Source organism: Pseudomonas sp. A1230 (assembly GCF_044218825.1).
In the GTDB taxonomy this organism is placed as follows: domain Bacteria; phylum Pseudomonadota; class Gammaproteobacteria; order Pseudomonadales; family Pseudomonadaceae; genus Aquipseudomonas; species Aquipseudomonas iridis.
The window spans coordinates 3155817-3213487 of sequence record NZ_CP162582.1 but is presented as its reverse complement, the minus strand read 5'-3'; the positions used below and the strand labels follow the sequence as shown (position 1 = coordinate 3213487).

The following is a 57671-nucleotide window of genomic DNA, read 5'->3' as shown; positions in this document are numbered from 1 at the left end:
CCCAGAAAGCACTCGCGTTACCGCTCGTGTAACCAACCTGACCGACTACGGCTGCTTCGCTGAGCTGGAAGAAGGCGTTGAAGGTCTGGTACACGTTTCCGAAATGGACTGGACCAACAAGAACATCCACCCTTCGAAAGTCGTACAAGTCGGCGACGAAGTGGAAGTTATGGTTCTGGACATCGACGAAGAGCGTCGTCGTATCTCCCTGGGCATCAAGCAGTGCAAATCTAACCCATGGGAAGATTTCTCTGGCCAGTTCAACAAGGGCGATAAAATCTCCGGCACCATCAAGTCGATCACCGATTTCGGTATCTTCATTGGTCTGGACGGCGGCATCGACGGCCTGGTTCACCTGTCCGACATCTCCTGGAACGAAGTTGGCGAAGAAGCTGTTCGTCGTTTCAAGAAGGGTGACGAGTTGGACACCGTTATCCTGTCGGTTGACCCAGAGCGCGAGCGTATCTCCCTGGGTATCAAGCAACTGGAAAGCGACCCGTTCTCTGAGTACGTTCAAGAGAACGACAAAGGCGCCATCGTTAAAGGCACTGTGAAAGAAGTTGACGCCAAAGGCGCCATCATCGTTCTGGCCGACGATATCGAAGCGACTCTGAAAGCCTCCGAAATCAGCCGTGACCGCGTTGAAGACGCGCGCAACGTTCTGAAAGAAGGCCAGGAAGTAGAAGCCAAGATCATCAGCGTTGACCGCAAGAGCCGCGTAATCCAGCTCTCCATCAAGTCGAAAGACGATGCTGAAGAGAAAGAAGCTATCCAAAGCCTGAAGGCTGAAGAAGCTCCTGCTGGCGACACCACCATGGCGGCACTGCTGCGCCAGGCAATGGCCAAACAGAACTAAGTTCTGCTTGATCATTAAAAAGGGCGACTTCGGTCGCCCTTTTTTGTGCCTGCGATTTGATGCGACGCTTCAGCGCGTGAAACCAATTCCTTTGCTTGTAGGTCTGTTTCTTTAATCGGATCAATCGTCTATTCACGACTAAGCTGGTCTTAAGCGTTTAGTCGTCAGGCATGGCCTGGCATAAGGAAGTGGATGAACAAGTTTATTGTCGTTGCAGTGGTGCTGGCGTTGGCAGGTTGCACCACAAGTGCGAAGACCCATGCAGTGCGCGGCGTCAGTGGTATCGAGGTCGACTGCTCAGGGCTGGGCTCTGGCTGGGAGAAGTGCCAAAAGCGTGCAGCGAAGGAGTGCAAGGGAGCAGGCTACAAAGTGATTACACGATCCGACGATGCCGAGGATGAGGATGAATACCCGTTCGGCTTCAACCCTGCGGGCTTCGTGACTCGAACCATGCTGGTGATCTGTCGCTAATCTCGCATGATCCGGTCGGGTGTTGATCTCATGAAAATGCGCGTACTGACGCGTAGGAAGATATGTCAATCCCTGGGCTGTTCAAAATCTTCCGGGCGTGCTAAAACCTTTCAAGCGCTGATCTAGCTGCTTGAAAAAGAAGGGAAAAATATGACGAAGTCGGAGTTGATCGAACGAATTGTCACCCATCAAGGGCTACTCTCATCCAAGGATGTGGAGCTGGCCATCAAGACCATGCTTGAACAAATGTCCCAATGCCTGGCCACCGGTGATCGCATCGAGATCCGTGGATTCGGCAGCTTCTCCCTGCACTATCGCGCGCCGCGCGTTGGTCGCAATCCCAAGACCGGCCAGTCCGTCAGTCTGGACGGTAAATTCGTTCCGCACTTCAAGCCGGGCAAAGAATTGCGCGATCGTGTGAACGAAGAAGAGGAAGAGGGGGTTTGACAGTGGCTATTTTTCAGGGAGTTACTCATGCGTAACCTCAAACGCATACTTCTCGGCGTTTTTATTCTTTTGCTGGTGATGGTGATTCTTGCGTTTGTTCTCGAGAACCAACAATCGGTGTCGTTATTGTTTTTAGGTTTGTCCGGGCCTCAATTGCCGGTTTCACTGCTAGTGGTTTTGGCGTTGCTCATCGGCATGTTGATTGGGCCAATACTTGGCTGGTTTCTGGGGCGCTCGTCCAAAGCACAGCGCAAGCGTCTTGTCTAAAAATGGCAGGTGCAGGGCATCTGTCGAAATTGCCTCTTTGCCTGTCTTTATCCATTAGTAAAACGTTCGTTAAGCTGTAAAATGCAGCCCTTGTTCGACAGTGCCTTGATTGCGCGTTCGATTCAGACTGACTCTGACGGGAGCCTCGGATTTGATGGCTTCTGCATTCATGGATTAGACGGTGCTCGTTGATGGTGCCGTCTGCAGCTCAAGGGTATGGTTTCGCGTGAAAATCCTAGTTACCGGCGGCGCCGGGTTTATCGGCTCGGCAGTCATCCGTCACATCATCTCCAATACCACCGACTCTGTCGTCAACGTCGATAAGCTGACTTATGCCGGTAATCTGGAGTCGTTGGCGCAAGTCAGTCAGGACTCGCGTTATGTGTTTGAGCGCGTTGACATTTGCGATCGTGATCAGATCGATCGTGTTCTGCGTGAGCACCAGCCTGATGCGATCATGCATCTGGCCGCAGAGTCCCACGTTGATCGATCGATCTCGGGTCCGTCCGAGTTCATCCAGACCAATATCATCGGAACGTACACACTGTTGGAAGCTGCGCGCCACTATTGGGCGGCGCTGGATGATGCGCGTAAAGCAAACTTCCGTTTCCATCATATTTCGACCGACGAAGTTTATGGTGATCTGGAAAGTCCTGAAGATCTGTTCACCGAAACCACGCCTTATCAGCCAAGCTCGCCATACTCGGCTAGCAAGGCCAGCTCCGATCACCTGGTTCGTGCCTGGGCCCGCACTTATGGCCTCCCGACACTGGTTACTAACTGCTCGAATAACTACGGGCCTTGTCACTTCCCTGAGAAATTGATCCCGCTGATCATTCTCAATGCACTGGAAGGCAAGGCATTGCCTGTCTACGGCAAGGGCAATCAGGTTCGCGATTGGCTCTATGTCGAAGATCATGCCCGTGCATTGTACAAAGTCGTGACCGAAGGCGTGATCGGCGAGACTTACAACATCGGTGGTCATAACGAAAAACAAAACATCGAAGTCATCCATGCCCTGTGTGCACTGCTTGATGAATTGCGACCGGATTCCGGTCACTGTCCTCACGCAAGTTTGATCACCTATGTGCAGGATCGCCCGGGGCACGATCAGCGCTACGCCATTGATGCGAGCAAGATTCAACGTGAATTGGGCTGGATACCGGAAGAGACATTTGAAACCGGCATCCGCAAGACGGTCGAATGGTATCTCGCCAATACTGAATGGGTTGCTCATGTGAAGAGCGGCAGCTATCAGCAATGGATTGACCAGAACTACAGCGGTCGTTCGGACAAGGCATGAAGATTCTCCTGCTGGGAAAAAATGGCCAGGTCGGCTGGGAGCTGCAGCGCTCTCTCGCACCACTTGGAGAGTTGGTCGCGCTTGACCGGCATTCGGTCGATGGTTTGAGTGGTGACCTATCCGACCTCGATGCATTGCGTGCGACGATCCGGCGGGTATCCCCCGATGTCATCGTCAACGCCGCAGCCTATACTGCTGTCGATAAAGCGGAGTCAGATAAAGAACTGGCCGATCGTGTGAACGGTGAGGCCAGTCGGGTCATGGCAGAGGAAGCGGCATCCCTGGATGCCTGGCTGATCCACTATTCGACCGACTACGTATTCAGTGGCGAAGGCTCGACGCCTTGGATGGAAACCGACGCAGTTGCTCCCGTGAACCACTACGGCGCCAGCAAGCTGGCTGGAGAGCAGGCAATTGCCGCCTCGGGTTGCAAGCATCTGATCTTCCGAACCAGCTGGGTCTACGGTGCTCGCGGCGATAACTTTGCCAAGACCATGTTACGGCTGGCGAAGGATCGCGAATCGCTAGGGGTGATTGCCGACCAGATCGGCGTCCCGACCGGTGCGGACCTGATTGCGGACGTAACCGCTCTGGCGATCCAGCAGGCAATACGTCGCCCCTCCACGCTGTCGGGGCTCTATCATCTGGCGGCTGCTGGTGAAGTGTCCTGGTATGACTACGCCAGCTTGGTGATCGGTTTTGCCAAGGCTCACGGTGAAGAGCTCGCTGTCACCGCCATCAATCCGATTGATACCAAAGACTATCCAACACCGGCGCGCCGCCCGTTGAACTCACGTTTGAATACGCAGAAGCTGCGCGATAATTTTTCTGTGCACCTGCCGGATTGGCGAAGTGGTGTAACCCGAATGCTTAGGGAAGTTCTCAATAAATGACCTCCACAAATCGCAAAGGCATCATCCTCGCCGGCGGTTCGGGCACTCGCCTGCACCCGCTCACCCTTGGCGTGTCCAAGCAGATGCTGCCGATCTACGACAAGCCGATGATCTTCTATCCCTTGTCCGTGCTGATGTTGGCGGGGATGCGCGAAATTCTGATTATTTCCACGCCTGAAGATTTGCCGTGCTTTCGAAAACTGCTGGGTGATGGCAGTCGGTATGGCATCCAGCTGACTTACGCGGAGCAGCCAAGTCCGGATGGTCTGGCGCAGGCTTTCATCATTGGTGAAGAGTTCATTGGTAGCGACCCTTGCTGCTTGATCCTCGGGGACAATATTTTCTACGGTCAGCACTTTTCGGACAATCTGCGCTCAGCCAGTTTGCAGGAGCAGGGTGCCACGATCTTCGGTTATCACGTATCTGATCCCGAGCGCTTCGGTGTGGTTGAGTTTGACGCCGCCGGATGTGCTTTGAGCATTGAAGAGAAGCCACTGGAGCCTAAGTCCAATTACGCTGTGACAGGGCTGTACTTTTACGATAATCAGGTTGTCGAGATTGCACGGAATATCAAACCGTCCTCGCGCGGCGAGTTGGAAATTACTGATGTCAATCTGGCCTATCTCGAGCGCGACTCGCTCAAGGTTGAAGTGCTCGGGCGCGGCTTCGCTTGGCTTGATACGGGTACTCACGACTCGCTGCTTGAGGCGAGTCACTTTGTACATACCATCGAAAAGCGCCAAGGACTGAAAGTCGCCTGTCTTGAGGAAATTGCATACAGTAACGGGTGGATTGATGCCAATGAGTTGCGCGCTCAGGCTGATCGCCTCAATAAAACCGGTTACGGGCAGTATTTGGAGAAGCTTCTGGATTTTTCGGCGCGTCAAGGCTGAGGCCGGTTCGTGTTAGCTGGATCTCATGATGATGGGGGGGGGCTTCGCTTGCGGAGTGTTTCGCCATTTGACTGAATTTAGGTGATGGTTGATGGTGTTTCGCTATTGTCTTTGCTGAACGGCTATTGGTTTCAGGGTTTTTTACCTTCCGCCGGGAGGGGGTTATTAATGTCCTGTAACAAGCTGTAGAATGATTGACAAAATTACCTGATCTCACGTCTTGCACCGAAAGGGAAGGCTTCCGCTTTTAGGTAAGAATTATAAAGCCTGAAGCTGCCACCAGGGTTCGATGACCAGCCGTGATCTGGCTTGAACCAATGGTTTTGAATTAAGTCCGAGTTGCTGATTTTGCGGCAGCTTGGAGCAAGTATCTTGCGTCTATCAGGACGCATAAATGACCAAAAATATAACTAAGCCCGCTTCTGGACGTATCTACCAGAGAGGGGACTAAGGATTGAGAGCATGGAACTGATTCCCGTAATTTTATCTGGCGGAGTAGGCAGCCGTTTGTGGCCGGTATCTCGCGAGGCCCATCCAAAGCCGTTCATGGATCTGCCAGATGGTCAGAATCTGATTCAGAAGACCTTTTTGCGCGCATCTCGCCTGGAGGGTGTTGTGGAGGTTCTTACGGTGACAAACCGAGAACTCCTGTTCAAGACCGAAGATGAGTACGGAGCAGTCAATACGGCCAAGCATGCACAGGCTTTCATTCTCGAACCGTTCGGTCGCAATACTGCGGCCGCAGTTGCTGCCGCTGCACTCCAACTCGAAGCTACCCACGGTCCCGATGCCCAGATGCTGGTGCTGGCCGCTGACCACTTGATTAAAGATGAGAAGGCCTTCGCCGCGGCCGTATCCAGTGCCATGGCGCTGGCAGCCGACGGTTGGATGGTGACATTTGGTATTCAGCCAACGTACCCCGAGACAGGTTTTGGCTACATCGAAGCGCAGAAAGATGCCCCTTTGAAGGGGGGCTTGAAGGTAGCGCGCTTTGTCGAGAAACCAAATCTTGAAACCGCCCAAAATTACGTCAGTGCCGGAAATTACTTCTGGAACTCGGGGATGTTCTGTTTCCGGGTGGGCACTGTCCTCGAAGAGCTTCGTCAGCATGCTCCGGACGTAGTCGAAGCGGTGAGCAAGACTATCGAAAGCTCGCGTCTTACCTCTTCTACCAAATACCGCTGCCTGGCGCTTGATGCAGACGCGTTTACGAAGGTCCCGGACATTTCCATTGATTACGCATTGATGGAGCGCTCTTCCAAAGTCGCGACTGTTCCCTGCGACATTGGCTGGAGCGATATCGGTTCCTGGAACGCGGTGAGTGAACTGACCGCGCCTGACGAGAATGGTAACCGCTTTGAAGGCGAGGTGCTGTCTCATGGCTCTCGCAATAACTACGTCAACAGCGAAGGCCGGTTGACCGCGCTTGTCGGTGTTGAAGATTTGTTGGTCATCGATACGCCTGATGCGGTGATGATTGCCCACAAGGATCACGCTCAAGACGTAAAGCATATTGTCAATCAACTGAAGGCCTGCAGCCATACGGTTCATTTGCTTCACCGCACGGTGCACCGCCCATGGGGCACCTACACAACGCTGGAAAATGGCGAGCGTTTCAAGATCAAGCGCATTGTAGTCAAGCCTAAGGCTTCTCTGTCATTGCAGATGCATCACCACAGAAGCGAGCATTGGATCGTTGTAAGCGGGATGGCAATCGTGGTGAACGATCAGCAAGAGCTGATGCTGAACACCAATGAGTCCACCTTCATTCGTGCAGGTCACCAACATCGCCTGATGAACCCGGGTGTTATCGATCTGGTACTGATCGAAGTGCAGAGCGGTGATTATCTGGGTGAAGACGACATCGTCCGTTTTGAAGACAACTACGGCCGCGTAGACAAATAAAATACTGAACCCGAAGCGAACCCCGCCCCTGGCGGGGCTCATGCGCCAGTGACTTCAATTCTGGCGGTCCATTCATGCCGTTGCCGCCTCAGGGCGGCATCGGACATTTCAGTTATGTGAGTAGCATGCATTCTCCTATCGTGACGCAGTGTTTCAAAGCCTATGACATTCGGGGTCAAGTTCCCGCTCAACTGAACGAAGACATTTCCTATCGCATAGGTCGCGCGCTGGTGGCCGAATTGCAGGCGAAAACTTTTGTGGTCGGTCAGGACATGAGGCTCGAAAGCCCATCCCTGGCAGGAGCACTGATGCGAGGGATCACCGAGGCTGGCGGCGATGTGATTGATATCGGGCTGTGTGGCACCGAGGAAGTCTACTTCGCGACCAGTCATTACAAGGATGATGGCGGCGTGATGATCACCGCCAGTCATAACCCCAAGGGCTATAACGGGATGAAGCTCGTCAAGGCCCAGTCTCGCCCGATCAGTGGCGACACAGGTCTTGATGCTATTCGCCAGCGCGTGGAGCAGGGTGATCTGGGCAGTGCCGCTGAGGAAAAGGGCACAGTTCGACAGGCATTCGACAAGAGCGCCTACATCGACCATTTGCTGACATACGTCGACGTCAGCGCTCTGAAACCGCTGAAAGTCCTTGCTGATCCAGGCAATGGAGCAGCCGGTCCTGTATTGCAGGCGCTGGCAGCGCGACTGCCGCTGGAGTGGGTATTCATTAATGAAGAGCCTGATGGCACCTTTCCAAACGGTGTTCCCAATCCACTGTTACCCGAGAACCGCGAACTCACACGCGAAGCTCTGTTGGCGAATCGTTGCGATATGGGATTAGCTTGGGACGGCGACTTCGATCGATGCTTCTTCTTCGATGCCGGTGGTCGTTTTATCGAAGGCTATTACCTGGTTGGCCTTTTGGCTGAAATGTTGCTCGGCAAGCACCCGGGCAGCAAGATCATCCACGATCCGCGTTTGACCTGGAACACTATTGAGCAGGTTGATCAGGCCGGTGGTGTCGCCGTGCAGAGTAAGACCGGTCACGCCTTTATCAAGGAGCGTATGCGCGAGGAAGACGCAGTGTATGGCGGGGAGATGAGCGCCCATCACTACTTTCGCGATTTTGCATACTGCGATAGCGGCATGATTCCGTGGTTGTTGGTGGCCGGGTTGATGTCGGCAAACGGCAAGAGTCTGGCTCAGTTGGTGGATGAGCGCATTTCCGCTTTTCCGTGCAGTGGTGAGATCAACTATCGCGTCGCCAATGTTCAGGCGACGATTGAAAAAATTCGCAATGCCTATCTTCATCTGAGCCCTGCGGTAGACACTACTGACGGCTTGAGCATGGACTTCGGTACTTGGCGTTTTAATCTACGGGGTTCCAATACTGAGCCTCTCTTGCGACTGAACGTTGAAACGCGTGGGGATCAGGCTGCTCTCTCTTTGCAGTTGTCGCGACTGGAAGAATTGCTCTTGGGGGAAACTCAATGAGTTCTATGGTTAAAGCGCTTTGGAACTATCGTGGGTTTATCTCTGGTAGTGTCAAACGAGAATTTCAGTCCAAATACAGAAACTCCTTGCTGGGTGCGCTGTGGACAATACTCAACCCTTTGGCGATGATTGTCGTATACACGGTGATTTTTTCTGAAGTGATGAGAGCGAAGTTGCCGGGTATCGACAGTACCTTTGGTTACAGCATTTATCTCTGCGCAGGGATACTCACATGGGGGTTGTTTGCGGAGCTTGTAGGTAGAAGCCAAACCGTTTTCCTTGATAATGCCAATTTGCTGAAGAAAATCAGCTTCCCTCGTTTGTGTCTGCCAGTCGTTGTAGTAGCCAATGCCGGCATAAACTTCATTATCACATTTGGTCTGTTTACCACTTTCCTGATCATCAGCGATAACTTCCCTGGGCTGGCGTTTGTTGCACTGCTTCCCTTGTTGTTCATTCTGGTTCTTTTTTCTATCGGGCTGGGGATTACATTGGGTGTGCTCAATGTGTTCTTCAGGGACGTCGGGCAATTTTTCGGGATTTTTATTACGTTCTGGTTTTGGCTGACCCCCATCATCTATCCTATATCCGCACTCTCTAAAGAACTTCGCGTGTTTATCGATTACAACCCTATGACCAGCCTCATGGCAGCCTTCCAGGGCGTATTGGTTTCCGGTCAATGGCCGCAGTGGGAGACCTTGTGGCCAATTACCTCCCTGGCGGTATTTTTGTGTGTTGTAGGGATGCGCTTTTTCCGCAAGCATGCGGGCGAAATAGTGGACGAACTTTGATGGGTAGTATTTCGGTTGTTGGCTTGGGCAAGGCTTATAAACAATATCGCACGCGATGGGGGCGATTGGCTGAATGGATCATTCCCAGGCTCAAGCCTCGGCATACCCTGAAGTGGGTGTTGCAGGACATCAGTTTTTCGGTAAGTGCGGGTGAGGCGGTTGGTATCATCGGCGTAAACGGAGCAGGAAAAAGCACACTGCTCAAGATGATTACCGGGACCACCCAGCCGACGATGGGAAGCGTGAGCATCAATGGGCGAGTGGCGGCGCTGCTTGAGTTGGGTATGGGCTTTCACCCTGACTTCACTGGCAGACAAAACGCCTATATGGCTGGTCAACTCCTTGGACTTTCCCTTGAGGAAGTCTCCCATCACATGATGGAAATCGAGGCGTTCGCGGACATCGGTGATTATATTGATCAACCCGTGCGTGTGTACTCCAGCGGTATGCAGGTAAGGTTGGCGTTTGCCGTTGCAACGGCAGTGCGTCCGGAAATTCTCATCGTCGATGAAGCGCTGTCGGTAGGGGACGTTGCTTTTCAGCGAAAGTGTTACCGGCGTATTGAACAGTTTCGTGAGCAAGGCACAACCCTGCTTTTCGTTACACACGATACTGAAACGGTAAAAAAGATTTGCGACAAAGCACTGTTTCTTCAGCATGGAGCCATGGCCGCTTTTGGTCCTGCAAAAAGTGTCTGTGATACATACGAGCAAGTCTTGTTTGGCGGTGGAAAGAAGACTCTGCCAGCCGCAAAGAGCGTCGAGGCAGTTGTTGATCCTAGTTTGATGAGTAGTTGTGAGCTTTCATACGGCGACGGACGAGCGGTGGTCGAATCGATATGGATGGAAGGTTCGCAAGGGCAACCGGCCAATGTGTTCGGCAGTAGCGATAGCCTGGTACTGAAATATCGTGTTCGTTTTACTGAAGAAGTGTCGCAGATCGCATTTGCCTTCATGGTCAAAACCCGTGACGGTGTCGCGCTGTTTGGCATGGACACCGCGGACATGCCGGAGGTGAAAGGCAGGACTTTTGCGGCTGGCGAGAAGCTTTTGTTGAAGTTTGAATTTGGCAATTCATTCGCACCTGGCACTTATTATGTGAATTGTGGGGTGCGGGACGATACCGGTGATGTTGCGTTGTTTCTGCACCGTCGCATTGATGTGGTCCTGTTTCGCGTGCGCGCGGATGAGGGTACTTTCGCCAAAACAGGAGTTATAAACGTTCCGGCGAAATTTGAACTTGCTATGGAGTAAGGGATGAGCATTTTAAACGAATTTAAAAGCAGTCCTGTATTCGTTCATTCTTTATTTCGAGCAGGAAGTACTTACATTTTCAGCGTTTTCAGACGCTCTAAAGCAGGGTACTGGTGTTATCAGGAACCCATGAGCGAGTTTGTATTATCTGCACGAAACGAGCGTGAAAGCATGCTCGCAGCAGACGACAATCTGGCTAAAGTTCTACGCCATCCGGATATGAAGGGTGCCTATTACTCCGAGTTATACAGCGTCTCTGATGAATGTATAAGCATGCTGGATGAGTCCTGCATCTACGATGGTTATTTTACCACGACACCTGAGCAGGCTGGCGTGCCTTATCTGTCAGGCCTGGTAGCTTTAGCCAAAGGCAGGCCCTTCATTCAGGAGTGTCGAACAAGTTCGCGCATTGGTGTGATAAAGAAAGCTTTGGGCGGCTGTCATGTCTATCTCTGGCGCAATCCCTGGGATCAGTGGTGGTCATACAAGGTTGACCACTATTTCGATAATGCAACTCAGATGTGTATCAATGCTACCCAGCATCCAGACATCATTACTCGCCTGATTGAAGAAGTCGGATTCAAGGGATTGGCCGAGGGAAATATTTTTGAGAAATTTTCCTGGTTTTTTCAAAATTGCCTGTCTCCGGACAATAGTTATCTTGTCTTTTATGTGCTGTGGTTCTTGGGATTGAAAGAAGGTCTGACACACACTGACTTGCAGATTAATATTGATCGCCTCAGCGACAGTCTGGATTATCGAAAGCAAGTGACGGCCGCGCTTGAAGATAAGGGTGTCGACGGCCTTGATTTTTCTGATTGCTCTGTTCCTCAGGCAGTTTACGGCGAAAAAGACAGGGCGTTTTTCCAGGGCATCGAAGAGCGAGCGCACAGCCTGCTGCTGCTCTCAGGGACATCGCAGCATGAGATCGATGAAATTATTGCGCTGCGTAACGCTAGTGAGCCACTAGTTTGGCATCGGGATGTTAAACTTGAGGCCAACTCCAATCTTATTCGAGATGCAGAAAGAGCTCGCGAATTGGTTCTGGCCATCGAGCAGAGGGCGGTGGACGCCCGAGTTGGTTATCAGCAGCAATTACGTGCTGAGCAAGAAAAATATGCCGCCATGGAAGCAAAACCTCTAGTGCCTAGCGCAGAGGTAGAAGAGTTGGAACCGGAGAAAATGGCGGTTGAAGCAGAAAGGGTAAATCTCGAAGCCAGGCGAGCACAACTAGATAACGAGCAAAAAGTACTGATAGTCAAGCGCTCAGAGCTTGTGTCTGAGCGTTCAAGGCTTGAAGCCAAACTCGCCGACACACTCGTTGCGTCGGATGCAAAAGTAGCGTCGGCAAATGCTAAGGCTACAGAGCTTGAAAGCAAGCTTGTATACAAGGATATCGAACTCGAGCAAGCCAGGCTGGAATCCAGGGCAATGGTGGCTGAGTTTGAAAGGAAAACACATGAACTGCTGACAAGTACTTCGTGGCGACTGACCAGGCCGTTGCGGGTGTTGAGCAGGCTGATAAAAGGGCAAGGGATTAACTTGAAGGCTTCCCCATCGCTGATAATTAAACATCAGCTTAAATCTTCCATTTCTCGTTTAATACGAGTAGTAGTCGCAAATCCAAGAATCAAGAGCTTGGCTGTTGGTTTTCTATCACGTCGCCCAGTATTGAAAACCCGGCTTAAACGACTGGCTTGGGGAATGCAGCAGAATCAGAACTCCGTTGCGAGTCAGCCGATGACCGCCGTGGACGCGTCACCCTCGCATCAACAGACTTCACTGTTGAAGAGAAAAGGGAACGGCGATGAGCTGAAATCACCGCTTGAGTCTTTTTTCTACTGAGTATTTATTTTGAAAAAAATATTGGCATTTAGCTTTTTTCCAGCATTTACACCGGTGTCGAACGGTGGTGAATCCAGGATTTTTAATTTTTATAGGTCCCTGAGCCGCACTCACCAGGTCACGTTGTTGAGTTCTACTCATCAAGACGCTCAAGAGGAGCGTGTGTTTCATGGAGTGAACTTCATTGAGCGCAGAATTCCGAAAGATAACGCGTTCAATGAGGTATGGGCCACGTTGTCCAAGGTTGCCGGTAAGGGCGATCTATCTGGCCCTGCTCTTGCAGCCTGTGCAAAGTTTCCCGGTGCCTTCCACAACGCTTATCTGGAAGAGTATGCGTCGGCGGATATTATTATCCACGACTTCCCTTTTACTATCGATTATGACGTCTTTGCAGGTTTCGATAGTAAGCTACGGGTTTACAACTCTCAGAATTGCGAAAGTGTTCTTTACAGTTCGTTGCACAGCGATTCCGAGTCGGATGAAATTCCGAAGCTCGTTGAAGGCTTGGAAAAAAAGATACTTGAGATCTCCGACCTCGTTTTTTATTGCGGTGATGACGACCTGGTCGCGTTCCATGAATTGGCGCCAGACGCTAAGTTTGAGAGCGAGTTTGTTCCGAACGGCATGACACCAGTTAGAGCAATTTCCTCAAAAGATAGCTCGGACAAGGTTTTTTCTACGGTTTTCATGGGCAGTGGTCATTTGCCCAATCAGAAAGCTGCGCTAACACTTGCCAATGACATTGCTCCACTCGTTCCAGAGGTACAATTCAATATTCTCGGTACCTGCCTCCCGGAAGGGAAGTACTCAAAAAACGTCATCCGCCACGGCCGGGTGAGTGATGCCTTGAAAGACGAGTTGTTGAGCAATAGCCATTTGGCGTTGAACCCTATGTCTACTGGCAGTGGGTCAAATATTAAAGTGCTGGAATATTTGGCTAGAGGGCTGCCGGTTCTGTCAACTGACTTTGGTGTGCGAGGGCTTTCGGGTAAGGAGGGTGAACACTTCCTGGTGTCTTCTCTCGAGGCGTTCGGCCAGGCTATTCGTGATGCCGCGAGCACGCCTGCGCGCCTAACGTCTTTGGGCGAGGCGGGGCTGTCATTTGTTAATGCTAACTATACGTGGGATGCAATTGCCGACAGGGCTAGCAAAAAGATAGTAGAAGTACATGGGCGCAGTAAGACCCATTCCGCCAATAAACTTGTAACAGTATTGAACGATTACGATTCCTTTGCAGGAATTGGTGGTGGTGCTACGCGAACACGAGGCTTGTACGCTGCGGTTTCGGAGTCGAGTACAGTTGTGTTTTTATGCTTTTCAAGCGATCGATTCTTGCGTGTTGATCGTTATGATGAAAATACCTTGGTCATCGCGGTTCCTAAAACTGCGGAACATGTTGCCGAACTTCAGTATGTTAATGCTCAATCGCATATCTCTTGTGATGATATCGTTGCTGGTCGCCATTGCACGCTCAACCCGCTCTTGGTGAGGTTTTACCAGACCCTGAGAGGTTTTTCTCAGAGTGTGGTTATTGAACACCCATTCATGGTCGGATTGCCCGTCGCATATGCTGACAGATTTGTTTATTCCTCTCAGAATAACGAATTGAGCCTGAAATCTCGTTTGTTTGAATACCATCCTCTCCGGGATTCCTTGATCGCGGATGTTGCAGAGTTTGAGCGTAAGGCCGTTGAATTGTCGGCGGTAACAGTAGCTGTTTCCGATGAGGATGCCGATTCTCTGCTGAGAAATCGACGCACAGCAGGTCCGGCAATAGTGGTCCGCAATGGATCGGCCCCTGCGGCGCCGATTGATACCGCAAACGCGCGCCAGTTACAGGGCACTATTTCTGCCCGATCGGTAGTTTTCCTGGGCTCCGCGCACATGCCTAATGTCGACTCGGCAAACTATCTTGTGGAGCATATTGCTCCAAACTGTCCAGATGTCGAGTTCCATCTGATCGGTTCGGTTTGCAGTTCCATAAGTGCCAAATCCGCTCGAAACGTTCGTTTGTGGGGGGTTTTGGATGATTCGGAAAAGTCTGCGGTCATGCAGGCGTGTTCAATAGCGATCAACCCGATGATGTCGGGTAGCGGTTCGAATGTGAAGTTGGCTGATTATCTCGCCAATGGACTGTTTGTCGTGACGACGGTGTTTGGGCAGCGTGGATATCCTGAAGTCATTCAAGATCACATCGATGTTGTCGCGCTGGAGAGTTTTCCCCAGGCGATACTATCAGCACTTTCCGATGTGGAATTGCGTTCACCAATGTTAAGGGAGCTGCGCCAGTCGGTATTTGACAGGTGTCTCTCTATGCAGGCACTTGCGGCGGATTATGTTCATGCTTTGCAGAATCTTTCAGTGCCCAAAAAGCGTGTGCTTTTTGTAACCTATCGTTATACCTCTCCTGCCATGGGCGGAGCAGAGATGATGATGGAGCAGTTGTTACGGGCGCTCGGCCGAAGTAATATGTTTCAAATTGATGTAGTTGCTCCAGAAGTGAGTTCGATGCACAGTCGATATCGTTTTTCGGAAAACTACTATTTTGACTCTAACGACAGTGCGTTTATTAATATGCACAACGTCAGATTTGCTCGTTTTCCTATTGAACAGTCGGAAGATCAGCAAGCCAGGTTGGAGTTGGAACGCGCGTGGCAATTGCAGCCCTCATTCGAGCGTATCGTTTCGGACTCCGTTAAAGCCGGCTTTGATCGCAGCGGTCTTACATGGGGTTGGTCCTTGCCGGAAGGTAAGGGCTTGACTGCCTCTCGGTGGGCTTATGCCACATGCGGGTTGTACGTAGAGCACAACACAGAAGTACGTATTAACGGGTTTGTTCACAAAAAAGCGTACGTCACGGTTCTTGATAATCAAGGTGTTGCCATCCTCACATCAGAGGTTGAAGGGCAATTCGTATTGTCATTCTTTGCTCCAGCGGGTGAGATGGAGATCACAACATCCATTCGATCTTTCCAGCAAGAAGATCCGCGGCCACTGGCTTTTATAATGACCGCACTGCATTTTGACGGTGTGCAACTCGATATTTCCAATCAGACGTTGGTAAGCCTGGCCTCTGTGGATGCACAAAAAGCTTTTGAGGTGCTGGCTGTTGCTGCTGAGGGAACTCGAGATTCATTGAATGTTAAATTGAGTGATCTGCGTGGGCCGTTTTCCGAAGGCCTTGAACATTACGTAGAATCTCAGGTAAGCAAATATGACCTGGTGATAACGCATAACCACGTATTTCGCCCAGCCATTGTTGCTGTTGAAGCTGCCAAGCGTCACGATGTGCCAGTGGTGATAATACCTCATGCCCATTTGGACGATGATTTTTATCATTTCCCAGATCTTAACGCTGCTGCGAAAAGTGCTGACCTGGTATTGGCTTCACCTCTCGCGGCGTGCGAGTTTTATCGCGGCCGTGGTGCTAATGTAAGTTATTTTCCAGCGGGAATTGATACTAAGGAAGTATTTCATCAGGATGATGTTGACGCATTTCGCAGCGTTTTTTCTGGCGATCGTCCTTTCCTATTGGTACTGGGTCGTAAATCAGGTGCAAAGGGATATAAAGATACAATCGCATCTGTTGAAAAGCTCAATGCTCAAGGACAGAATCTACACGTTGTGCTAATCGGCCCTGACGATGATGGCATTCCTGTTTTGTCGCAGCATGCAACCTATCTGGGTAAGCAACCGAGAAATGTAGTTCGTGGGGCGCTCATGTCCTGCTTGTCGCTTGTTAACATGAGTAGCAGCGAAAGCTTCGGCATCGTACTGCTGGAGGCGTGGCTGGCCGGTAAGCCTGTTATTGCCAACAATGCTTGTGCAGCTTTCCATGACATGGCCATCAATGGTGTTAACGCAATATTGACGGACGCTGAATCTTTGGCGGAGGCTATCAAACGCTTGATCAGTGATCCTGCATTGTGTACGACTTTGGCCGAGAATGGTCGGGGCATTACACAAGACTATGACTGGTCTGTCATTGGAGATCGCTTTATCAATATCTGTGGCGAGCTTATGACATAACGTTCAGTGATTGCCACTTGAATTGCGGGGGAGCATTTGTGCTATCAGGCATGATGTTCCCCCCACTTTTTCAAAAAAAGGAGTGCTCTTCTAAAAGGCGAATATCCTTGTCTCTCGGCAAGATACGCATAGTTGCTGAATGAGGGCCTTCGATGAGTGCTGCAGTTATCTTGAGGTCTCGGAAGTTTACGTGGCAGTTTCAGTTTTTGTTGCGAGAAATGGTTTTTTGTCGGTCACCAATTTCGCTAATGTAAAGTCTTGGTTTCACTTGAGGGAGCGGGTTTTTGAATAGGAACGGTTTTGGTCTGAGGTCATTGAAATGGCTTGCGTTAGCCCTTGCTCTGTTAGCCTGTGTGGTTTATGCAATCTACCTTGGTCACGCTATTTATGTTGAGCGAGCATTGTATGCGGATGGGTCTTTTTTCTTTGTCGACTTGTTGAGTCATAATCACGGATGGCCAATTGCCGATGATGAAAAGCATGTTAGGCTTTTCGCGAACATTCTGAACCAGTTTCCGTCTGCTGTCGCTGTTCAGCTTGGAGTGGAAAGTCTGGTTGTACTAAAAATCCTGTTTGGTGCGAGTTTGTTTTTAGGGCCGTTTCTCGCTTACATCTATTGTTTCTTTTTGAGTCGGCGCGCAAACAACTATCGGGTTTTTTTGTTTTCTATCGCGAGCTTGGTGACTTGCGCAATTCCATCCGATATTTTCATAGTTAATCAGTCTTTCATATCTCTGGCGTTGGTGTGGGTCTTGCTGCACTATTTGCTATTGAATATTGATATTCGACGGTACGACTGGGTTGTTATTTCTTTTGTCTCTTTACTTCTTTTCAGAGCGCATGAGAATTTGATTTTTTGGGGGGGGGTGATTTTTATCGGCGCGGTGGGAGTTATTAGATTCGGTGCTGGCGGTAGTATTCTTCGTGAAAAACGGCATCTTTACATGCTCGGGTTCGCGGGTCTGGCTCAGGCTTTATTTGTCATTTATTGGCAAATGACTCACCCAGTGGGTGAGCAAACGAACGCCTTTTTGCAACTTATCGATTTTGCCATGCCCCAGGAAATGTGGCTAGGCAACACGAGGATAAGCTTGTTGACAACGGCTCTTCTCGTTGTGGCGATGTTATACGGTGCCTCCAGTCGCAGCGTCAGGAAAACAAGTGTGCTGCTTTCGGGTTTGTTTTTGTTGCTCTTTTTGTCATTGTCGATTTACGTTTTATACTTTGGCGCTTCTGCTATTCAAAATCTCACTATGACTGACCCGCGTAGAGAATTTAATTACCGGTTCCTGATGACATTTGGTTCATCTGGTTGGATGCTGTTATCGATTGTTTTCGTCCTGGCAAGAATCAATATAGATGTGCGTGCACAGTATTTGGCTATTGGCGCGCTGTCGGTCGGTTTGCTGTCTGCATCCATGTGGCAGATTTCTAATAGTCTTCAATGGCTGGACTTCAAAGAGGCTGCCTTTAATGAGCTCAATGCTAGTTCCGGGCCGATCGTTCAACCTGAGTTGGTAAGAGAGAAATTGCAATCGGAAGGTCGTGATTATCTTTATAAGTACCGTTGGGATTGGACCTGGCCGGTATTTGGTATGAGCTTGCAGGCCGATGGTCGGGTTGTGAAAATGTATAAGCCCGAAGGGTTTGAGGCATATTTCAATCCTCCCGAGAAAATACCTTTTCTCCGGCGTTCGGTGGCGGGTGATGGTAGCGTGCGCAAAGAGTTCTATTCTTTTGACGAGTTTCAGCGCGCTGGAAAAACTGAACAATGAAGTTGTTTCTAGGTTTTCTGCTGGTTTCCGGAGTTGGATGGGTTCTTGATCTGGTTTCTTATACAGTGCTGACCCAGATACTCGATGTCTCCCCAGGCTATGCGAATTTTGCTTCGTCGATGGTCGGTGTCACTTACGTATGGGTGGTTGCGCTCAATCGGGTTTTTAACCGAGGGGGACGCGATAAATATATTTTCCTGCCGATTTACTGGGCCTATCAAGCGGTGTCGATTCTCGGCTATTCATTGCTTATTTCCGTCGTGGTTGTAAATCTGGTAGATTTTGGGGTTGATCAGGCAATCATGCTGCCGGTGGCGGTGCTGGCAAAGCTGATGGTAACCCCGGTTAATTTGTTGACGAATTTCCTGTTTATGACCGTTCTTGCAAAATTTATGAGTGCTGAATCTGATGGCCAAGTCTGAAACTAATCCAAAAATCCTGGTTTTTATCCCTGCGTACCGCTGCGAAGCGCAGATCACTCGCGTTATCGATCAATTTGACGAAAGCGTTCAGGCCAGGATCGATACTGTCATGGTTGTTGATAACCGTTCACCTGACGGTACTCTGGACGCAGCCATCGAGCGCGGTAAATTGGTGTTGAAGAACTGTAATTTCATCGCTTGGTGCAACGATGATAACTACGGTTTAGGCGGCTCGCACAAGGCTGCCTTTCGCTACGCAGTAGAAAAAGAGTTTGATTACATTGTTGTGCTGCATGGCGATGATCAGGCAGACATTCGAGACCTGATTCCGCAACTGGAATCAGGGATGGATCAGGGCGCAGATTGCTTGTTGGGCGCCCGGTTCATGCGCGGTAGTCAGCTGAAAGGATATTCGTGGTTCCGCACCTTCGGTAATCGTGTGTATAACGCACTGTTTTCGATGGTCACGTTTCGTGCTATCTACGACTTGGGGTCTGGACTGAACCTTTATCGCGTGGCTGCGTATCGCGATTTTTACTACAAGTCCTTCCCTGACGATCTGACGTTCAATTATGTGATGTTGCTGGCCAGCTATCATCGCAAGCAAACGGTGCGTTTTTTCCCTATTAGCTGGAGAGAGGACGACCAGATTTCCAACGTCAGACTCTTCCGTCAAGCTTTCAAAGTGCTCGGGTTGCTAGCCGGATATGGCCTGCGACGTGGTGGTTTTATCTCCAAAGAGCTCCGCTCTCGTGCATTTGATGCTTACACAGGGCAAATTCGCTATAGCCAAGGCTCAGCGTCCAATGAGTAACAGCTTGAAGGTTTACTTTGGCCTGCTGCTGATCGTGGTGAGTTGCTGGCTATGGCTGCGCGCGCCTGATATAGCGAGTTTCGGTCGTGAGACGCAATGGGCTGGTCTATTAGGTATTACGCTACTTTATCTTGGTTCGCATATATTGCGTATCCTGCGCTTGGTGCTGTTGACGCTGGATGATCGCGGTAAGGCGTTTCCACTGTCTGCAGCACATACGCTGACAGCCTTTCCAAGTAGTTTCCTGCCATTCAAGTTGGGTGAGATCTTACGTCTTGCCTCTTTCTTTCATGTGTTTGGGAAGCGGCAGAAAGCATTGGCGGTGTGGCTGGCGGAACGCTTTGGGGATGTAGTCGTAATCTCGACCTTTATTCTCGGGCTTTACATCTTTGACGTACAAGTGGTACCGGCAATGCGGACGGTCTTTGTACTGTTTGTATTGGCCAGCGGATTAAGCCTATTGGGCTTCTTTGCTGTTGCAAAGGTCTTCGTATACCTGAATCGTCATCTTGTGCTGACCAGTCATACACCACGCGGGCTAACTCTTCTACGTGCGAGTCATGTGCTTCGTAGGCTTGAAGTCGCGATCTATAGGTCGGTCGAGGGACGTATTTCCGCGTTTCTACTGCTCTCGGTACTTATCTGGTCTGTCGAGATCCTCGCACTGTCTCTGTTTATCAACCTGCTCGGGATCGGGGATCCGGACCTCGCTGCACTCTTCACGTCCGGGTTGCTGGCGAGTTTACCGGGCGGCGGTGGGGTATCGAATGCTTTCGGTCTCTATCAGTCGCTTGGGCTGGTGGCACTAACATTGGTATTTTTGCTCGTCGTTTCGCTGTCGGCGCGCTCCAAAATTTTGAGGACCCGAGATGTCTGAACCTTACGCCAAACTAATGCTGATTCTCGATGATCGCGAGTTCGCCTTTGGTGAGGTGCGCAGCTTGGTTGGTTCGCGTCGATTCGGTGATATTGTCTTCAAGCGCCGGCCATTGATTGAGCATTTTTGCGCTGCGCTGCCTGTCTGGAGTCGTTCGAATTTGATTCGATTGCAAAATGACGATGATCTGGTCGCGCTCCGTTCGACGCTGGAAGCTTGCAGTGAAAATACGTCCGTCTGCGTCATCGCTGGCCGTGCCGGTTTTTCACAACCTGAGCGTCTCACTCAGTTGATAGAACGCTTGCCCTATGCGGAAGAAGACTTTACCGATTCGTTGTACAAACCGATGTTGGTATTTCTGCGCAACGCCCATGCCTTGGTTGACCAATGGTCGGCGTTCGCGGCCGCTCCGCTTCATACTTGGGAGAAGGCGTGGCAGGGCAGTCAGCGACTACAATCGGTGGAGTTGTTGGATTTAGGCAAGATCCGCGATTTTCTTTCTTACACTAGCGGTTCCACAGCAACTCGACACTTCAACGAGATGCAGATCGATGCGTATTATTATACGAAGCGATCCAGCGACAAAACCAAGATGCTGGCGGAGTATTCCTTTTACGGGTTAGCTCCCGAGTCTATGCGGCCGTGGCTGATACAACCATTTGATTTTCAAGACGATGGCGATCGGGCCTCTTACAAGATGCTGCGTTATTACCTGGCTGATACTGCGCTGCAATGGGTCCATGGTGCCTTCGAGGAAGATACGTTCACGTCTTTTGTCGATCGGTTACTGTTCTTTCTCGCCGAGCGATCGAGACAGGTTTGTACGAAGGAGCAGTCTGCGGCCATTGCTCGTGAACTGTTCGTCAATAAACTTGAAAAGCGCGTAAAGCAATTCCTGGCAATGGAGGAGGGGCAGCGGATCAATCGCCTGGCCGCCAGCGCTACTTCCGAACTGGATATTTCACTTCAGTTTGAGCGTTTTGTGAAGCTCTACAAGCGTTACGAAAAAGGGTTTGCCTTTGATCACAGCGTAGTGGGTCACGGTGACCCTTGCTTCTCCAACGTGCTTTATGATCAGCAACGCTATTTGCTAAAGCTGATTGATCCCAAGGGCGCGCTGACGGAAGAGGGTTTGTGGACGCACCCCTTGTACGATCTGTGCAAGGTTTCGCACAGTGCGCTAGGGGATTACGACTTCATTAACAATGGTCTCTACAATGTCGGTTTCACCGACAATAATCAGTTGCTTTTGAGTTTCAAGCACACCAACCACTCGGTATTGAAGCCAATTTTTGTTCAGCGAGTCAGGGCTGCAGGTCATGACGTTCGCGTCATGCGACTAGGCGAAGCATCCTTGTTTTTATCGATGCTGCCGCTGCACATAGATTATCCAAATAAGGTGATAGCTTTCCTGCTGAACGCTCACCACATTCTCAATGAGGTTGAAAGTGAATCAAGAGTTTGAGGGCGTTGACGGCGTATTGGTCGTCGATATCGACGGCACGTTATGTGGCATTAAAACGGCGGATCAGTCCTATGCCGATCTGATACCCGACCAAGCCATGTTGGTTAAGTTGCGCGAATATCAGGCCAAGGGATATCGGGTCCTGCTTTTTACTGCGCGTAATATGAATACTTACAAAGGCAATCTGGCGCTTATTAATAAACATACGGCTCCCGTTCTTCTGGAATGGCTCGCCAAGTGGGAGGTGCCTTATGATGAGATCCTCTTTGGCAAGCCATGGCCGAGAAAAAAAGGTTTCTATATTGATGATCGATCTGTACGCCCGGACGAGTTTCTCAATATGACCGAAGAAGAAATCCAGAAATTGCTTGGACAAGAATAGGAGTCTGAAATGTCGGTGAATATTGTTATTACGATGGCCGGCCGCGGATCGCGCTTCTATGAGGCTGGTTATACGGTACCCAAGTATGAAATTCCTGCGCACGGCAAAAGTCTGTTTGACTGGTCGATGCTTTCTCTGCGGAATTTTCTTACGCCAGATAGCCGAGTGATTTTTGTCTGTCTGGAGGAAAATAACTCTGCCGAGTATGTCCGAAAGCAGAGTCAGGCACTGGGACTTCGTGATGTGCATGTTATCGAGATCAGTCAGGTGACTGATGGTCAGGCAACCAGCGCCTATCTGGCGCGTGGACTGTGTCGGCCTGATGAACCTTTACTGATTTATAATATTGATACATACGTTAATCCCAATGCATTGCGGCCTGAATTTATCCGTGAGGGAGCTGATGGATGGGTTCCGTGCTTCCAGGTCCCAGGCGAGCATTGGAGTTTCGTCAAGCTGGGCGATGATCAATGGGCCACGGATTTAGCTGAAAAGCAGCGTATCTCAGACTTCGCATCCATCGGTTTATACTGGTTTTCACGAGCTGAGGACTACGAGAAAGCATATGAACGATTCTTTGCTGACTCGCAAAACCTGGTTCGCGGGGAGCGCTACATTGCGCCCCTTTATCGGCAGTTAATTGCTGAAGGTCGAAAAGTATCCATTACCGATCTTGCTGTTGATGATGTTCATGTATTGGGTACGCCGGCAGAGCTGAATGCCTTTCTTCAACTGAATCCCAAAGACCTGAATGTCGACTGAGTAGTGGCGTTTTGAGATTGGTGGGCTAAAAACTGTTGTATTCGGTGGGTACATTTAAAAGGTTGCCCACCGGCGCTTGTTGGTACACGCTCGTCATCACCGTTACGGCCAGTTCAGTCGCTCGATTGGGTTAGCCCTCCTGTTTCCAGGATAGTTCTTGGTAATGGGTTAAAATACAGGGCGAGAGGTCGCCTCAAAAACCGCTGTCGTGAGTGCGCGACATCAATGGTAATCTGAAGGATCAGAGATACGAGGTGCCCCAGTGTGTCCAACAACAATTTAGTTTTTCAGGCGTCTGTTGTAGATGGTTCAACCAGAGCGCTCGTCAAGGCGCAGAAACCCATCACTTTGTGGTTGACCGGGTTGAGTGGTGCTGGCAAATCTACCATTGCAAACGCGTTGGAGTTGGCTTTGGTCAAGCGTGGTCGGCACACCTATCTGTTGGATGGTGACAATGTGCGTCTCGGCCTGTGTAAAGATCTGGGATTCAGTGACGCCGACCGGGAAGAAAACATACGCAGAATTGCTGAACTGGCCAAGTTGTTCATGGATGCTGGGTTGATAGTGATCACTGCATTCATATCCCCCTTTCAACGTGATCGCGCCTTGGCGCGCGACGTAATTGGCAATGAAAGGTTTATCGAGATTTTCATTGATACGCCTTTGGCAGAGTGCGAGCGGCGAGACCCGAAGGGCCTTTATGGTAAAGCTCGTTCGGGCGTGATCAAAAATTTCACAGGCATTGATTCGGCTTATGAAAGTCCAGTGAATGCCGATGTGCGCGTCAACACGCTGGAGGAAGACCTGGACACCTGTGTCGGGAAAATACTGAACTGTCTGGATAAGCGGGATCTGGCATGAAGACTCTCGTCATCATCGGCGCGGGTTTTAGTGGGACAGTAACTGCCATTCAGTTTTTGAAGCATTGCCCGCCTGGTGTTCACGTCATTCTGATCAACCGTTCAGGCGGTATGGCCCGTGGTCTGGCTTATGGAACAAACAGCGCTCAGCATTTGCTGAATGTTCCGGTTGGAAACATGACAGCTCTGGTGGATGAACCCGAGTCGTTCCAGAAATTCTGTCAGAAAACCGACCCAGATATCGTGGGATCGTCCTTTGTGCCAAGACGGTTATATGGCGACTATCTCTCTTGCCTGCTGGATTCGGCCGTTGACAGTGCCAAAGGTATCTCGCTTCAACGATTGGCAGCGGAAGTGCACAGTCTGAGAGCGGATCAACAGGGCGCAATTGTGGAGTTGGCGGACGGTGAAAAACTACGAGCTGATCATGTCGTGCTTGCGTTTGGTCACTTCGCGCCCCTCAATCCTCAGTGTGTTGCTCCCGCTATCGCCGTGGGCTGCTATCAGCAGGATCCTTGGGATCGGGAGCGTATGTTGCCCGATGCAACTAAGCCGGTACTCCTGATAGGTGCCGGGCTGACCGCTCTGGATGTTGCGTTGGGCATGGATCAGGGCGACACACGTCCGATTTACATGCTATCTCGCCGTGGATTGCAGCCGTTGGCTCATCGTCCTCATGGCCATGTTCTTCCACCGATTGTCGGAGCCAGCGAGCGACTGCTCGACGTCGAACCTACCGTGATAAATTATCTCCGGGAAGTTCGCCGTCTTATCAAAGCGGGCGCTACCACGGGGCGTGATTGGCGGGATTACATTGCAGCTCTGCGTCCCGCGACACCAGCACTTTGGGCTCGATTACCAGAGGTCGAGAAGCGACGCTTTATTCGCCACCTGCAACCTTACTGGGATGTGCATCGTCATCGCGTGGCCCCGGAGACTTACGACCGCTTCATTGAAGCGTCTGGCAGTGGGCGTATTGTTTCACTGGCGGGACGTATTATGGGGATCGCCCCTGGCGGTGAAGGCGTGCAAGTGAGTTTTCAGCGGCGCGGTACTGATCAGATCGAACATATCGACGTTTCGAAGGTGATCAATTGTACCGGGCCCAACTCGAATTTACGGCATGTCGATGATCCGCTGATTACTCAGCTGCGCGACGAAGGGCTGCTGCAGCCCGATACCTTGGGTTTGGGGCTGCATGTTGACGAACGCCTGGCTGTTAAAAACGCTGAAGGCGATGCTTTGCCGTGGCTTTCCTATATAGGTCCAATGCTCAAGGCTGATCTGTGGGAGGCGACAGCGGTACCAGAATTGAGGGAACTGGCCAAGAGTTTGGCTTGCAGGCTTGCGGAGGACTTTCGCCATGAGCCACAAGCAAATTAGCCCCAGACATCTAAAAAAATCGTCGAAGGGGCGGCAAAGTGCCTCTCTTCGGGTACTATTCTCCCCGTACGGCAGTTAATCGCTCAGTCTCGGCTTCATGCAGATTGCCGGGCTAGATTATTTTTGTTTCAACAATGTTCAAATGGAGTTTAGAGGATTCGCATGAAAGCAATCGTTACTGGCATTACCGGTCAAGACGGCGCCTACCTGGCGGAACTGCTGCTGGAGAAGGGGTACACCGTTTACGGTACATACCGTCGTACAAGTTCTGTCAATTTCTGGCGTATCGAAGAGCTGGGCATCCAGCAGAACCCTAACCTGCATTTGGTCGAATATGATCTGACAGATCTCTCTGCCAGCATCCGTTTGCTGCAAACCACCGAAGCCACCGAGGTGTATAACCTCGCCGCGCAGAGCTTTGTGGGCGTGTCGTTCGAGCAGCCAATCACTACCGCTGAAATCACTGGCCTTGGTGCCGTGAACCTTCTCGAAGCGATCCGCATCGTCAATCCAAAGGTGCGTTTCTATCAAGCATCGACCTCTGAAATGTTTGGTCAGGTACAGGCAATCCCGCAGGTCGAGAGCACGCCTTTCTATCCGCGCAGCCCTTACGGTGTTGCCAAGCTTTACGCTCACTGGATGACCATCAACTATCGCGAGTCTTACGGCATTTTTGCGACCAGCGGTATCTTGTTCAACCACGAATCGCCACTGCGTGGTCGTGAGTTTGTAACTCGTAAAATCACCGACTCCGTTGCCAAGATCAAGCTGGGTTTACTGGACAAGATGGAATTGGGCAACCTTGATGCCAAGCGTGACTGGGGTTTTGCCAAGGAGTACGTAGAAGGTATGTGGCGCATGCTGCAGGCTGACGTGCCGGATACCTTCGTACTGGCAACCAACCGTACCGAAACCGTGCGTGATTTCGTGTCGATGGCATTCAAGGCTGCAGGCATCACGATTTCCTGGGCAGGCACTGCTGAAGCGGAGCAGGGCAGCGATGCTGCTACTGGCAAGGTACTGGTTACCATCAATCCGAAGTTCTACCGTCCTACTGAAGTCGAACTTCTGATCGGTAACCCTGCAAAGGCCAAGGAAGTACTGGGCTGGGAGCCGAAAACTACGCTGGAAGAGCTCTGCCGCATGATGGTCGAGGCTGATCTGCGCCGTAACAAGCAAGGGTTCTCTTTCTGATGATCAATGCTGGCAAACGTGCGCTGATTACGGGTATTCATGGTTTTACCGGTCGCTACATGGCGGCTGAGCTGGAAGCTCATGGCTACGAGATTGTCGGAATGGGCAGTCGGCCCTCCGACGATCACAACTATCATCAAGTTGATCTGGCTGATGCGGTTGGTCTGCGTACGTTGCTGGCAAAGATTCAGCCGGATGTTGTTGTGCACCTCGCAGCGCTGGCATTCGTCGGGCACGGTGCAGCGGATGCGTTCTATCAGGTTAATTTGATTGGAACGCGCAATCTTCTCGAGGCGATTGGTGCTTGCGGGAAGACCCCGGATTGTGTGCTGATTGCCAGTAGTGCGAACGTGTATGGTAACGCTTCCGGCGGCTTGCTATCCGAAGCAACAGACCCGGCGCCGGCGAATGATTACGCTGTCAGTAAGTTGGCCATGGAGTATATGGCCAAGCTTTGGCTGGATCGTCTGCCTATAGTGATCGCGCGGCCATTCAACTACACGGGTGTTGGGCAGGCCGAAAATTTCCTGTTGCCGAAAATAATCTCCCATTTTCAGCGCAAGGCACCAACCATCGAACTGGGTAATCTCGATGTTTGGCGTGACTTCAGTGATGTTCGTGCTTTGGTTCAGGCCTATCGCGGATTGATCGACGTGAAACCGTTGGGCCAGGTTGTCAATGTCAGCTCAGGCAACACGCACTCACTTCGTGAGGTTATCGAGTTGTGCAAAGGGTTTACCGGGCATCACATTGAAGTTGAAGTGAATCCAGCATTTGTCCGTGCCAACGAGGTAAAAACCCTGTGTGGGGATAACTCAAGGCTGCGGGAACTGGTTCCCGGGTGGGCAACGCCTCCCCTAAGCGAAACCCTGCGCTGGATGCTGGCGGCTGAATAAGTGAAGTTAATCCTTTCTGTTGAGCCAGTCCGTTTTCCACTGACTGGCATCGGTCGATATAGCTACGAATTGGCGCTGCGACTGCAGCAGAATCCCGAAATCGCCGACCTGCAGTTCTTTGCAGGTCGGCGATTTCTGCCTTCGCTACCGTCTGCCTCCGAGACATCAGGTGCGGGTTACGGTCTCAAGCGGGCAGTGCAAAAAAACTTCCTGGCGGTCGAGGCATATCGTTTGTTGATGCCGTTACTCAGGAAGCGCGCGCTAAAGGACCATGGTGATTTTCTTTACCACAGCCCCAATTATTATCTGCCTCCATTTGCCGGGAGTAGTGTAGCCACATTCCACGATCTCTCTCCCTTTACGTGGTCACACTGTCATTCGCCGCAACTTGTGCGCTATTTGCAGAGGGAGCTCAAGACTACGTTAGTCAGAGCTGATGCGTTGATAACGGACTCTGAATACACGCGTAAAGAGTTAGCTGACTATTTTTCCTGGCCCATTGACCGGATACACACAGTACCGTTGGCCAGTTCCGCGGAATTCCATCCTCGCTCTGCCGATGCCCTCAGAGCGACGCTTTCGAGGCATGGTCTTGAGGTGGGCGGTTACAGCCTGTTTGTTGGCACCATTGAGCCACGCAAGAATATCGAAACGTTGCTTGACGCTTATTCACGTCTGCCACTGGAACTGCGCAAGCGCTGGCCGTTAGTTTTGACTGGCTACTATGGATGGCGTAACGAGAGTATCCATAATCGGCTCGAAAGTGCTCGCCGAGAAGGATGGGCTTTCTATCTGGGCTTTGTGCCCAGTGAAGACTTGCCTCTGTTGTTTTCCGGTGCGCGGCTATTTACTTTTCCTTCGTTGTACGAGGGCTTCGGTTTGCCGGTGCTGGAGGCCATGAGCTCGGGCGTTCCGGTGGTGTGCTCCAACAGTTCGTCGCTTCCTGAGGTCGCCGGCAATACGGCACTCATGTGCGAGGCAGCGGACACTGTCGCGCTGACCGAACTTCTTCAGCGGGGCCTTGAAGATGAAGCCTGGCGTGCCAGCGCCATTAAGCAAGGATTGCTGCACGCGGCGAAGTTTTCATGGGAGCGCTGCGCAAGAGAAACATTTGAGGTTTACCAGAAGGTGGTCAAAGGAAAATGATCAAGGTTCTGCATTTCTTCAAGACATACTACCCGGAAACGATGGGTGGAATAGAACAAGTCATTTTTCAGATTGCCGAAGGTGGTTTGACGCACGGTTACGAGTCCCAAGTGCTCTACCTTAGCGAGCGAGGGGCTGCGCGAAATGAGCCGATTGCGCATCATCTGACACATCGCTCGAAACTGGATCTTCACGTAGCCTCTACCGGATTTTCGTTTTCGGCGCTCAAGGATTTCGCTGAGCTGGCCCGAGAGTCGGATATCGTTCACTACCACTTTCCGTGGCCTTACATGGATCTCGTCCATTTTGCGAGTCGAGTTCGCAAGCCCAGTGTGGTCAGTTACCACTCCGATATCGTCAAGCAGAAGACGCTCTTCAAACTTTATCAACCATTGATGAATCGCTTCCTCTCCAGTGTTGATTGTATTGTCGCGTCATCGCCCAATTATGTTGCAAGCAGCCCGGTATTGAGTCGCTTCAAAGACAAGGTGCGTGTTGTTCCTTATGGTCTTGATCGTGCGACCTATCCCTTGCCATCGATGCAGAAGCTGGCATTCTGGCGAGAAAGGCTGGGGGAGCGATTTTTTCTGTTTGTCGGTGCACTGCGCTACTACAAGGGTTTGGACTACTTGCTCGAGGCCGCGAGGACGACTCGATTGCCGGTCGTTATTCTTGGTGGTGGGCACCTTGAAACCGAACTCCGCGCACAAGCAGCTGAATCGGGCCTGTCCAACGTGCATTTTCTGGGGCTGTTGCCAGACGAAGACAAGACTGCTCTGCTGACGCTTTGCTATGCCTTTGTTTTTCCGTCGCACCTGAGATCAGAATCGTTTGGAATCTCGCTGCTCGAAGGCGCCATGTACGGTAAGCCAATGATTTCTTGTGAAATCGGCTCGGGTACTACCTACATCAATATTGCCGGAGAAACCGGTTTCGTGGTTCCGCCGAGGGACTCTGTTGCCTTGGCTCAGGCCATGAACAGTCTATGGAATCAGCCTGCCATAGCTGCCTCGATGGGGCAGGCGGCTCTGCGACGTTTCGAAGAGGTTTTCTCTTCAAACTCGATGGGTGAATCCTACGCCGGTATTTATCGTTCATTACTTTGATTGCTAGTCACGGTAGAAACTGCCCGCGGTATCAGCGTGATGCGCCAGGCCATGGTTCTGTTATCGGCGAGATTGCCCCTCTACTTTTATTCTCGAGTACATTTCCAAGGCTTGCAGTAGGCTTTTCAGTTGCGAGGCTGCCATGAGATCTAAAAATTACCTGATAACCGGCGGCAATGGCTTTTTAGGGAGCGCGCTCATCGAGCGATTGATGCTGGCAAAAGATTGTTCAGTTGTCGCCCCGATGCGCACTGCTACTGATGGGGTCTCTGCCGGTGTGCACGTATTACCACTTTCGGGGCTCAATGGCAGAAACGAATGGAGCGAAGCCCTTGCCGGCGTGGATGTTGTAATCCATGCAGCAGCACGCGTTCATGTCATGAATGAAGTAGTAACCGATCCCATGGCAGCTTTTCGCGAGGTCAATGTCGAAGCAACTTTAAATCTCGCCGGACAAGCCGCAGCAATGGGCGTTAAACGGTTTATTTTCATCAGTTCGGTGAAAGTAAATGGAGAAACAACGACCCCCGGACGCGCATTTCAGGCTGACGACGTACCGGGCCCGGTTGACGCCTACGGCATTTCCAAGTTTGAGGCCGAACAGGGACTGCAGCAGTTGTCACTGGCTACCGGCATGGAGGTAGTCATTATTCGCCCGGTGCTGGTGTACGGGCCGGGTGTAAAGGCTAATTTTCTCAGCATGATGCGGTGGTTGCACCGTGGCGTGCCGTTACCTTTTGGTTCGGTCCGTAATCGTCGTAGTTTGATATCAGTAGGTAATCTTGTGGATCTTGTCGTTACCTGTATCGATCATCCCGCAGCTGCCAATCAGACATTTATGGCAAGCGATGGAGAGGATGTTTCCACAACGGATCTCCTGCGTAAGTTGGCCCACGCACTGGGGAAGACGGCTGTTCTACTGCCGATGCCCGTCTGGATCATGAAAACCGTCGCTGTGTTAATTGGGCGCCGGGCGTTAACGCAGCGGCTCTTCGGGTCTCTGCAGGTTGATATCAGCAAAAATCGACAAGTACTCGGTTGGACCCCGCCGCTCAGTCTCGACAAGGGCCTTGACCTGACCGTGAAGCATTTTTTGGACACACGAAAAACATGACTTATGGATGGTTAATTCCTGTCGTCACCTGTTTATCCTTTTTTCTCACGTGGGGCTTACGTCATTACGCATTGACCCGCAGTCTGATGGATATTCCGAATGAGCGCAGCTCACATTCCGTCCCTACACCGCGGGGAGGTGGTGTAGCGATAGTTGTGGCGTTTTTGGCGTCTTTGCTGGTGCTGTGGAGCGTCGGGATGAACTCGCCAAGCACCTTGCTTGCTATCGGCGGCGCTGGAGGTTTGATAGCGATCATAGGTTTCATGGATGATCACGGTCACATCGCTGCGCGCTGGCGTTTACTGGGGCATTTTTTTGCCTCTGGATGGTTGTTGTTTTGGCTGGGCGGACTGCCCGTCGTCGAGTTGTTCGGCGCGCATTTCGATCTAGGGGTCTTCGGGCAGGTTCTTGCGCTGTTTTACCTGGTATGGCTCCTCAATCTTTACAACTTCATGGATGGGATTGATGGCATAGCCGGGGTAGAGGCGGTTTGTGTCTGCCTCGGAGCATGCCTGTTGTATTGGCTCATTGGCGCGAATGAGTTGATCTGGGCTCCTTTGTTGCTGGCCGCGGCAGTCATTGGGTTTCTCTGCTGGAATTTCCCCCCTGCAAAAATATTCATGGGCGACGCAGGTAGCGGATTTCTTGGTGTCGTTTTGGGTGGGCTTTCCCTCCAGGCCGCCTGGGAAAACCCGTCTTTGCTTTGGGGATGGCTGATTTTGCTCGGTGTGTTTATCGTCGATGCCACGTTCACGCTATTCCGTCGCCTGTTGCGGGGAGACAAGGTATACGAGGCGCACAGAAGCCATGCTTATCAGTTTGCTTCCAGGCGTTTTGGACGGCATTTGCCCGTCACGCTCGCAACAGGTCTAATCAATCTATGCTGGCTGCTACCGATTGCGGTATGTGTTACACGGTTTGGGCTAGGCGGCGTCTGGGGGGTACTGTTGGCTTACATCCCGCTGATTGTTCTCGCCATCATGTTTCGCGCGGGAGAGTTCGAAAAAAACGCTTAAGATGGAAAAGATTACAAGCCTGTTATTCAGGCTTAGAGTCAATACCCTGATCTCAAGTGCTCCAGTCGGGTCATCAGCAGTTTAAGGAGGGGGGGCAGAGGTGCTTGAAGAGTTAATGGATAAGGTCAGAGAGCGTCTCGTTGGGCTCCCACGACGACGCAAACGCCTGATTCAGGTGGCTACAGACATTTTTCTTGTTTGGGGAGCCCTGTGGTTGGCGTTCATCGTACGTTTGGGTATTGATGACATGTACAACCCCTTCAAGGTGCACGTCTGGCTATTCGTCTGTGCGCCTGTTGTCGCTATTCCATTGTTCATTCGCTTCGGCATGTATCGCGCTGTCATGCGTTACTTCGGCAATGATGCTCTGATAGCGATCATCAAGGCTGTCAGTTTGTCCTCGCTGATACTGGCGGTTGTCGTTTATTGGTATAGCAATCACGAAGCGGTCGTACCTCGTTCGATAATTTTCAATTATTGGTGGTTGAGTTTGGTCATCATTGGAGGGTTGCGGCTATGTATGCGCCAATACTTCATGGGGGATTGGTTCACTGCAGCGCAGCATGTTCCTTTTGCCAACCGAGACGATGGTTTGACCAAAGTTGCTATTTATGGCGCGGGCGTCGCGGGGAATCAACTGGTAGCCGCACTGCGAATGGGCCGAGCCATGCGGCCCGTTGCATTTATCGATGATGACCCGGGTATTTCGGATCGCTCGATCTCTGGCCTCCAGGTCTACAAGCCAAAGCATATTCCGCAGATGATCGATGTCACAGGAGCCCAAGAAATACTTCTCGCGCTTCCGTCGTCGACGCGTGCTCGTCGCAGGGAAATTCTCAACTTGCTGGAGGGGTTCCCGCTCCATATTCGCAGTGTGCCAAATTTCTCTGATCTGGCCAGCGGTCGGGTAAAAGTTGAGGATATCCAAGAGGTTGATATTGCAGATCTCTTGGGGCGTGACGCTGTTCCTGCCCAGCCCGATCTCTTGGAGCGTTGTATAAAAGGCAAAACAGTCATGGTCACAGGTGCCGGTGGTTCGATCGGCTCGGAACTGTGCCGTCAGATCTTTGCGTTGGGGCCAACGACTCTGCTGCTGTTTGAGCACAGCGAGTTCAATCTCTACAGCATTCTGTCGGAGTTGGAGCAGCGTGGTTGGAGGGAGTCGGTTCCGGTGCGTTTGCTGCCGATCCTCGGATCGATTCGTCATCCGGAAAAGTTGCTCGACGTGATGAAAACCTGGAAGGTTGATACGGTTTATCACGCAGCCGCCTACAAGCACGTACCGATGGTCGAGCACAACATCGCTGAAGGCGTCCTGAATAATGTTATTGGGACGCTCAACACTGCACAGGCTGCCTTGCAGTCCGGTGTCTCCAACTTTGTACTGATCTCGACCGACAAGGCTGTGCGCCCGACCAATGTCATGGGCAGTACAAAGCGTTTGGCCGAACTGGTGCTGCAGGCCCTGAGCCTTGAAGTGGCTCCGGTATTGTTCGGTGATAAAGCCAATGTGTCTCGCGTGAATAAAACCCGCTTCACCATGGTGCGGTTCGGCAATGTGCTGGGTTCGTCCGGCTCTGTGATTCCATTGTTCCACAGTCAGATCAAGTCCGGTGGACCGCTGACAGTGACGCATCCGAAGATCACTCGCTATTTCATGACCATCCCTGAAGCCGCGCAGTTGGTCATTCAGGCAGGCTCGATGGGACAGGGCGGCGATGTGTTCGTTTTGGATATGGGCGAGCCGGTGCGGATTGTAGAATTGGCAGAGAAGATGATCCATCTGTCAGGTTTGAGTATTCGTTCCGAACGTAACCCTCAAGGCGACATATCCATCGAGTTCACCGGATTGCGTCCGGGTGAAAAGCTCTACGAAGAGCTGTTGATCGGTGACAACGTGGCGGCGACCTCTCATCCGATGATCATGTCTGCCAATGAAGATCACCTGCCTTGGGAAGTGTTAAAGGACAGGTTGAGCAATCTGCTGAGCGCGGTTGAAGCGGATGATTACTCCCGAGTCCGCCAACTCCTGCGCGAGACCGTCTCCGGCTACACCCCCGACGGCGAGATCGTCGACTGGATCTACCAGCAACGCCGTCTCGAGCCCTGATTGTTTCACATTCTGTAACGCACGAATTTTTGACTTGAGCCCGTCATGACCTACATTTGAAGAGCAGCTTCGGAAAGCTGCTTTCTCAAATGATGATGGAGCGTCACTAATGCGTACTGGTTATTTCTATTCCCTGATGTTTGCTCTGCTCACTAGCGCCTCTATTGCGGTGGTTGCGGCGCCTGTCTCCCCGCCTGTGCCGCCAGAAGCGTCGATCGTGATCGACGCTGCGGCGTCTTCGAAAAGTGCAAAAATCAATCTCAACGAGGCCGACTCGGCAACGCTGCAAAAGGAACTGTCGGGTGTAGGCGAGGCCAAAGCCAAAGCAATTGTTGCATATCGTGAAACAAACGGGCCGTTCGCATCCGTGGACGAGTTGCTGGAAGTCAAGGGTATCGGCAAGGCGATCCTGGATCGCAATCGCGACAAGCTGGAAGTGAACTAAGCTTATTGTTCAACGCCAAGGGGCCGGTCATTGACCGGCCTTTTTGTTTTTCTGGTAAGGCGTTTGACTGAGGAAACCAAGAGCACGCCCGTCGGATAGCCAAAAATTACGGCTATCATATTGTGTTGAGATTATGCCTATAATAATTTCCACGCGCTCTGTATCAACCCGATCCAGAGGGCTATCTCTCAAGCATTCCAGGAGTCCTGTCATGAATTCTGTTGCGTCCCAAGGTACAGCTCTCGTCACTGGCGCATCGTCTGGTATCGGTGCGATTTACGCAGAGCGGTTGGCATCGCGCGGTTTTGACTTGTTGTTAGTGGCCCGCGACCAAGAGCGTCTGGACAGTGCCGCAAGCAAGCTGCGTGACGCCCATGGTGTTCAGGTCGAAGTGCTCAAGGCGGACCTGACGCAGAAGGATGACGTGCTCAAACTCGAGCAGCGTCTGCGCAGTGATTCGAGCATCAGCCTGCTGGTCAACAACGCCGGCGTTGCGGCTGACGGTCTGTTGGCCAATGCAGATTTAGAGAATCTTGAGCGGCTGATCCAGCTCAACGTCACCACGGTCACTCGTCTGGCATCGGCCGCTGCAGCGAGTTTTGCCAAGGCGGGTCGCGGCACGATCATCAACATTGCCTCGGTCGTGGCGCTGTTTCCGGAGCGTTTCAACGCCACTTACAGCGCTAGCAAAGCCTATGTGCTGAGCCTGACCCAATCGCTGAACGCTGAACTCGACGGCACCGGTGTAAAAGTCCAGGCGGTGCTGCCCGGCGTTACCCGCACTGAAATCTGGGAGCGTTCCGGAATCGATGCCAGCGGCATCCCGGCCGAAATGGTCATGGAGGCTGGCGAGATGGTCGATGCCGCGCTGGCAGGTCTGGATCAGGGCGAGCTCATTACCATCCCGTCCCTTCCGGATGCGGGTGAGTGGCAAGCCTTTGTGGCTGCGCGGCTGGTGATGGCGCCGAACCTGTCCCGCAGTTCGGCTGCCAGTCGCTACAAGTAAGTTCTTCTGAATCAGTTAGAGGTCACGCGGTATGGATCAGCGTCGAATAGTCGTCACGGGCATGGGCCTGGTTTCACCCTTGGGCAGCGGTGTTGAGGTTGTTTGGCAACGTTTGCTGCAGGGGCGTTCCGGGTTGCGCAATTTGCCTGAAGCAGTGGTCGCTGACTTGCCCACGAGTGTTGGCGGCCGAGTGCCGACTCTGGAAGAAGACGCCGAGGCCGGTTTTGACCCGGATCGCGCCACCGCGCCGAAAGAACAGAAGAAGATGGACCGCTTCATCATGTTTGCCATGGAGGCCGCGCGGCAGGCGCTAGAGCAGGCTGATTGGCATCCGGAAAATGCCTCTGATCAGGAGCGCACCGCGACAATCATCGGTTCCGGTGTCGGTGGGTTCGGTGCGATTGCTGATGCCGTGCGTACGACTGATAGTCGTGGCCCGCGTCGTTTGTCGCCGTTCACCATTCCGTCGTTTCTGGTCAATCTGGCAGCCGGGCACGTATCGATTCAGCACCACCTCAAAGGACCGTTGGGGGCGCCAGTGACTGCTTGCGCTGCCGGCGTTCAGGCGATTGGTGATGCGGCGCGATTGATTCGATCCGGTGAAGCCGATATCGCCGTGTGCGGCGGGGCGGAAGCGTCGATCGATCGAGTCAGCCTTGCCGGTTTCGCGGCTGCGCGGGCGCTGTCCAGTGGCTACAACGACACTCCACAGCGAGCCTCACGTCCATTCGACAGTGGACGTGATGGTTTTGTCATGGGCGAGGGCGCCGGCCTGTTGGTGATCGAGTCTCTTGAACATGCCTTGGCTCGTGGCGCGCAGCCCTTGGCGGAACTGGTCGGTTACGGCACCACGGCCGATGCCTATCACCTGACCGCTGGGCCGGAAGATGGCAGTGGTGCACGGCGGGCAATGGAGCTGGCTTTGGCTCAGGGCGGTATCACGCCGGATCAGGTCCAGCATCTGAATGCTCACGCGACGTCCACGCCGGTTGGCGACCTTGGCGAGTTGGCGGCGATCAAGGCGTTGTTCGGTGCAGAAAACAAAATCGCCGTGACCTCGACCAAATCCGCCACCGGCCACTTGCTGGGTGCTGCGGGCGGACTTGAGGCGATTTTCACGTTGTTGGCAATTCGCGACCAAGTGGTGCCGCCGACGCTCAATTTTGACAATCCTGATCCTGCCAGCGAAGGCGTGGACATCGTCCATGGCCAGGCCCGGCCGATGCCGATCGAATATGCGTTATCCAACGGATTCGGCTTTGGCGGTGTAAATGCCAGCGTGTTGTTCAAGCGTTGGCAGGCCTAGTCTTTGGATTGTTTGAGGTGCTCGCGGGTGACATCGAGGATGCGTTGAGCGAACTCGTTATCCGCGACACTGCGTGACAGCAGTAAGGCGCCAACCAGGGTCGACATGATGACGATGGCCCGGTCGGCGCCATTGTCACCTTCGAGGGTGTCTTCGATCTGAATCAGTCGTGCGTTGAGCACGGCGTCACTGGTTGGACTGGGTTGTCCACGCAATCCCAGTTCCGCAGAGATGGTCAGGAGGGGGCAACCTTCATGTGGCGATGTCTGATGCCATTCGGACAGGTAAGTGTCGATAAACACTTGCAGCGGATGTTCTTGGGCAAAAATTTCAGCGCATAACCCATCAACCTGGTCGCCTGCCTCTTGCAGTGCCTTTTCGACCAACTCGTCCTTCGATCTGAAGTGCGAGTAAAAACCGCCGTGGGTCAGCCCCAGCGCTTTCATCAACGGCTGCAGGCCGGTCGCACCGATTCCATCCTTGCGGAATCGTGCCGAGGCTTCCTTGATTATTCGTTGATGTGTCTGGGCTTTATGGTCCTGCGAGTAACGCATCTGGATCTCTCCGCAACAATACCCGCATATTAACCATGGAAAATTAAATGGTGACTGTACTTCTACTTCTAAAAAACACGCAGAAGGGCAGATACGGATCTGAAAAACAAACCCCGCCAGTTAGGCGGGGTTTTTTCTTTAGCGGTCTTGGGCTTCTTTCGCGTCCGCCTCGGCATTGCGTGCGGCGACGCGTTTGCGTTCTTCGTCGGTCAGTTCGACCTTGTTGGCGGTGTCTCGCAACATCATCAACCCGCCCACGATCGAGCCGATTGCAACGACAAGAATCAACCAGGCATACCAAGGCATAACGGCTCTCCTTAAAGGCAGATCGGTGGGCGAGGATTTCGCCGTTAACCGCTGCATACAACTTTTGAGCGAAGTTAACTCGCAGTGGTTCCATTCTAGGCCCGTTATGCCCGGTGCACCCGATCAATCCCTCAATGACCCGTGAGCATCGCGTCGGCCGGTGCGTTGGCACGCAGTTGGCCAGTCAGCATGAAATAACCAAACCCCACCGCCATGAAACCGAGGAATATCAGCCCGATCAGTGTGTTGAACCACGCCATCGCCACCAGACACACCACCGCCAGTACCAATGCAATCATTGGGATCAGCGGATAGCACGGCGCACGGAAGGTGCGCTCAAGGTTAGGCTCGGATTTACGCAGTTTGAACAGGCTGAGCATACTCATGATGTACATCACGATCGCGCCGAACACCGCCATGGTGATCATCGCGGCAGTGAGGGTCATGCCGCCGAGGTTGATCAGGCCGTCGCTATAAATAGCCGCGATGCCGATGATGCCGCCGGCGATGATCGCCCGGTGCGGCGTCTGGAAGCGCGACAGTTTTGCCAGCGATGCGGGCAGATAGCCGGCGCGGGCGAGGGCGAAGAACTGGCGCGAGTAGCCAAGAATGATCCCGTGAAAGCTCGCCACCAGACCGAACAGGCCGATCCATACCAGCATGTGCAGCCAGCCGGAATTATCGCCGACCACGGTTTTCATCGCTTGCGGCAGTGGGTCGTTGATGTTGGCCAAGGTGCGCCAGTCGCCGACGCCGCCGGCAAAAAACATCACGCCCATTGCAAGAAGCACCAGAGTCAGAATGCCGCTGATGTAAGCCTTGGGGATCGTGCGTTTCGGATCCTTGGCTTCTTCGGCGGCCATGGCTGCGCCTTCGATGGCGAGGAAGAACCAGATGGCGAACGGAATCGCGGCGAACATCCCGGCAATCGCTGGCGCACCGAAAACGTCCGAACCGGCCCAGCCATTGAGCGCGAAGTTACTGAAGCTGAACGCTGGAGCGACGACGCCCATGAACACCAGCAGTTCGGCGACGGCGAGCACGCAGACGATCAACTCGAAGGTCGCCGCCAGTTTCACCCCAAGGATGTTCAATCCCATAAAGACGATGTACGCACCGACTGCCGCGTGTTTCGGATCAAGCGCCGGAAATTGCACATTCAGATAGGCACCGATGGCCAGCGCAATCGCGGGTGGAGCGAAGACGAACTCGATCAGCGTCGCCAGCCCGGCGATCAATCCGCCTTTTTCACCAAACGCTCGACGGCTGTAGGCAAACGGCCCGCCAGCGTGAGGAATTGCGGTGGTGAGTTCGGTGAAGCTGAAGATAAAGCAGGTGTACATGGTCGCGACCATGAACGAGGTCACCAGAAAACCCAGCGTCCCGGCCACGCCCCAGCCGTAACTCCAGCCAAAGTATTCCCCGGAAATCACCAGCCCCACGGCGATACCCCACAAGTGCAGCGTGCCCAGCGTGGGTTTGAGTTGTGTGTTCATGCGTTTGCTCCCTGAACGGTTGGAAAGCTCGGGGGAGGGTGTGTGCAGTGGGCGTGCCATTTTGTATTGGCGGGTCGTAAAGGGCTGAAAGCTGTCGTATCGGGGATGTTCGGCGGTGGATGTTGGCATTTTTGTGCGCCAGTCGGGTGCGATGGAGTCTGTAATGCCGCCATCGCGGGCAAGCCCGCTCCCACAGGGTTTTGTGTAGACCGCAGAATCTGCTTTCACCGCGAAACCTGTGGGAGCCGGGCTTGCCCGCGATGAGGCCGGCCCAGCCAGCGCAAAACCTGGCTGTAACGAACGCATAAACCCACTCTTTACGCTTTCTTTATGTCCCGCGCGCACCCTCGCTCTCGTTCCTTTACAGCCTCCTTCCCGACAATCACTCCACACGCGGCAATACGCCGTAACACGGAGATCTTCCATGAGCGTTCTGGACGGGGTGTCACTGCTATTGGCAGTGGGGCTGTTCATTTATCTGTTGGTTGCGCTGTTGCGCGCGGATCGGAACTAGGAGCGGCTATGCACAGTTATGACTATTGGCTGATCCTCGCGTTCTTCGCGTTGGTCTTGCTGCCGGCGCCGTTCCTCGGGCGCTTCTACTACAAAGTGATGGAAGGCCAGCGTACCTGGTTGACGCCGATTCTCGGTCCGGTCGAGCGCGGCTGTTTTCGCGTGGCCGGGGTCAATCCGCAGGATGAACAAAGCTGGCAGAAGTACACGCTGGCGCTGCTGGCCTTCAACCTTGCCGGTTTCCTGCTGCTGTTCACGATTCTGCTGTTTCAGGATCACCTGCCGCTGAACCCACAGAACCTGCCGGGCCAGGAATGGACTCAGGCGTTCAACACCGCGGTCAGTTTCATGACCAACACCAACTGGCAGTCCTACAGTGGTGAAGCGACCCTCAGCTACCTGAGCCAGATGGTCGGCCTCACCGTGCAGAACTTCGTCAGCGCCGCCACCGGCCTCGCCGTGTTGGTCGCTTTGTGCCGTGGCATTGGCCGCAAGTCGAGCAAGACACTGGGCAACTTCTGGGTCGACATGACCCGAGCCACCCTCTACGGCTTGCTGCCGCTGTGCCTGCTGCTGGCGCTGTATCTGGTCTGGCAGGGCGTGCCGCAAACCTTCGCGCAGTATGTGAACGCGGTGACCCTGCAGGGCGTTGATCAAGTGATCCCGCTCGGCCCGGCGGCGAGCCAGATTGCGATCAAGCAACTGGGCACCAACGGTGGTGGCTTCTTCGGCGTCAACTCGGCGCATCCGTTCGAGAACCCGACCGCGTGGAGCAACCTGTTCGAAGTTACCTCGATCATCCTGATCCCGGCGGCGCTGGTGTTCACTTTCGGCCATTACGTGAAGGACCTGCGTCAGAGCCGCGCGATCATCGCCTGCATGTTGGCGCTGTTCCTGATCGGCGGCGCGACTTCGCTGTGGGCTGAGTACCAGCCGAATCCGACCCTGAACAACGCTGCCGTCGAACAGACCGCACCGCTGGAAGGCAAGGAAGCGCGCTTCGGCACCACCGCCACTGTGCTGTGGTCGGTGACCACCACGGCGGCGTCGAACGGCTCGGTCAACGGCATGCACGACAGCCTCAATCCACTGAGCGGCATGGTTGCGCTGGTCAACATGATGGTCGGCGAAGTGATCTTCGGCGGCGTCGGTGCCGGGCTTTACGGCATGTTGCTCAACGTGTTGATCGCGGTGTTCCTCGCCGGTCTGATGATTGGCCGTACGCCGGAATACCTGGGTAAAAAACTCCAGGCGCGAGAAGTGCAATTGCTCGTGGTCACGCTGCTGGTGATGCCGGTCGGCGTGCTGGTACTCGGCGCGATCGCCGCCACCCTGCCAGGCCCTGCGGCAACCATCAGCAACCCCGGCCCGCACGGTTTCAGCCAGTTGCTCTACGCCTACACCTCGGCCAGTGCGAACAACGGTTCGGCGTTTGGCGGCTTGAGCGCGAACACGCCGTTCCACAACCTGATGCTTGGCCTGGGCATGTTGATCGGTCGCTTCGGCTACATCCTTCCGGTTCTGGCCCTGGCCGGCAGCCTGGCAATGAAGAAAACCGCACCGATCGGCCAGAACAGCTTCCCGACCCACGGCCCGCTGTTCGTGACCCTGTTGACCGTGACCATTTTGCTGGTGGGCGGCCTGACCTTTTTGCCGACTCTGGCGTTGGGTCCAATCGCTGAACACCTGAGCCTGGGCTTCTAAGGAGTCAATGATGAATATGCCCGCAATCAAACCCGCTGCCGCCAAAGCACCGGAACAAGCGAAAACCGCGATCTCGGCCCTGTGGCGTCCGGCGCTGGTGCAAGCCTTCGTCAAACTCGACCCTCGGCAACTGAAGCGTTCGCCAGTGATGCTGGTGGTTGAACTGACCGCGATTTTCACCACGGTGCTGTGCTTCATTCCCGATGCTGATGTGCCGACGTTCGTCGCTGCGCAAATTGCCCTGTGGCTATGGTTCACCGTGTTGTTTGCCAACTTCGCCGAAGCCTTGGCCGAAGGTCGCGGCAAGGCCCGCGCCGACAGTCTCAAGGCTGGCAGCGAAGGCTTAAGCGCTCGACGCAAACAGGCTGACGGCAGCTTCCAGGTTGTGCCGGCGACAAGTCTGCGCAAGGGCGATGTGGTCCGCGTCGAAGCGGGGGAGATGATCCCCGGTGACGGCGAAGTCATCGAAGGTATTGCTGCGGTCAACGAAGCGGCGATTACCGGTGAATCGGCGCCGGTCATTCGCGAGTCCGGCGGCGACCGCTCGGCCGTCACCGGCAACACCCGACTGGTGTCTGACTGGCTGCTGGTGAAGATCACCGCCAACCCCGGTGAATCAACTCTCGACCGCATGATCGCTTTGGTCGAAGGCGCCAAACGCCAGAAGACTCCGAACGAAGTCGCGCTGGATATCCTGCTGATCGGTCTGACGCTGATCTTTCTGCTGGTGGTGGTGACCCTGCAACCCTTCGCCCACTTCGCCAACGGCAGCCTGCCGCTGGTGTTTTTGGTAGCGCTGTTGGTGACGCTGATTCCGACCACCATCGGCGGCCTGCTGTCGGCGATCGGTATCGCCGGGATGGATCGTCTGGTGCGCCTGAACGTGATTGCCAAGTCCGGTCGCGCGGTGGAAGCCGCGGGCGATGTGCATGTGCTGCTGCTCGACAAGACCGGCACCATCACCTTTGGTAACCGTCGGTGCAGCGCGGTGTATGCCGCGCCGGGCGTGACGGGCCGTGACTTGGCCGAAGGTGCGTTGTTTGCCTCACTGGGTGACGAAACTGCCGAAGGCAAATCCATCGTCGAGTACCTGCGCGGTCTGCATCCGCAACCTGAGCCTTCGCCGCAAACCCTGACTGTTGTGCCGTTCAGCGCTGAAACCCGCTTGTCCGGTGTCGACTACCAGGGCCGCATCTATCGCAAAGGTGCCGTGGATTCGCTGCTGAGTTTCATCGGCCAACCACGCGCCGATCTGGCGCCGGCCCTGTCGCGGGAAATCGACAAAATCGCCCAGAGCGGCGGCACGCCGTTGCTGGTCTGTGTCGACGGCAAATTGCTCGGCGCGATCCACCTCAAGGACGTGGTCAAGCCGGGTATCCGCGAGCGTTTTGCCGAGCTGCGCAAACTTGGGATTCGCACGGTGATGGTCACCGGTGACAACCCGCTGACCGCTGCTGCGATTGCGGCTGAAGCGGGCGTCGATGACGTCCTCGCCGAAGCCACCCCGGAAAAGAAACTGGCGCGTATTCGCCTCGAGCAGAACGACGGTCGTCTGGTCGCGATGTGCGGTGACGGCGCCAACGACGCTCCGGCGCTGGCCCAGGCCGACGTCGGCATGGCGATGAATGACGGCACGCAAGCCGCACGCGAAGCGGCGAACATGGTCGACCTCGACAGCGATCCGACCAAGCTGCTGGACGTGGTGCAGATCGGCAAGGAATTGCTGGTGACCCGTGGTGCGCTGACGACCTTTTCCATCGCCAACGACATCGCCAAGTATTTCGCGATTCTGCCGGCGTTGTTCGCCTCGATCTACCCGCAACTGGGCGTGCTGAACATCATGCACCTGAGCAGTCCGCAGAGCGCGATTCTGTCGGCCATTGTGTTCAACGCGTTGATCATCGTAGTGCTGATTCCGCTGGCTCTGCGCGGGGTGCGCGTGCAAGCGGCGAGTGCGGCGGCGTTGTTGCGACGCAATCTGCTGATCTATGGCGTGGGCGGGATTCTGGTGCCGTTTGTGGGGATCAAGGCGATCGACATGCTGCTGACGGCGTTGCACTTGGTGTGAGGCTGAAGAGCCCCTCACCCTAACCCTCTCCCGGGGGGAGAGGGGACTGATTGAGGTGTTTTTGCGAGCTACGCCGACCTGAGATACCGAGCCGAACTCAGGTCTTGAAAAACACATGGATCGGCTCCCTTTCCCCTCGCCCCCTTGGGGGAGAGGGCTGGGGTGAGGGGGAAGGAATTTCCCTGACACGCCACCAAAAGTTTGCCCAACGAATTCGAGGATTATGAAATGTCCACAATGATACGTCCGGCCCTGAGCCTGCTGGTGCTGATGACCCTGGTCACCGGCGTTGCCTATCCGCTGGTCGTCACAGGCGTCGCGCAGGTCGCGTTTCCCGAGCAGGCCAACGGTAGCCTGGTGCACGACGCCGCTGGCAAAGTCCGCGGTTCATCGCAGATCGCCCAGGATTTTGTCGGCGATGCATGGTTCCATCCGCGCCCATCGGCCGGCGCCTTTGCCACTGTTTCCAGTAGCGCAAGCAACCTGGCGCCGAGCAATCCGGCACTGGCCACCCGCGTGATCGATGACGCCAACAAGTTGCAGGTTCCAGGTCAAGGCCCGGTGCCGCTGGCGCTGCTGACTACTTCCGGCAGCGGCCTCGATCCGCACTTGCCTCCGGCGGCAATTGCCTATCAACTGGCGCGTGTCGCGCAAGCGCGTAACCTGCCGGTGTCGACCGTGCAGCAACTGCTTGATGCGCACATCGAGCGGCCGCTGGTGGGACCGCCGGTGGTGAATGTGCTTGAGTTGAACATGGCACTGGAAAAACTCTGAATCGGCGGCGCGGCCATTCGCGAGCAGGCTCGCTCCCACAGGGGACTGCATACTCCTCGTGGGAGCGAGCCTGCTCGCGAAGAGGGCCACTAGAACACTGCATAACCATCAGCAAGAGAGAACTTCAAGCATGAGCGACTCCGGCCGCGCCGACGCACTGTTAGCAGACCTGCCCCGCGACGGCCGAGGCCGGCTCAAGGTTTTCCTTGGCGCCGCGCCCGGTGTCGGCAAGACCTACGCCATGCTCCAGGCCGCCCACACTCAACTGCGCCAAGGTGTGAAAGTCATCGCCGGCGTCGTTGAAACCCACGGCCGTGCCGAAACCGAAGCGTTGCTCGGCGGCTTGCCGCAGCAGCCTCTGGTGCGCTCGGAATACCGTGGCGTGATGCTCGAAGAAATGGACCTCGACGGCCTCCTCGCCGCCAAACCGAAGCTGGTCCTTGTCGATGAACTGGCCCACAGCAACGCCCCCGGCAGTCGCCATGCGAAACGCTGGCAAGACATTCAGGAATTGCTCTCGGCCGGCATCGATGTTTACACCACGGTCAACGTCCAGCACCTCGAAAGCCTCAACGATCAGGTGCGCGGCATCACCGGCGTGCAGGTGCGCGAAACCCTGCCGGACTGGGTGCTGCAAGAAGCCTTTGAGTTGTTGCTGATCGATCTGCCGCCGCGCGAATTGCTCGAGCGACTGCGCGAAGGCAAGGTCTATGTGCCGGAGCAGGCGCGGGCGGCAATCGATGCATTTTTCACCCAGACCAACCTCACCGCATTGCGCGAACTGGCGATGCAAACGGCAGCGGCACAAGTCGATAACGACCTCGCCCAAGGCTATCGCCAAATGGGTCAGGCCGCGCCGGCGGTGCGCGGACGTTTGCTGGTCGGCATTGATGGCGATGCCCAGGCCGAGCGTCTTGTGCGTCACGCCAGCCGCGTTGCACAGCGTCGGCATTTGCCGTGGAGTCTGGTGCACGTTGACAACGGCAGCGTGCGCGACGAGCAATCACGTCTGCGTTTGCAAAGTGCTCAGCAACTCGCCGAACGCCTCGGTGGCGAAGTGGTGTTGCTGCGCGCCGGCGAGGTGGCGAAAACCCTGATCCAGCATGCTTCCGAGCGCCGCGCGAGTCTGGTGCTGGTGGGCCAGTCCCGGCCACGATTGCGCCGTCGTCTGTTCGGTGGAGGGCTGGCCGCGCGGTTGTTGCGTCAGGCTCATGGGCTGGAAATCAACGTCCTCGACAGCGATCAACAACAGGATCAACCGCGTACTCGAAATCCACTGACACTGGTTTGGTTTGACTACATGCTGGCGCTGGTCGCCACCGTGTTGGCCACTGCACTGGCGTGGGCAGTGTCGAGTGTGTTGCCGCTGCCGAACATCTCGCTGGTATTCCTGGCGGCCGTGCTGCTGGTGGCGGTACGCAGCAGTCTCGGCCCGGCGCTGGCCTGCGCGGCGTTGTCGTTTCTGACCTACGACTTTTTGTTCATTCCGCCGAATTTTTCGTTCAGCATCCAGCGCGAAGAAGACGTGCTGACCTTGCTGTTCTTTCTGTTGATGGCGGCGCTCACAGGCAACCTGGCTGCGCGTCAGCGTCGGCAATTGCAGGCGTTGCGCGACACCCAGGAAGAAACCTCCGAGCTGCTCGACCTGTCGCGCAAACTCACCGCCGCCACCGACCGCCAGGCCGTGGTCAATGCCGCCGCGCAGCACCTCAATGGCTGGAGCGATCTGCAAATCTGCTTGCTCAATCGCGACGGGCAGGCTGGCTGGAAAGTTGAAACCGGTGGGCCGCTGCAATTCACCGAGTCCGAACGCGCTGCCGCCGATTGGGCCTGGCAGCACGATCAACCGGCCGGGGTGGGCACCGGCACGCTGCCGTTCGGTCGCTGGTGGTGGTGGCCGCTGTCGGTCGAGGACGGTCCGCTGGCGCTGCTCGGGGTGTGCGCCCAAGAGGGCCAGACCTTGAGCGGCCAGCGTCGTCGTTTGCTCACCGCGCTCAGTCAGCCACTGGCACAGGCGTTGGCTCGCGCGCAGTTGGCGGATGATCTGGAGGCCGCGCGCTTGCACGGCGAAACCGAGCAATTGCGCAGTGCGCTGCTGGCCTCGGTTTCCCATGATTTGCGCACGCCGCTGACGTCCATGCGCGGCAGCATCGACAGCTTGTTGGCCCTCGGCGAAGCGATCCCGCTGGAGGATCGCCGCGAGCTGCTCGAAGGCACCCGTGATGAAGCCGAGCGCCTCGACCGCTACATCCAGAACCTGCTCGACATGACACGCCTGGGCCATGGCGCGCTGAAACTCGCGCGCGACTGGGTGTCGCCGGCCGATATCGTCGGCAGTTCGCTCAATCGTCTGCGCGCAGTGCTCGCGCCGTTGCAGGTCAGCACCGAGGTGCCAGCCGAGTTGCCGTTGCTGTACGTGCACGCGGCGTTGATCGAGCAGGCGCTGGTCAATGTGCTGGAAAACGCCGCGCGTTTCTCGCCACCCAACGGCCGATTGCAATTGAATGCCGGCGCGAACGACAACGAAATTTACTTCTCGGTCAGCGACGAAGGACCGGGGATTCCCGAAGACGAGCGGGCGAAGATTTTCGATATGTTCTATACCGCTGCACGCGGTGATCGCGGCGGCCAGGGCACCGGCCTCGGCCTGGCGATTTGTCAGGGCATGGTCGGTGCGCATGGCGGGCGAATCAGCGTTGCCGATGGCATTGACGGGCGCGGCACCTGCATCACCTTGCACCTGCCATTGCAGGCGCAACCGGGGATGGACGATGAAGCCTGAATCTGACTGCGCTACTCTCTTGCCAATCTTTTGTGTTGATGTGAATTCATGAGCCAGACCGCGACCATTTTGGTCATCGACGACGAACCGCAGATCCGCAAGTTCCTGCGCATCAGCCTCGTTTCACAAGGCTACAAAGTGCTCGAGGCCGGCACCGGCGCCGAGGGCCTGGCGCAAGCCGCGCTGAATAAACCGGACCTGCTGGTGCTCGACCTCGGCCTGCCGGACATGGACGGCCAGCAAGTGCTGCGCGAATTTCGCGAGTGGGCCACGGCGCCGGTGCTGGTGCTGTCGGTGCGCGCCAGCGAAGGGCAGAAGGTCGAGGCATTGGACGGCGGCGCCAACGACTACGTGACCAAACCGTTCGGCATTCAGGAGTTTCTGGCGCGGGTGCGCGCGTTGTTGCGTCAGGCGCCAGTGGGAGAAGCGCAGCAGGCAGCGCTGAATTTCGGCCCGCTGACGGTGGACCTGGCCTATCGACGGGTGTTGCTTGATGGCGTCGAAGTGGCCCTGACCCGCAAGGAATATGCGGTGCTGGCACAACTGGCGCGGCATCCGGGACGGGTGATCACCCAGCAACAATTGCTCAAGGATATCTGGGGGCCGACGCACACCGAGGACAGTCATTACCTGCGGATCGTGGTTGGGCATTTGCGCCAGAAACTGGCGGATGATCCGACGCGGCCACGGTTTATCGTGACAGAGGCGGGGGTCGGGTATCGGCTGATTAGCGACAACACCCTTTGAATTTTATGTTGTCCTTTCTGGCCTAATCGCTGGCAAGCCAGCTCCCACAGGTATCTCGGGTGTGTTTGCGCTTGTCTTTCACACTAAACACTTTGGGAGCTGGCTTGCCAGCGATGAGGGCCTGGCATTCAGCAGAGAACTTCAGGACTCTCCCACAGGTATCTCGGGTGTGTTTGAGCTTGTCTTTCACACTAAACACTGTGGGAGCTGGCTTGCCAGCGATGAGGGCCTGGCATTCAGCAGAGAGTTTCAGGACTCTCCCACAGGTATCTCGGGTGTGTTTGCGCTTGTCTTTCACACTAAACACTGTGGGAGCTGGCTTGCCAGCGATGAGGGCCTGACATTCAGCAGAGAACTTCAGGACTCTCCCACAGGTATCTCGGGTGTGTTTGAGCTTGTCTTTCACACTAAACACTGTGGGAGCTGGCTTGCCAGCGATGAGGGCCTGACATTCAGCAGAGAATTTCAGGGTTCTCTGTTTTGCTCCTCTTCATACCGATCCAGGGTATCCCGCGCAATTTCCCTTCCCAGCGCGATCAACTCCGGCGCCTTGTAGAACTCGAAAAACCGGCACACCCGCTTCGGCACGTTGATCAGGATGTCCGGCGGATACCCCGCAATCTTGTACTGCGCCAACGAGGTCTGCATCACCTCGAAACTCTGGTTGATCAAGTCCAGCAATGACGCCGGCCCCACGTTATCGATGATGAATGAACCGGTTGCGGATTTCGGTGCGCCTTCACGCTCCGGGGCGGCTGCCGGTTGCTGGTTTTCCGGTTCGGCGCCTTCAATCCAGGGATTGATTTCAGCGGCCTGCGCGCGCAGCGCTTCCTGCTCCAGTTTCAACATCTTCTCTGCCTGGGTGCGACGGAACGGCATCTTCGAACCGAGCGAATTGATCAGGCTGTCGAACCGCGAGCGGAAGGCGGGCGGGCGCTGGATCACCGGTAATTTGTAATGCCGCTGGTTGGTCGAGTTGAGATTGACCGCGATGATCAGATCGCAATGACTCGACACCACCGGCACGATCGGCAGCGGGTTGAGAATCCCGCCGTCAACCAGCATCCGGTTGCCTTGCATCACCGGGGTGAACAGGCTGGGAATCGCCGCCGAAGCGCGCATGGCCTGATGCAGACAGCCTTCCTGAAACCAGATTTCCTGCTGGTTGGTGAGGTCGGCGGCGACTGCGGTGTAAGGAATACGCAGGTCTTCAATGTTGATATCGCCGACGATCTTGCGGATCTGACCGAAGACCTTTTCTCCGCGAATCGCGCCGAGGCGGAAACTCACGTCCACCAGGCGCAGCACGTCGAGGTAATCCAGGCTTTCGATCCAGTTCTTGTATTCATCGAGCTTGCCGGCGGCGTAGATCCCGCCAACCACTGCGCCCATCGAACAACCGGCAATACAGGCGATGTCATAACCGCGTCGTTCGATCTCTTCAATGACTCCGATATGGGCGTAACCCCGGGCGCCACCGGAGCCCAGCACCAGTGCGACACGCTTTTTCATCAAACTTCCTCCCGACAAGGTTGCACAATGCACCCATCGGGCAGGGGGCTCAATCGCCGAGGTCGTTCTGCGCGCCGATGACGTCGTTTTTTCGATACTGTTTGACCACTCGGCGCTATCCTCTGGCCATCGCCTATTCATGGGGCGGCAAGGCACTTTTTCGCAGCCTTATCGTCTTACCTGCACGACTGTTGACCTATCTTTGAGGTGTGAGTGATGAAAGCCTGGATCTGTGTACCGTTGTTGGCCCTGGCATTGGCCGGTTGCGCCGGTAAAACCGCTTACCGCGACAGCTGCGGCAGCCAGCTCGACACCGCGTGGCATGAGCTGGACCTGGCCAAGGCCGAAGGCTTTGCCGGCACCGTGAGTTATTCCAAAGCGCTGTCATTGCTGACGGCCGCCAAGACCCAGCAACAATTTGAAGGCTTCGAAGGCTGTGCGAACAAGGCCGAGAAGGCGCGTTTCTATATTCGCGAATCCCGCGCCGGCCGCTAAGCTGCTGACTTGGCACAAGTCGGCTGAGGCTGTGACATTGCAGACTCAGTCGACAGGCTTTTTGAATCAGGGAGCAAGTGATGTCTGCGTTGGTTGACGGCTTGGTGGCTCATGTCCTGAGCCTGGAAGTACGATTGCTGGCCTGTCAGGCGCGCCTCACCGCGCGTACCGACCCTGAGGCGCTGCACGATCTGCGCACCACGGTGCGACGCTTGCGCAGTCTGTTGCGGCCGTTGCGCGGCTTGCCGGGTGTCGAGCAACTGGAAGACGCAGCGTCGGCGGTCGGCCAGTTGACCACGCCGTGGCGTGATCGCGAAGTGCTGGCGGCGTATCTGCTCGAACACGATCAACCCGAAGCCGCACAGCGACGCATGGCGCAGATGGCCGAAGCCTACCCGGCGCTGGCGGCGAGCCAGGAAGTGGCCTCGCTGCTGATGATCCTCGACGCTTTTCCGCGCTTCTTGCGTGCCTCGCAGCGTCAGGGCCTGCTCAAGCGTCTGGGCAAGCGCATCGAAAAACGCCTCGGCAAACAATGGGAAAAACTCGACGAAGCGCTGCACGATCCGGCCCATGACCGGCATCGTCTGCGCCTGCTGATCAAGCGTGTGCGTTATGGCATCGAAGCTTATCCCGAACTGGATCGCTTGCCCGAGTCAGCGCTGGAACGGCTGAAATCCGCGCAAGGGGCCTTGGGTGATTGGCACGATTGCTGGCAGTGGCTGGCGCGGGCCGAGCTGGAACCGGACCTGCAGCCATGTGTCGCGACCTGGCAGGCGACCATGATCAAGGCTGAAGCCAAGGCCGATCGGGTGCTCGAAAAACTCAGCTCATCCTGTTTCAAATAATCTCGCAATTTCCCTTCGGCAGCTCCTACAGGGGTTTTTCATTGGGTTTGAAATCGGTGTAAGGCCTATCTGTCTGCCCATTTGACCGGAATAGACGCTGCGGCGCCCTGCGTGGCTGGTTAAGATCCTCGCATTCATTTTTCGTTTTTTGAGGTTGGCATGCGCTTTAGCGATCTGCTTGATGCGGTCCGTCGTGGTCCGGAACTGACCATTCCCGCCGAATGGGGTCAGGGCCGCGCGAGTTTCGGTGGCCTGGTGGCTGCGCTGCAATTCGAGGCCATGCGCGCCAGGGTGCCGGCGGATCGCCCGGTGCGTTCGCTGGCGATCACCTTTGTCGGCCCCGTCGAGCCCGAAGTGCCGGTGCAATTCGAAGTCGATGTTCTGCGGGAAGGCAAAGCCGTCAGCCAGGTGCTGGGCCGGGCGATGCAGAACGGTCAGGTGGTGACGATCGTCCAGGGCAGCTTTGGTGCCTCACGACCATCAGAGGTAGCGGTTGAAGCGTATCCCGCTCCGCAAATGAAGCACTGGGACGAATGCCAGGAGTTGCCGTACATCAAAGGCGTGACCCCGGAGTTCATGCGCCACCTGGCGATGCGCTGGACCAACGGCGGCATGCCGTTCACCGGCACCCCATCGCGGCTGATGGGCGGTTGGGTACGTCTGCGTGGGGATGTGAAAGAAGAGCCGGTCAGTGAAGCGCATCTGCTGGCACTGGTGGATGCGTGGCCACCCGCGCTGTTGCCGTATCTGAAAAAGCCTGCACCGGGCAGCACGTTGACCTGGACCATCGAATTCGTTCAGCCGCTACGCGACTTGAGTACGCTGGACTGGTGCCAATATCTGGCAGACATCGAGTACGCCGCCGACGGTTACGGCCATGTCGCCGCCAAGCTGTGGAGCGCGCAAGGGGAACTGATCGCCATGAGTCGCCAGACTGTCACGATCTTTGCCTGACTCGATGCCGACGCTGGCGCTCACGCTTCCAGGTGGTGACCGTGGCGCTGTAAACCCAGCGCCGCGACGATGCCAATCACACCGATGGCCACGCTGACCAGGCTCAGGCTGAACACACCGGAAACGATCAACAGAAACGCCACGATGAACAACGGCACTGCGATCAAGTGCAGCACCTGATGGGTCGGATGCTGTTGATTGCCCGGGTGGGTGCGCCATTGCCACGCGGGAAGGTTGGGGTGACGTTTGCCCATGTCTGCTACTCCTCGATCCGTGTTGAACACATGGGTGAAGAATAGGCCGGGGCGTGAAGGGCGGCGAATCAAGCTTGGCTATGAACGCGATAGGCTTCATCGCAGGAATTGATATTGACCGGGCTGACGCCATCGAGGGCAAGCTCGCTCCCACTGGCTTGAACGGTGCTCACATAATTTGCGTCCGCTAAAGATCCCTGTGGGAGCGGGCTTGCCCGCGATGGGCCCTCAGAGTTTCAACTGTCCAATGGCTTTGCTCAGTTCCCCCGCCAACGTCGCCAACTCATTACTGGTCGTCGCCGAATCCACTGTCTGCTGCACGGTGTTCTCGGTCACATCGCGAATGCTCACCACCGCCCGATTCATCTCCTCGGCGACCTGACTTTGCTGCTCTGCCGCGACCGCGATCTGCGTGTTGCTCTCACGCATCTGCGCCACCGCTCCAGTGATTTCCGCCAGCGCCTCGCCCGCTTCCTGCGCCTGCTGCACACAATCGTCAGCCTTGTACGAACTCTCCTGCATGAAATCTACCGCATCACGCGTGCCGGCCTGCAACGCCGACACCATGGTGGTGATCTCGTCGGTGGAGGTCTGCACGCGTTTGGCCAGGTTGCGCACTTCATCGGCGACCACCGCAAACCCACGGCCCATCTCACCAGCGCGGGCCGCCTCGATGGCGGCGTTGAGCGCGAGCAGATTGGTTTGTTCGGCGATGCTGTGAATCACGCCGACCACGCCGTTGATCTTCTGGCTGTCCTCGGCCAGCCGTTGAATCATCTGCGCGGTCTGTTGCACGCCGCTGGACAGGCCGGTAATCGAATGCTGAACCCGTGCCACCACTTGCTGGCCGCTGCCGGCGAGGGCATCGGCGGTTTGTGACAGATCGCGGGTGGCGCCGGCGTGCTGGGCGATGTGGTAAACGGTGGCGGTCATTTCGTTGATCGCCGTGGCCGCCTGATCGGTTTCACTCTGTTGGCCGAGCATGCCGTGACGCACTTCGTTCATGCTCGACGCCAGGCGCGCAGCCCCGACATCCAGTTGCCGTGCGGTATTGGCGACAGTGGTGACGACGCGCTGATAACCGGCCTGCATCGCATTGAACGCATTGGCCATCTGCCCGACTTCATCCTTGCCGGCCAGCGGCACGCGGGCGCAGAGGTCGCCGCTTTTTTCAACGTGCAGCATCACGTCTTTCAACGTGTTCAGTTGGCTGAGCAGGAAGCGGATCAGCAGTTGCGAAGCGCCAAGCATGGCAAGCATCAGGATGAACACCGCCACCGCGTAATTGGCGAAGCGCTCCCCGAACACTTGAGTCAGGCTGGGGCCATAAGCGACGACCGCGACTTGCTGACCGTCGGCGCGGCTGAAAACTTCGGCACCGAGCAGCAGGTTGTCGCCGAACAATGGCAGGTGATTGATCTCGTGCCAGCCATTGCTTTCGGTGATCTCCAGCAGCGGCTGATCGTTGAGGCGCGGTACTTCGCCGCGTTTAAACGTCAGCACTTGCTCGGCCTTGGGCAGCGGTTGCCCGACAGGCCAGGCCTTGAGCAACTGCGCCTGAGTTTGCGCCGACGATTGGGCCGCGTGACTGCGCGCCTGCTGTTCGAGTTGAACGGCATATAGCACCAGCAGCAGGGTGGTGACGAAGGCGACCGCGTTGACCGCCCAGAATTTGTATTTCAGCGAGATGTTGCTAAGCCAGGCACCCATGGAGGTCTTCTCTGATAGCGGAAACAGTTTTGGCAAGGTGCCAGCATTGTGCCGCTATGCAGGGGAGCCTATTTGATGTGGGTCAACAGATCCGGTGGTGAAAGAAAAAGATCGCAGCCTCCGGCAGCTCCTACAAGGGAATGCCGTCCATGTAGGAGCTGCCGAAGGCTGCGATCTTTTGATGTTCAGGCCACTTCAGGGAGACCAAAAAATGCCCGGCTGCTAGCGGTCGTGTGCGCCGCCAGATCTTCTTCGGTCTCACCCCGATGCAACGCCACCTCACGCAACACCTCAGTCAGATACGCCGGCTCATTGCGTCCGTTCTTCGGTTTCGGTCGCAGGGTGCGTGGCAGCAAATACGGCGCGTCACTCTCGAGCATCAGCCGCCCGCGCTTGACCTCCTTGACCAGCGGATGCAGATGCGTGCCTCGGCGCTCGTCACAGATCCAGCCGGTAATGCCGATGTGCAGATCCAGGTCGAGATAGCTGAATAATGCCTTTTGTTCGCCGGTGAAGCAATGCACCACGGCGGCGGGCAGTTGATCGCGGAAATCCTTGAGAATCTCCAGCAGGCGCTGACTGGCATCGCGCTCGTGCAAGAACACCGGCAATTGCAGTTCAACGGCCAGTGCCAGATGCTCTTCGAGGACTTTTTCCTGCTGCGGGCGCGGCGAGAAATCGCGGTTGAAATCCAGCCCGCATTCACCCACCGCGACCACGCTGGATTCCTTCAGCATACTGCGCAGGCGTCGGGCGCTGTCAGCGTTCCAGTCACTGGCCGAATGCGGGTGAATCCCGGCGGTGGCGAACAGTCGTTGACCGCTTTCATCCAGATGCTGGCAGAGTTCCAGCGCCTGCTCGCTCCCCTCGACGCTGGTGCCGGTCAGCACCAGTTGGCAGACCCCGGCGGCATAGGCGCGGTCGAGTACGGCCTGGTGTTTGTCGGCGAAACTTGGGTTGGTCAGGTTGACGCCGATATCGATGAGTTGCATGGTTGCTACCTCGGGCCGAAGGCCGGAAAGCATACCAGAGCTGTAGATTCATAAGAAAAGCCAAGAACTACAAAGACTTATCGCTGTCTTTTGATGCCGCGAAACAGCTTGGGTTGGCAGCAATGCCATCACTGTGCCAGTCTCTCGCACGTTGCCAGCGCTCCAGGCGCTCTGTTTTCGTCGGTGATTTCAACCGTTGCGCGGTGATTTTGCCCCGTATCCTTTCCGGAGAGTGGATGATTCGTCCCTCGGTTTTGCTGCTGTTGTGTGCATCGTTGCTACTGCCAATGACGGCGGTTGCGCGTCTGCCCGGGCCGCTACAAGCCGTGCCCGCCGCCAAAGTCCGCGATCTTTCGGAGATTCGCAGCAGCCGCGTGTTGCGGGTGCTGGTCAACCAGAGCCGTAACAGTTCCGGTGAAGTCCAGGGCCAGGCCATCGGCGTCGAATACCATCGCCTGCGTGCCTTCGAGCAATACCTCAATGGCCACTCCCGGGATGGCCAGGAAATTACCCTCAAGATCATTCCCAAAGCCAAGGATCAACTGCTCGGCGCGTTGCAGCGTGGGGAAGGTGACCTGGTGGCGCCCGGGGAATTGCTCGAACTGCAACCGGGTTATGCGGTGGCCAGCAGTGAACCGATCGCCAGCAACGTGCCGTTGGTGCTGGTGGGCATCAAAGGCCAGCGGCGCTACACCAAGGTCGAGCAACTCGCCGGTAAAACCCTCGCGTTGCCCACCGGCAGCGCAGCAGGGGAGGCGATCAGTCAGCTCAATCAAAAACTGGCGTTGCACAAACTCGCGCCGATCAAGATCGAATGGGTCGATCCGACGCTGGCCGTCGAGGATGTGCTGGAGATGGTTCAGGGCGGCATTTTTCAACTCACCGTCGTTGAACTGCCGATTGCCGAGCGCTGGGGCAAGATCCTGCCCAAGCTGCGTGTTGATCGACAACTGGTGATCAGTGAGCCGGGTGAGGAAAACTGGTTCGTGCGCCGTGATGCGTCGATGTTGCGGGCCAGCGTCGACCGCTTCATCAGCGGTTACAAGAAACCGGCGAACGAAGACGCGGCGTTTCTGCGCATTTATCGCCGGCTCTATCAGGTTCACTATCCATTGGCCAAGGCCGACCGTCAGCGTCTGGAAAAACTGCGCCCGACCCTGCAAAAACATGCTGCTGCACAAAATATGGATTGGTTGAACCTGGCAGCGCTGGCGTTCAAGGAATCGGCGCTGCAGCCCAACGCCCGCAGCGGCAGTGGCCCGACCGGACTGATGCAGATCACGCCATCCGCCGCCCAGCGCGTCGGCGTGAACAATATCCAGAATCTTGATGCAAACGTGCAGGCCGGGGCCAAGTACCTGGCGCTGATCCGCCGCAAGTTCTTCAACAGCCCCAAACTTAACGAGCGTGAACGCATGGCGTTCACGCTGGCGGCCTACAACATCGGCCCCGAGCGAGTGCAAGGCATGCGCGCCGAAGCGCGGCGCCGTGGACTCAATCCCAACCAGTGGTTCTTTCAGGTCGAGCGTATTGCCATGGAGCAGGTGGGAATGGGGGCCGTCAGCTATGTTAATAGCGTGAACAAGTATTACTTGGCGTTCGATCGGGAGCGGGAGTCGTTGGAGCCCGGCGGACAGAAAGTTGTCTCACGGAAATAATCAAATAAATCGATTGTTATGGCGAAATATTTGCGCTTTAAACATGAAAATAACTGATTAATATAGCGGCCAACCCACACACACTTTCGCAAAACAAGGAACGCAACATGAGCTCTCTGATCAACAAGGTACTGTTCACCCGCGCTGGCTACGGCCTGACCATCCTGCGCATCGTAGTCGGCGTGATCTTCGCCGCTCATGGCGCACAAAAACTCTTCGGAATGTTCGGTGGATATGGACTTGCCGGCACTGCGCAGTACATGGAGAGCCTGGGTCTGACGCCGGGTTACGCCATGGCCGTCCTGTCGGGTGGTACCGAGTTTTTTGCTGGCCTGGCGCTGATCATCGGCCTGCTGGTTCGTCCGGCAGCCTTGGGTTTGACCGTCCTGTCGCTGGTGGCGATCTTTACCGTGCACATCAGCAACGGTCTGTTCATGGCCAACAACGGTTACGAGTTCGCCTTGGCTTTGCTCGGTGGCAGCCTCGCGGTACTGATCGAGGGCGCCGGCAAGCTATCGGTGGACCGCGCCATCGCCGGTTGACCGCTCTGGCTCAAGCAAAAGGCCCGCATTGTGCGGGCCTTTTTTTGTTGTGGCTGATTCTTGACACTGATCGGTCACGTTCTCTAGGATGTTGCCCATGCGCCGATTTAAACAGCTACTTGCGGGGCGCCAGGTGACTCGATCAGTCACCGTCAGAAGCCGGAACAGGGCTTCGAAATACCGCTAAAGCGCTGGTTCGGTGTTGCCTCTCACCTGCCATGCAGACTTTTGAGGCAGAGACACGACCAATGAATGCATTACGCCCTCCAGCACGTCCCGCGCCGATTACGGCACATATCACCCAGCGCAATCCAAAAATCCTCCTTGGCGGTAAACATCAGCCGACGCTGTTGCGTTATCTCGACGGCTGGCCACGGCGCAGCGGCGGTCCTGCCGCGTTCCTGATCCAGTTCGTTGAGGACGGTGAGTCGCTGACGCGTTTTGCCAGTGACAGTTTCGATCTGGCGGTGATTCAGTCGCCGAGTCAGGAAGAGGCCTCTGAAATGATCAAGCAACTGGTGCGTGTCGCGCGGCAGGGGCTGATTACCCGTCGCTGATTACGGGTAATCGATCGCCACGATGTAAACGCATTGTTCGCCGGTCGGGGTTTGCACGCGCACTTCGGCATCCAGCGCCTTGCCAATCAAGGCGCGGGCCAACGGCGAATCAATGCTGATCAGGCCCAGCTTCAGATCCAGTTCATCAGGGCCAACGATGCGGTAGCGCGATTGCTTGCCGTCTTCGTCCTCGATGGTGACCCAAGCGCCGAAGTAGACCTTGTTCGGATCGCTGGGTTTTTCGCTGACAACCTTGAGTGCTTCCAGACGTTTGGTGAGGAAGCGCACACGACTGTCGATTTCGCGCAGCATCTTCTTGCCGTAGGTGTATTCAGCGTTTTCCGAGCGATCCCCCTGAGCCGCCGCCTCACTGACCGATTGCGTCACTTGCGGGCGGCGCACGTGCCACAACTCATGGAATTCGGCGCGCATCCGCGCTTCACCTTCAGGGGTGATCAGCGCGGTGCCGGCGGTGCGGGGAGGGCGATAACGGCTCATGGCAACTTCTTGTGGTGACGAGCGCTTGAGTCTATCAACCCTCGCGCAACACTGTCAGCGGACTTGCGTTGAGTGCCCGGCGCGTGCCGAACACGCCAGCGCCGCCAATCAGCACTGCGCCAATCAGCGGTAGCACCAGCAGCCACGGATGCGGATGCCACGGCAGATCGAACGCGTATCGA

At 55.0% G+C, this 57671-nt stretch carries 52 protein-coding genes and 1 pseudogene (2 of these 53 cut by a window edge); 44 read left to right on the top strand and 9 right to left on the bottom strand.

Features of this window, described 5'->3' with window-relative positions:
* The 32 genes from rpsA to fabF form a co-directional block, all read left to right on the top strand.
* Positions 1-856, top strand: partial view of a 30S ribosomal protein S1 gene (gene rpsA / locus AB4P97_RS15080; protein WP_007908431.1) — the 3' portion only. 827 nt of this gene lie to the left of the window's left edge; 856 of the gene's 1683 nt are visible here — the last part of the coding sequence; the start codon falls outside the window, past its left edge; its stop codon occupies positions 854-856.
* Between the two features lie 192 nt (positions 857-1048).
* A complete protein-coding gene (locus AB4P97_RS15075; RefSeq protein WP_200616958.1) occupies positions 1049-1327 on the top strand; it encodes a hypothetical protein in 279 nt (92 codons plus the stop codon).
* Between the two features lie 150 nt (positions 1328-1477).
* Complete coding sequence (ihfB, locus tag AB4P97_RS15070; RefSeq protein WP_003189779.1) at positions 1478-1774, top strand: integration host factor subunit beta; 297 nt, start codon at positions 1478-1480, stop codon at positions 1772-1774.
* A 27-nt stretch (positions 1775-1801) separates the two neighbouring features.
* Positions 1802-2041 (top strand): lipopolysaccharide assembly protein LapA domain-containing protein, encoded by a 240-nt coding sequence (locus AB4P97_RS15065; protein ID WP_395601284.1) that lies wholly within the window; start codon positions 1802-1804, stop codon positions 2039-2041.
* Positions 2042-2267: 226 nt separating this feature from the next.
* On the top strand, positions 2268-3344 hold the full coding sequence (gene rfbB, locus AB4P97_RS15060) for a dTDP-glucose 4,6-dehydratase (protein WP_200892978.1): 1077 nt from the start codon (positions 2268-2270) through the stop codon (positions 3342-3344).
* Positions 3341-4237 carry a dTDP-4-dehydrorhamnose reductase gene (gene rfbD, locus AB4P97_RS15055; RefSeq protein ID WP_395601283.1) on the top strand — a complete coding sequence of 299 codons (897 nt, stop codon included), beginning with the start codon at positions 3341-3343 and terminating at the stop codon, positions 4235-4237. The genes rfbB and rfbD overlap by 4 nt, the downstream gene beginning before the upstream one ends.
* Entirely contained in the window at positions 4234-5130 is an 897-nt protein-coding gene (gene rfbA / locus AB4P97_RS15050) for a glucose-1-phosphate thymidylyltransferase RfbA (RefSeq protein ID WP_042560356.1), read from the top strand. The genes rfbD and rfbA overlap by 4 nt, the downstream gene beginning before the upstream one ends.
* A gap of 462 nt (positions 5131-5592) precedes the next feature.
* A complete protein-coding gene (locus tag AB4P97_RS15045) occupies positions 5593-7035 on the top strand; it encodes a mannose-1-phosphate guanylyltransferase/mannose-6-phosphate isomerase (protein ID WP_042560355.1) in 1443 nt (480 codons plus the stop codon).
* Between the two features lie 125 nt (positions 7036-7160).
* Positions 7161-8531: a phosphomannomutase gene (locus tag AB4P97_RS15040; protein ID WP_395602946.1), complete on the top strand. Its 1371-nt coding sequence runs from the start codon at positions 7161-7163 to the stop codon at positions 8529-8531.
* Entirely contained in the window at positions 8528-9322 is a 795-nt protein-coding gene (locus tag AB4P97_RS15035; protein WP_042560354.1) for an ABC transporter permease, read from the top strand. The genes AB4P97_RS15040 and AB4P97_RS15035 overlap by 4 nt, the downstream gene beginning before the upstream one ends.
* On the top strand, positions 9322-10575 hold the full coding sequence (locus AB4P97_RS15030) for an ABC transporter ATP-binding protein (RefSeq protein ID WP_042560353.1): 1254 nt from the start codon (positions 9322-9324) through the stop codon (positions 10573-10575). The genes AB4P97_RS15035 and AB4P97_RS15030 overlap by 1 nt, the downstream gene beginning before the upstream one ends.
* 3 nt (positions 10576-10578) lie before the next feature.
* Entirely contained in the window at positions 10579-12420 is a 1842-nt protein-coding gene (locus AB4P97_RS15025) for a hypothetical protein (protein WP_395601282.1), read from the top strand.
* Between the two features lie 9 nt (positions 12421-12429).
* Positions 12430-16449: a glycosyltransferase gene (locus tag AB4P97_RS15020; RefSeq protein ID WP_115147511.1), complete on the top strand. Its 4020-nt coding sequence runs from the start codon at positions 12430-12432 to the stop codon at positions 16447-16449.
* 284 nt (positions 16450-16733) lie between these two features.
* Positions 16734-18224, top strand: a complete 1491-nt coding sequence (locus AB4P97_RS15015) for a hypothetical protein (protein ID WP_395601281.1) — start codon at positions 16734-16736, stop codon at positions 18222-18224.
* Positions 18221-18646, top strand: coding sequence for a GtrA family protein (locus AB4P97_RS15010; RefSeq protein ID WP_042560349.1), 426 nt, complete (start codon positions 18221-18223; stop codon positions 18644-18646). The genes AB4P97_RS15015 and AB4P97_RS15010 overlap by 4 nt, the downstream gene beginning before the upstream one ends.
* Positions 18633-19460 (top strand): glycosyltransferase family 2 protein, encoded by an 828-nt coding sequence (locus tag AB4P97_RS15005; protein ID WP_115147514.1) that lies wholly within the window; start codon positions 18633-18635, stop codon positions 19458-19460. Before AB4P97_RS15010 ends, AB4P97_RS15005 begins: the two co-directional genes overlap by 14 nt.
* Positions 19453-20337 carry a lysylphosphatidylglycerol synthase domain-containing protein gene (locus AB4P97_RS15000; protein WP_042560347.1) on the top strand — a complete coding sequence of 295 codons (885 nt, stop codon included), beginning with the start codon at positions 19453-19455 and terminating at the stop codon, positions 20335-20337. The genes AB4P97_RS15005 and AB4P97_RS15000 overlap by 8 nt, the downstream gene beginning before the upstream one ends.
* Positions 20330-21802, top strand: a complete 1473-nt coding sequence (locus AB4P97_RS14995; protein WP_395601280.1) for a hypothetical protein — start codon at positions 20330-20332, stop codon at positions 21800-21802. The genes AB4P97_RS15000 and AB4P97_RS14995 overlap by 8 nt, the downstream gene beginning before the upstream one ends.
* On the top strand, positions 21786-22184 hold the full coding sequence (locus tag AB4P97_RS14990) for a capsular biosynthesis protein (protein ID WP_235378418.1): 399 nt from the start codon (positions 21786-21788) through the stop codon (positions 22182-22184). Before AB4P97_RS14995 ends, AB4P97_RS14990 begins: the two co-directional genes overlap by 17 nt.
* A gap of 9 nt (positions 22185-22193) precedes the next feature.
* On the top strand, positions 22194-22946 hold the full coding sequence (locus tag AB4P97_RS14985; protein WP_042560344.1) for a glycosyltransferase family 2 protein: 753 nt from the start codon (positions 22194-22196) through the stop codon (positions 22944-22946).
* Positions 22947-23210: 264 nt separating this feature from the next.
* Entirely contained in the window at positions 23211-23807 is a 597-nt protein-coding gene (gene cysC, locus AB4P97_RS14980; protein ID WP_042560343.1) for an adenylyl-sulfate kinase, read from the top strand.
* Positions 23804-25189 carry an FAD/NAD(P)-binding protein gene (locus AB4P97_RS14975; protein ID WP_042560342.1) on the top strand — a complete coding sequence of 462 codons (1386 nt, stop codon included), beginning with the start codon at positions 23804-23806 and terminating at the stop codon, positions 25187-25189. Before cysC ends, AB4P97_RS14975 begins: the two co-directional genes overlap by 4 nt.
* A 162-nt stretch (positions 25190-25351) precedes the next feature.
* Positions 25352-26383: a GDP-mannose 4,6-dehydratase gene (gene gmd, locus AB4P97_RS14970; RefSeq protein ID WP_042560341.1), complete on the top strand. Its 1032-nt coding sequence runs from the start codon at positions 25352-25354 to the stop codon at positions 26381-26383.
* Entirely contained in the window at positions 26383-27279 is an 897-nt protein-coding gene (locus tag AB4P97_RS14965) for a GDP-mannose 4,6-dehydratase (RefSeq protein WP_042560340.1), read from the top strand. Before gmd ends, AB4P97_RS14965 begins: the two co-directional genes overlap by 1 nt.
* The gene (locus tag AB4P97_RS14960; protein WP_395601279.1) at positions 27280-28425 is read left to right on the top strand and encodes a glycosyltransferase family 4 protein; all 1146 of its coding nucleotides are present in this window, start codon (positions 27280-27282) and stop codon (positions 28423-28425) included.
* Positions 28422-29531, top strand: a complete 1110-nt coding sequence (locus AB4P97_RS14955) for a glycosyltransferase family 4 protein (protein ID WP_080896049.1) — start codon at positions 28422-28424, stop codon at positions 29529-29531. Before AB4P97_RS14960 ends, AB4P97_RS14955 begins: the two co-directional genes overlap by 4 nt.
* Before the next feature lie 142 nt (positions 29532-29673).
* The gene (locus AB4P97_RS14950) at positions 29674-30645 is read left to right on the top strand and encodes an SDR family oxidoreductase (protein ID WP_042560339.1); all 972 of its coding nucleotides are present in this window, start codon (positions 29674-29676) and stop codon (positions 30643-30645) included.
* Entirely contained in the window at positions 30642-31661 is a 1020-nt protein-coding gene (locus AB4P97_RS14945) for a glycosyltransferase family 4 protein (protein WP_042560338.1), read from the top strand. The genes AB4P97_RS14950 and AB4P97_RS14945 overlap by 4 nt, the downstream gene beginning before the upstream one ends.
* Positions 31662-31776: 115 nt before the next feature.
* The gene (locus tag AB4P97_RS14940; protein ID WP_042560337.1) at positions 31777-33771 is read left to right on the top strand and encodes a nucleoside-diphosphate sugar epimerase/dehydratase; all 1995 of its coding nucleotides are present in this window, start codon (positions 31777-31779) and stop codon (positions 33769-33771) included.
* Between the two features lie 109 nt (positions 33772-33880).
* Entirely contained in the window at positions 33881-34216 is a 336-nt protein-coding gene (locus AB4P97_RS14935; protein ID WP_042560336.1) for a helix-hairpin-helix domain-containing protein, read from the top strand.
* A gap of 211 nt (positions 34217-34427) precedes the next feature.
* Entirely contained in the window at positions 34428-35222 is a 795-nt protein-coding gene (locus AB4P97_RS14930; protein ID WP_042560335.1) for an SDR family oxidoreductase, read from the top strand.
* Positions 35223-35253: 31 nt separating this feature from the next.
* The gene (gene fabF / locus AB4P97_RS14925) at positions 35254-36528 is read left to right on the top strand and encodes a beta-ketoacyl-ACP synthase II (RefSeq protein ID WP_395601278.1); all 1275 of its coding nucleotides are present in this window, start codon (positions 35254-35256) and stop codon (positions 36526-36528) included.
* On the opposite strand, the gene AB4P97_RS14920 is transcribed toward fabF, so the two are convergent.
* The 3 genes from AB4P97_RS14920 to eat form a co-directional block, all read right to left on the bottom strand.
* The gene (locus AB4P97_RS14920; RefSeq protein ID WP_395601277.1) at positions 36525-37082 is read right to left on the bottom strand and encodes a TetR/AcrR family transcriptional regulator; all 558 of its coding nucleotides are present in this window, start codon (positions 37080-37082) and stop codon (positions 36525-36527) included. The two genes, fabF and AB4P97_RS14920, sit on opposite strands and share 4 nt — an antisense overlap.
* 138 nt (positions 37083-37220) lie before the next feature.
* Complete coding sequence (locus AB4P97_RS14915; RefSeq protein WP_080896048.1) at positions 37221-37388, bottom strand: DUF2897 family protein; 168 nt, start codon at positions 37386-37388, stop codon at positions 37221-37223.
* A 131-nt stretch (positions 37389-37519) separates the two neighbouring features.
* Entirely contained in the window at positions 37520-38884 is a 1365-nt protein-coding gene (gene eat / locus AB4P97_RS14910) for an ethanolamine permease (protein WP_047302406.1), read from the bottom strand.
* 424 nt (positions 38885-39308) lie between these two features.
* Here eat and kdpF point away from each other — a divergent pair, with 424 nt between their 5' ends.
* The 6 genes from kdpF to AB4P97_RS14880 all read left to right on the top strand — a co-directional run bounded on the left by kdpF (position 39309) and on the right by AB4P97_RS14880 (position 47472).
* The gene (gene kdpF / locus AB4P97_RS14905; protein ID WP_007899818.1) at positions 39309-39398 is read left to right on the top strand and encodes a K(+)-transporting ATPase subunit F; all 90 of its coding nucleotides are present in this window, start codon (positions 39309-39311) and stop codon (positions 39396-39398) included.
* Positions 39399-39406: 8 nt separating this feature from the next.
* Positions 39407-41101 (top strand): potassium-transporting ATPase subunit KdpA, encoded by a 1695-nt coding sequence (gene kdpA, locus AB4P97_RS14900; protein ID WP_395601276.1) that lies wholly within the window; start codon positions 39407-39409, stop codon positions 41099-41101.
* 10 nt (positions 41102-41111) lie between these two features.
* A complete protein-coding gene (gene kdpB / locus AB4P97_RS14895) occupies positions 41112-43169 on the top strand; it encodes a potassium-transporting ATPase subunit KdpB (RefSeq protein WP_395601275.1) in 2058 nt (685 codons plus the stop codon).
* Positions 43170-43397: 228 nt separating this feature from the next.
* Positions 43398-43943 (top strand): potassium-transporting ATPase subunit KdpC, encoded by a 546-nt coding sequence (gene kdpC, locus AB4P97_RS14890; RefSeq protein WP_042560329.1) that lies wholly within the window; start codon positions 43398-43400, stop codon positions 43941-43943.
* A 130-nt stretch (positions 43944-44073) separates the two neighbouring features.
* Positions 44074-46725, top strand: coding sequence for a sensor histidine kinase KdpD (locus AB4P97_RS14885; protein ID WP_042560328.1), 2652 nt, complete (start codon positions 44074-44076; stop codon positions 46723-46725).
* 48 nt (positions 46726-46773) lie between these two features.
* Positions 46774-47472, top strand: coding sequence for a response regulator (locus tag AB4P97_RS14880; RefSeq protein ID WP_042560327.1), 699 nt, complete (start codon positions 46774-46776; stop codon positions 47470-47472).
* A 465-nt stretch (positions 47473-47937) separates the two neighbouring features.
* Here AB4P97_RS14880 and AB4P97_RS14875 read toward each other — a convergent pair whose 3' ends face one another.
* The gene (locus AB4P97_RS14875; RefSeq protein WP_042560326.1) at positions 47938-48984 is read right to left on the bottom strand and encodes a patatin-like phospholipase family protein; all 1047 of its coding nucleotides are present in this window, start codon (positions 48982-48984) and stop codon (positions 47938-47940) included.
* 216 nt (positions 48985-49200) lie between these two features.
* Here AB4P97_RS14875 and AB4P97_RS14870 point away from each other — a divergent pair, with 216 nt between their 5' ends.
* From AB4P97_RS14870 to AB4P97_RS14860, 3 genes are all read left to right on the top strand, one after another.
* Positions 49201-49479 carry a hypothetical protein gene (locus AB4P97_RS14870; protein WP_042560325.1) on the top strand — a complete coding sequence of 93 codons (279 nt, stop codon included), beginning with the start codon at positions 49201-49203 and terminating at the stop codon, positions 49477-49479.
* A gap of 80 nt (positions 49480-49559) precedes the next feature.
* Positions 49560-50324, top strand: coding sequence for a CHAD domain-containing protein (locus AB4P97_RS14865; RefSeq protein WP_200616732.1), 765 nt, complete (start codon positions 49560-49562; stop codon positions 50322-50324).
* A gap of 159 nt (positions 50325-50483) precedes the next feature.
* Positions 50484-51278, top strand: coding sequence for an acyl-CoA thioesterase II (locus AB4P97_RS14860; RefSeq protein WP_042560323.1), 795 nt, complete (start codon positions 50484-50486; stop codon positions 51276-51278).
* A 23-nt stretch (positions 51279-51301) separates the two neighbouring features.
* Here AB4P97_RS14860 and AB4P97_RS14855 read toward each other — a convergent pair.
* From AB4P97_RS14855 to AB4P97_RS14845, 3 genes and pseudogenes are all read right to left on the bottom strand, one after another.
* Positions 51302-51532, bottom strand: a pseudogene (locus AB4P97_RS14855) (terminase); the annotation flags it as partial.
* 228 nt (positions 51533-51760) lie between these two features.
* Positions 51761-53242 (bottom strand): methyl-accepting chemotaxis protein, encoded by a 1482-nt coding sequence (locus tag AB4P97_RS14850; protein WP_273877704.1) that lies wholly within the window; start codon positions 53240-53242, stop codon positions 51761-51763.
* A gap of 185 nt (positions 53243-53427) precedes the next feature.
* Positions 53428-54234: a TatD family hydrolase gene (locus tag AB4P97_RS14845; RefSeq protein ID WP_395601274.1), complete on the bottom strand. Its 807-nt coding sequence runs from the start codon at positions 54232-54234 to the stop codon at positions 53428-53430.
* 236 nt (positions 54235-54470) lie between these two features.
* Here AB4P97_RS14845 and AB4P97_RS14840 point away from each other — a divergent pair, with 236 nt between their 5' ends.
* From AB4P97_RS14840 to AB4P97_RS14830, 3 genes are all read left to right on the top strand, one after another.
* Positions 54471-55892 carry a transglycosylase SLT domain-containing protein gene (locus AB4P97_RS14840; protein ID WP_047302392.1) on the top strand — a complete coding sequence of 474 codons (1422 nt, stop codon included), beginning with the start codon at positions 54471-54473 and terminating at the stop codon, positions 55890-55892.
* Positions 55893-55999: 107 nt separating this feature from the next.
* Entirely contained in the window at positions 56000-56434 is a 435-nt protein-coding gene (locus AB4P97_RS14835; protein WP_047302390.1) for a DoxX family protein, read from the top strand.
* A gap of 248 nt (positions 56435-56682) precedes the next feature.
* Positions 56683-56991, top strand: a complete 309-nt coding sequence (locus AB4P97_RS14830) for a hypothetical protein (RefSeq protein ID WP_042560318.1) — start codon at positions 56683-56685, stop codon at positions 56989-56991.
* Here AB4P97_RS14830 and greB read toward each other — a convergent pair whose 3' ends face one another.
* Both greB and AB4P97_RS14820 read right to left on the bottom strand, forming a co-directional pair.
* Entirely contained in the window at positions 56992-57489 is a 498-nt protein-coding gene (gene greB, locus AB4P97_RS14825) for a transcription elongation factor GreB (protein ID WP_025113125.1), read from the bottom strand. It abuts the gene before it with no gap.
* Positions 57490-57523: 34 nt separating this feature from the next.
* Positions 57524-57671: the 3' end of an ABC transporter permease gene (locus AB4P97_RS14820; protein ID WP_395601273.1), read on the bottom strand. Its footprint extends 2357 nt past the window's final position; the window shows 148 of its 2505 coding nt (coding positions 2358-2505); the start codon falls outside the window, past its right edge — the gene reads right to left on this strand; it ends in the stop codon at positions 57524-57526.

Excerpts from the sequence above, each read along its gene's own strand:
- AB4P97_RS15005 (WP_115147514.1), top strand. The coding sequence starts at position 18,633 with ATGGCCAAGTCTGAAACTAATCCAAAAATCCTGGTTTTTATCCCTGCG.
- rfbA (WP_042560356.1), top strand. The coding sequence starts at position 4,234 with ATGACCTCCACAAATCGCAAAGGCATCATCCTCGCCGGCGGTTCGGGC.
- AB4P97_RS14940 (WP_042560337.1), top strand. The coding sequence starts at position 31,777 with ATGGATAAGGTCAGAGAGCGTCTCGTTGGGCTCCCACGACGACGCAAA.
- kdpA (WP_395601276.1), top strand. The coding sequence starts at position 39,407 with ATGCACAGTTATGACTATTGGCTGATCCTCGCGTTCTTCGCGTTGGTC.
- AB4P97_RS14865 (WP_200616732.1), top strand. The coding sequence starts at position 49,560 with ATGTCTGCGTTGGTTGACGGCTTGGTGGCTCATGTCCTGAGCCTGGAA.
- AB4P97_RS14875 (WP_042560326.1), bottom strand. The coding sequence starts at position 48,984 with ATGAAAAAGCGTGTCGCACTGGTGCTGGGCTCCGGTGGCGCCCGGGGT.
- AB4P97_RS15035 (WP_042560354.1), top strand. The coding sequence starts at position 8,528 with ATGAGTTCTATGGTTAAAGCGCTTTGGAACTATCGTGGGTTTATCTCT.
- AB4P97_RS14930 (WP_042560335.1), top strand. The coding sequence starts at position 34,428 with ATGAATTCTGTTGCGTCCCAAGGTACAGCTCTCGTCACTGGCGCATCG.
- rfbD (WP_395601283.1), top strand. The coding sequence starts at position 3,341 with ATGAAGATTCTCCTGCTGGGAAAAAATGGCCAGGTCGGCTGGGAGCTG.
- kdpC (WP_042560329.1), top strand. The coding sequence starts at position 43,398 with ATGTCCACAATGATACGTCCGGCCCTGAGCCTGCTGGTGCTGATGACC.
- AB4P97_RS14975 (WP_042560342.1), top strand. The coding sequence starts at position 23,804 with ATGAAGACTCTCGTCATCATCGGCGCGGGTTTTAGTGGGACAGTAACT.
- AB4P97_RS15025 (WP_395601282.1), top strand. The coding sequence starts at position 10,579 with ATGAGCATTTTAAACGAATTTAAAAGCAGTCCTGTATTCGTTCATTCT.
- eat (WP_047302406.1), bottom strand. The coding sequence starts at position 38,884 with ATGAACACACAACTCAAACCCACGCTGGGCACGCTGCACTTGTGGGGT.
- AB4P97_RS14920 (WP_395601277.1), bottom strand. The coding sequence starts at position 37,082 with ATGCGTTACTCGCAGGACCATAAAGCCCAGACACATCAACGAATAATC.
- AB4P97_RS14935 (WP_042560336.1), top strand. The coding sequence starts at position 33,881 with ATGCGTACTGGTTATTTCTATTCCCTGATGTTTGCTCTGCTCACTAGC.
- AB4P97_RS15010 (WP_042560349.1), top strand. The coding sequence starts at position 18,221 with ATGAAGTTGTTTCTAGGTTTTCTGCTGGTTTCCGGAGTTGGATGGGTT.
- AB4P97_RS14845 (WP_395601274.1), bottom strand. The coding sequence starts at position 54,234 with ATGCAACTCATCGATATCGGCGTCAACCTGACCAACCCAAGTTTCGCC.
- kdpB (WP_395601275.1), top strand. The coding sequence starts at position 41,112 with ATGAATATGCCCGCAATCAAACCCGCTGCCGCCAAAGCACCGGAACAA.
- AB4P97_RS14860 (WP_042560323.1), top strand. The coding sequence starts at position 50,484 with ATGCGCTTTAGCGATCTGCTTGATGCGGTCCGTCGTGGTCCGGAACTG.
- AB4P97_RS15040 (WP_395602946.1), top strand. The coding sequence starts at position 7,161 with ATGCATTCTCCTATCGTGACGCAGTGTTTCAAAGCCTATGACATTCGG.
- AB4P97_RS14885 (WP_042560328.1), top strand. The coding sequence starts at position 44,074 with ATGAGCGACTCCGGCCGCGCCGACGCACTGTTAGCAGACCTGCCCCGC.
- AB4P97_RS14870 (WP_042560325.1), top strand. The coding sequence starts at position 49,201 with ATGAAAGCCTGGATCTGTGTACCGTTGTTGGCCCTGGCATTGGCCGGT.
- AB4P97_RS14830 (WP_042560318.1), top strand. The coding sequence starts at position 56,683 with ATGAATGCATTACGCCCTCCAGCACGTCCCGCGCCGATTACGGCACAT.
- AB4P97_RS14955 (WP_080896049.1), top strand. The coding sequence starts at position 28,422 with ATGATCAAGGTTCTGCATTTCTTCAAGACATACTACCCGGAAACGATG.
- AB4P97_RS14835 (WP_047302390.1), top strand. The coding sequence starts at position 56,000 with ATGAGCTCTCTGATCAACAAGGTACTGTTCACCCGCGCTGGCTACGGC.
- AB4P97_RS15065 (WP_395601284.1), top strand. The coding sequence starts at position 1,802 with ATGCGTAACCTCAAACGCATACTTCTCGGCGTTTTTATTCTTTTGCTG.
- ihfB (WP_003189779.1), top strand. The coding sequence starts at position 1,478 with ATGACGAAGTCGGAGTTGATCGAACGAATTGTCACCCATCAAGGGCTA.
- gmd (WP_042560341.1), top strand. The coding sequence starts at position 25,352 with ATGAAAGCAATCGTTACTGGCATTACCGGTCAAGACGGCGCCTACCTG.
- greB (WP_025113125.1), bottom strand. The coding sequence starts at position 57,489 with ATGAGCCGTTATCGCCCTCCCCGCACCGCCGGCACCGCGCTGATCACC.
- AB4P97_RS14985 (WP_042560344.1), top strand. The coding sequence starts at position 22,194 with ATGTCGGTGAATATTGTTATTACGATGGCCGGCCGCGGATCGCGCTTC.
- AB4P97_RS14880 (WP_042560327.1), top strand. The coding sequence starts at position 46,774 with ATGAGCCAGACCGCGACCATTTTGGTCATCGACGACGAACCGCAGATC.
- AB4P97_RS15030 (WP_042560353.1), top strand. The coding sequence starts at position 9,322 with ATGGGTAGTATTTCGGTTGTTGGCTTGGGCAAGGCTTATAAACAATAT.
- AB4P97_RS15000 (WP_042560347.1), top strand. The coding sequence starts at position 19,453 with ATGAGTAACAGCTTGAAGGTTTACTTTGGCCTGCTGCTGATCGTGGTG.
- AB4P97_RS14950 (WP_042560339.1), top strand. The coding sequence starts at position 29,674 with ATGAGATCTAAAAATTACCTGATAACCGGCGGCAATGGCTTTTTAGGG.
- AB4P97_RS15075 (WP_200616958.1), top strand. The coding sequence starts at position 1,049 with ATGAACAAGTTTATTGTCGTTGCAGTGGTGCTGGCGTTGGCAGGTTGC.
- AB4P97_RS14945 (WP_042560338.1), top strand. The coding sequence starts at position 30,642 with ATGACTTATGGATGGTTAATTCCTGTCGTCACCTGTTTATCCTTTTTT.
- AB4P97_RS14995 (WP_395601280.1), top strand. The coding sequence starts at position 20,330 with ATGTCTGAACCTTACGCCAAACTAATGCTGATTCTCGATGATCGCGAG.
- AB4P97_RS14850 (WP_273877704.1), bottom strand. The coding sequence starts at position 53,242 with ATGGGTGCCTGGCTTAGCAACATCTCGCTGAAATACAAATTCTGGGCG.
- AB4P97_RS14840 (WP_047302392.1), top strand. The coding sequence starts at position 54,471 with ATGATTCGTCCCTCGGTTTTGCTGCTGTTGTGTGCATCGTTGCTACTG.
- AB4P97_RS15045 (WP_042560355.1), top strand. The coding sequence starts at position 5,593 with ATGGAACTGATTCCCGTAATTTTATCTGGCGGAGTAGGCAGCCGTTTG.
- kdpF (WP_007899818.1), top strand. The coding sequence starts at position 39,309 with ATGAGCGTTCTGGACGGGGTGTCACTGCTATTGGCAGTGGGGCTGTTC.
- fabF (WP_395601278.1), top strand. The coding sequence starts at position 35,254 with ATGGATCAGCGTCGAATAGTCGTCACGGGCATGGGCCTGGTTTCACCC.
- AB4P97_RS14915 (WP_080896048.1), bottom strand. The coding sequence starts at position 37,388 with ATGCCTTGGTATGCCTGGTTGATTCTTGTCGTTGCAATCGGCTCGATC.
- AB4P97_RS14965 (WP_042560340.1), top strand. The coding sequence starts at position 26,383 with ATGATCAATGCTGGCAAACGTGCGCTGATTACGGGTATTCATGGTTTT.